Source organism: Streptacidiphilus sp. MAP5-3, assembly GCF_041262505.1.
GTDB lineage: Bacteria > Actinomycetota > Actinomycetes > Streptomycetales > Streptomycetaceae > Streptacidiphilus.
In genome coordinates this window covers 1-55,115 of sequence record NZ_JBGCCL010000029.1, presented here as the reverse complement: position 1 = coordinate 55,115, position 55,115 = coordinate 1, and the positions used below count along the sequence as shown (strand labels likewise).

At 71.9% G+C, this 55,115-nt stretch carries 55 protein-coding genes and 1 riboswitch (1 of these 56 running past the window's edge); of the genes, 19 read left to right on the top strand and 36 right to left on the bottom strand.

Annotation, left to right across the window (positions count from 1 at the left end):
- Positions 1-518 carry the 5' portion of a helix-turn-helix domain-containing protein gene (locus ABH928_RS30135; protein ID WP_370071806.1) on the bottom strand. The gene continues 109 nt to the left of window position 1, outside the view, so only the first 518 of its 627 coding nucleotides appear in the window; the start codon lies at positions 516-518; its stop codon lies beyond the left edge, outside the window.
- A gap of 173 nt (positions 519-691) precedes the next feature.
- On the opposite strand from ABH928_RS30135, the gene ABH928_RS30130 reads away from it, so the two are divergent.
- The 4 genes from ABH928_RS30130 (at position 692) to ABH928_RS30115 (ending at position 4,480) form a co-directional block, all read left to right on the top strand.
- Complete coding sequence (locus tag ABH928_RS30130; protein ID WP_370071805.1) at positions 692-2,974, top strand: SpoIIE family protein phosphatase; 2,283 nt, start codon at positions 692-694, stop codon at positions 2,972-2,974.
- A gap of 45 nt (positions 2,975-3,019) precedes the next feature.
- A complete protein-coding gene (locus ABH928_RS30125; RefSeq protein WP_370071804.1) occupies positions 3,020-3,823 on the top strand; it encodes a Mut7-C RNAse domain-containing protein in 804 nt (267 codons plus the stop codon).
- A 113-nt stretch (positions 3,824-3,936) separates the two neighbouring features.
- Complete coding sequence (locus ABH928_RS30120; RefSeq protein WP_370071803.1) at positions 3,937-4,068, top strand: hypothetical protein; 132 nt, start codon at positions 3,937-3,939, stop codon at positions 4,066-4,068.
- Positions 4,069-4,156: 88 nt separating this feature from the next.
- Positions 4,157-4,480 (top strand): nuclear transport factor 2 family protein, encoded by a 324-nt coding sequence (locus tag ABH928_RS30115; RefSeq protein WP_370071802.1) that lies wholly within the window; start codon positions 4,157-4,159, stop codon positions 4,478-4,480.
- A 7-nt stretch (positions 4,481-4,487) separates the two neighbouring features.
- On the opposite strand, the gene ABH928_RS30110 is transcribed toward ABH928_RS30115, so the two are convergent.
- A complete protein-coding gene (locus ABH928_RS30110) occupies positions 4,488-4,952 on the bottom strand; it encodes a universal stress protein (RefSeq protein WP_370071801.1) in 465 nt (154 codons plus the stop codon).
- Between the two features lie 120 nt (positions 4,953-5,072).
- On the opposite strand from ABH928_RS30110, the gene ABH928_RS30105 reads away from it, so the two are divergent.
- Entirely contained in the window at positions 5,073-6,269 is a 1,197-nt protein-coding gene (locus ABH928_RS30105) for an FAD-dependent oxidoreductase (protein WP_370071800.1), read from the top strand.
- On the opposite strand, the gene ABH928_RS30100 is transcribed toward ABH928_RS30105, so the two are convergent.
- From ABH928_RS30100 to lgt, 7 genes are all read right to left on the bottom strand, one after another.
- Positions 6,245-7,006 (bottom strand): class I SAM-dependent methyltransferase, encoded by a 762-nt coding sequence (locus tag ABH928_RS30100; RefSeq protein ID WP_370071799.1) that lies wholly within the window; start codon positions 7,004-7,006, stop codon positions 6,245-6,247. The genes ABH928_RS30105 and ABH928_RS30100 overlap by 25 nt on opposite strands.
- A gap of 93 nt (positions 7,007-7,099) precedes the next feature.
- Entirely contained in the window at positions 7,100-7,795 is a 696-nt protein-coding gene (locus ABH928_RS30095; protein ID WP_370071798.1) for a response regulator, read from the bottom strand.
- Between the two features lie 3 nt (positions 7,796-7,798).
- Positions 7,799-8,995 carry a sensor histidine kinase gene (locus ABH928_RS30090; RefSeq protein WP_370071797.1) on the bottom strand — a complete coding sequence of 399 codons (1,197 nt, stop codon included), beginning with the start codon at positions 8,993-8,995 and terminating at the stop codon, positions 7,799-7,801.
- Between the two features lie 17 nt (positions 8,996-9,012).
- Positions 9,013-9,792 carry an ABC transporter permease gene (locus ABH928_RS30085; protein ID WP_370071796.1) on the bottom strand — a complete coding sequence of 260 codons (780 nt, stop codon included), beginning with the start codon at positions 9,790-9,792 and terminating at the stop codon, positions 9,013-9,015.
- Positions 9,792-10,700, bottom strand: a complete 909-nt coding sequence (locus tag ABH928_RS30080) for an ABC transporter ATP-binding protein (RefSeq protein ID WP_370071795.1) — start codon at positions 10,698-10,700, stop codon at positions 9,792-9,794. Before ABH928_RS30080 ends, ABH928_RS30085 begins: the two co-directional genes overlap by 1 nt.
- Before the next feature lie 68 nt (positions 10,701-10,768).
- Entirely contained in the window at positions 10,769-11,794 is a 1,026-nt protein-coding gene (locus ABH928_RS30075) for a DMT family transporter (protein WP_370071794.1), read from the bottom strand.
- A gap of 158 nt (positions 11,795-11,952) precedes the next feature.
- Positions 11,953-12,918: a prolipoprotein diacylglyceryl transferase gene (lgt, locus tag ABH928_RS30070; RefSeq protein ID WP_370071793.1), complete on the bottom strand. Its 966-nt coding sequence runs from the start codon at positions 12,916-12,918 to the stop codon at positions 11,953-11,955.
- A 242-nt stretch (positions 12,919-13,160) separates the two neighbouring features.
- Here lgt and ABH928_RS30065 point away from each other — a divergent pair, with 242 nt between their 5' ends.
- Positions 13,161-13,352 (top strand): DUF5302 domain-containing protein, encoded by a 192-nt coding sequence (locus ABH928_RS30065; protein ID WP_370071792.1) that lies wholly within the window; start codon positions 13,161-13,163, stop codon positions 13,350-13,352.
- Positions 13,353-13,416: 64 nt separating this feature from the next.
- On the opposite strand, the gene paaE is transcribed toward ABH928_RS30065, so the two are convergent.
- The 5 genes from paaE to paaA form a co-directional block, all read right to left on the bottom strand.
- Positions 13,417-14,514 (bottom strand): 1,2-phenylacetyl-CoA epoxidase subunit PaaE, encoded by a 1,098-nt coding sequence (paaE, locus tag ABH928_RS30060; RefSeq protein WP_370071843.1) that lies wholly within the window; start codon positions 14,512-14,514, stop codon positions 13,417-13,419.
- Complete coding sequence (paaD, locus tag ABH928_RS30055) at positions 14,478-14,924, bottom strand: 1,2-phenylacetyl-CoA epoxidase subunit PaaD (protein WP_370071842.1); 447 nt, start codon at positions 14,922-14,924, stop codon at positions 14,478-14,480. The genes paaE and paaD overlap by 37 nt, the downstream gene beginning before the upstream one ends.
- 116 nt (positions 14,925-15,040) lie before the next feature.
- Positions 15,041-15,877: a 1,2-phenylacetyl-CoA epoxidase subunit PaaC gene (gene paaC, locus ABH928_RS30050; protein ID WP_370071791.1), complete on the bottom strand. Its 837-nt coding sequence runs from the start codon at positions 15,875-15,877 to the stop codon at positions 15,041-15,043.
- Between the two features lie 57 nt (positions 15,878-15,934).
- Positions 15,935-16,264 (bottom strand): 1,2-phenylacetyl-CoA epoxidase subunit PaaB, encoded by a 330-nt coding sequence (paaB, locus tag ABH928_RS30045; RefSeq protein ID WP_370071790.1) that lies wholly within the window; start codon positions 16,262-16,264, stop codon positions 15,935-15,937.
- Complete coding sequence (gene paaA, locus ABH928_RS30040; RefSeq protein WP_370071789.1) at positions 16,261-17,313, bottom strand: 1,2-phenylacetyl-CoA epoxidase subunit PaaA; 1,053 nt, start codon at positions 17,311-17,313, stop codon at positions 16,261-16,263. Before paaA ends, paaB begins: the two co-directional genes overlap by 4 nt.
- A gap of 135 nt (positions 17,314-17,448) precedes the next feature.
- Between paaA and ABH928_RS30035 the strand changes: the two genes are divergently transcribed.
- A complete protein-coding gene (locus tag ABH928_RS30035; RefSeq protein ID WP_370071788.1) occupies positions 17,449-19,620 on the top strand; it encodes a VWA domain-containing protein in 2,172 nt (723 codons plus the stop codon).
- Positions 19,621-19,633: 13 nt separating this feature from the next.
- Here the strand turns inward: ABH928_RS30035 and ABH928_RS30030 are convergent, their stop codons facing one another.
- On the bottom strand, positions 19,634-21,043 hold the full coding sequence (locus ABH928_RS30030; RefSeq protein ID WP_370071787.1) for an aminotransferase class I/II-fold pyridoxal phosphate-dependent enzyme: 1,410 nt from the start codon (positions 21,041-21,043) through the stop codon (positions 19,634-19,636).
- 77 nt (positions 21,044-21,120) lie between these two features.
- Here ABH928_RS30030 and ABH928_RS30025 point away from each other — a divergent pair, with 77 nt between their 5' ends.
- The 4 genes from ABH928_RS30025 (at position 21,121) to ABH928_RS30010 (ending at position 24,413) form a co-directional block, all read left to right on the top strand.
- On the top strand, positions 21,121-21,756 hold the full coding sequence (locus ABH928_RS30025; RefSeq protein ID WP_370071786.1) for an FMN-binding negative transcriptional regulator: 636 nt from the start codon (positions 21,121-21,123) through the stop codon (positions 21,754-21,756).
- Positions 21,757-21,910: 154 nt separating this feature from the next.
- Positions 21,911-23,323 (top strand): sugar porter family MFS transporter, encoded by a 1,413-nt coding sequence (locus tag ABH928_RS30020; protein ID WP_370071841.1) that lies wholly within the window; start codon positions 21,911-21,913, stop codon positions 23,321-23,323.
- Between the two features lie 55 nt (positions 23,324-23,378).
- Entirely contained in the window at positions 23,379-24,116 is a 738-nt protein-coding gene (locus ABH928_RS30015) for a hypothetical protein (protein WP_370071785.1), read from the top strand.
- 90 nt (positions 24,117-24,206) lie between these two features.
- Entirely contained in the window at positions 24,207-24,413 is a 207-nt protein-coding gene (locus tag ABH928_RS30010; protein ID WP_370071784.1) for a hypothetical protein, read from the top strand.
- Positions 24,414-24,435: 22 nt separating this feature from the next.
- Here ABH928_RS30010 and ABH928_RS30005 read toward each other — a convergent pair whose 3' ends face one another.
- The 3 genes from ABH928_RS30005 to ABH928_RS29995 all read right to left on the bottom strand — a co-directional run bounded on the left by ABH928_RS30005 (position 24,436) and on the right by ABH928_RS29995 (position 26,017).
- On the bottom strand, positions 24,436-24,663 hold the full coding sequence (locus ABH928_RS30005) for a hypothetical protein (RefSeq protein ID WP_370071783.1): 228 nt from the start codon (positions 24,661-24,663) through the stop codon (positions 24,436-24,438).
- A gap of 123 nt (positions 24,664-24,786) precedes the next feature.
- Positions 24,787-25,215, bottom strand: a complete 429-nt coding sequence (locus ABH928_RS30000; protein ID WP_370071782.1) for a hypothetical protein — start codon at positions 25,213-25,215, stop codon at positions 24,787-24,789.
- Positions 25,216-25,312: 97 nt separating this feature from the next.
- Entirely contained in the window at positions 25,313-26,017 is a 705-nt protein-coding gene (locus ABH928_RS29995; protein WP_370071781.1) for a TetR/AcrR family transcriptional regulator, read from the bottom strand.
- 143 nt (positions 26,018-26,160) lie between these two features.
- Here ABH928_RS29995 and ABH928_RS29990 point away from each other — a divergent pair, with 143 nt between their 5' ends.
- Positions 26,161-27,384 (top strand): saccharopine dehydrogenase family protein, encoded by a 1,224-nt coding sequence (locus ABH928_RS29990; RefSeq protein WP_370071780.1) that lies wholly within the window; start codon positions 26,161-26,163, stop codon positions 27,382-27,384.
- A 48-nt stretch (positions 27,385-27,432) separates the two neighbouring features.
- Here the strand turns inward: ABH928_RS29990 and ABH928_RS29985 are convergent, their stop codons facing one another.
- Complete coding sequence (locus ABH928_RS29985) at positions 27,433-28,845, bottom strand: ricin-type beta-trefoil lectin domain protein (protein WP_370071779.1); 1,413 nt, start codon at positions 28,843-28,845, stop codon at positions 27,433-27,435.
- A 368-nt stretch (positions 28,846-29,213) separates the two neighbouring features.
- Between ABH928_RS29985 and ABH928_RS29980 the strand changes: the two genes are divergently transcribed.
- Positions 29,214-31,067 carry a ricin-type beta-trefoil lectin domain protein gene (locus ABH928_RS29980; RefSeq protein WP_370071778.1) on the top strand — a complete coding sequence of 618 codons (1,854 nt, stop codon included), beginning with the start codon at positions 29,214-29,216 and terminating at the stop codon, positions 31,065-31,067.
- A 55-nt stretch (positions 31,068-31,122) separates the two neighbouring features.
- Here the strand turns inward: ABH928_RS29980 and ABH928_RS29975 are convergent, their stop codons facing one another.
- Complete coding sequence (locus tag ABH928_RS29975; RefSeq protein ID WP_370071777.1) at positions 31,123-31,329, bottom strand: hypothetical protein; 207 nt, start codon at positions 31,327-31,329, stop codon at positions 31,123-31,125.
- A 104-nt stretch (positions 31,330-31,433) separates the two neighbouring features.
- Here ABH928_RS29975 and ABH928_RS29970 point away from each other — a divergent pair, with 104 nt between their 5' ends.
- On the top strand, positions 31,434-31,643 hold the full coding sequence (locus ABH928_RS29970; RefSeq protein WP_370071776.1) for an antitoxin: 210 nt from the start codon (positions 31,434-31,436) through the stop codon (positions 31,641-31,643).
- Positions 31,644-31,733: 90 nt separating this feature from the next.
- Here the strand turns inward: ABH928_RS29970 and ABH928_RS29965 are convergent, their stop codons facing one another.
- A complete protein-coding gene (locus ABH928_RS29965; protein ID WP_370071775.1) occupies positions 31,734-32,246 on the bottom strand; it encodes a Clp protease N-terminal domain-containing protein in 513 nt (170 codons plus the stop codon).
- 426 nt (positions 32,247-32,672) lie between these two features.
- Between ABH928_RS29965 and ABH928_RS29960 the strand changes: the two genes are divergently transcribed.
- Complete coding sequence (locus ABH928_RS29960; RefSeq protein ID WP_370071840.1) at positions 32,673-33,188, top strand: HAD domain-containing protein; 516 nt, start codon at positions 32,673-32,675, stop codon at positions 33,186-33,188.
- A gap of 25 nt (positions 33,189-33,213) precedes the next feature.
- On the opposite strand, the gene ABH928_RS29955 is transcribed toward ABH928_RS29960, so the two are convergent.
- Positions 33,214-33,858 (bottom strand): PadR family transcriptional regulator, encoded by a 645-nt coding sequence (locus ABH928_RS29955; protein WP_370071774.1) that lies wholly within the window; start codon positions 33,856-33,858, stop codon positions 33,214-33,216.
- 149 nt (positions 33,859-34,007) lie between these two features.
- On the opposite strand from ABH928_RS29955, the gene ABH928_RS29950 reads away from it, so the two are divergent.
- The gene (locus tag ABH928_RS29950; RefSeq protein ID WP_370071773.1) at positions 34,008-34,886 is read left to right on the top strand and encodes a PhzF family phenazine biosynthesis protein; all 879 of its coding nucleotides are present in this window, start codon (positions 34,008-34,010) and stop codon (positions 34,884-34,886) included.
- Here the strand turns inward: ABH928_RS29950 and ABH928_RS29945 are convergent.
- Positions 34,867-35,667, bottom strand: coding sequence for a CPBP family intramembrane glutamic endopeptidase (locus tag ABH928_RS29945; protein WP_370071772.1), 801 nt, complete (start codon positions 35,665-35,667; stop codon positions 34,867-34,869). The genes ABH928_RS29950 and ABH928_RS29945 overlap by 20 nt on opposite strands.
- 127 nt (positions 35,668-35,794) lie before the next feature.
- Complete coding sequence (locus ABH928_RS29940; RefSeq protein ID WP_370071771.1) at positions 35,795-37,294, bottom strand: glutamate--cysteine ligase; 1,500 nt, start codon at positions 37,292-37,294, stop codon at positions 35,795-35,797.
- Between the two features lie 400 nt (positions 37,295-37,694).
- Between ABH928_RS29940 and ABH928_RS29935 the strand changes: the two genes are divergently transcribed.
- Complete coding sequence (locus ABH928_RS29935) at positions 37,695-38,324, top strand: hypothetical protein (RefSeq protein WP_370071770.1); 630 nt, start codon at positions 37,695-37,697, stop codon at positions 38,322-38,324.
- A 270-nt stretch (positions 38,325-38,594) separates the two neighbouring features.
- Complete coding sequence (locus ABH928_RS29930) at positions 38,595-38,786, top strand: DUF5999 family protein (RefSeq protein WP_370071769.1); 192 nt, start codon at positions 38,595-38,597, stop codon at positions 38,784-38,786.
- A gap of 69 nt (positions 38,787-38,855) precedes the next feature.
- Here the strand turns inward: ABH928_RS29930 and gcvP are convergent, their stop codons facing one another.
- Positions 38,856-41,741: an aminomethyl-transferring glycine dehydrogenase gene (gene gcvP, locus ABH928_RS29925; protein ID WP_370071768.1), complete on the bottom strand. Its 2,886-nt coding sequence runs from the start codon at positions 41,739-41,741 to the stop codon at positions 38,856-38,858.
- Positions 41,742-41,938: 197 nt separating this feature from the next.
- Positions 41,939-42,054: riboswitch (glycine riboswitch) on the bottom strand.
- A gap of 197 nt (positions 42,055-42,251) precedes the next feature.
- Here gcvP and ABH928_RS29920 point away from each other — a divergent pair.
- Entirely contained in the window at positions 42,252-43,691 is a 1,440-nt protein-coding gene (locus ABH928_RS29920) for a PRC and DUF2382 domain-containing protein (RefSeq protein WP_370071767.1), read from the top strand.
- Between the two features lie 84 nt (positions 43,692-43,775).
- Here ABH928_RS29920 and ABH928_RS29915 read toward each other — a convergent pair whose 3' ends face one another.
- The 11 genes from ABH928_RS29915 to ABH928_RS29865 all read right to left on the bottom strand — a co-directional run bounded on the left by ABH928_RS29915 (position 43,776) and on the right by ABH928_RS29865 (position 54,864).
- Positions 43,776-45,251: a DNA polymerase IV gene (locus ABH928_RS29915; protein ID WP_370071766.1), complete on the bottom strand. Its 1,476-nt coding sequence runs from the start codon at positions 45,249-45,251 to the stop codon at positions 43,776-43,778.
- 68 nt (positions 45,252-45,319) lie between these two features.
- Positions 45,320-46,027, bottom strand: coding sequence for a vancomycin high temperature exclusion protein (locus ABH928_RS29910; protein ID WP_370071765.1), 708 nt, complete (start codon positions 46,025-46,027; stop codon positions 45,320-45,322).
- A gap of 21 nt (positions 46,028-46,048) precedes the next feature.
- The gene (locus ABH928_RS29905) at positions 46,049-46,693 is read right to left on the bottom strand and encodes a MerR family transcriptional regulator (protein ID WP_370071764.1); all 645 of its coding nucleotides are present in this window, start codon (positions 46,691-46,693) and stop codon (positions 46,049-46,051) included.
- 268 nt (positions 46,694-46,961) lie between these two features.
- Positions 46,962-47,438 (bottom strand): bifunctional nuclease family protein, encoded by a 477-nt coding sequence (locus tag ABH928_RS29900; protein WP_370071763.1) that lies wholly within the window; start codon positions 47,436-47,438, stop codon positions 46,962-46,964.
- A gap of 96 nt (positions 47,439-47,534) precedes the next feature.
- Entirely contained in the window at positions 47,535-48,311 is a 777-nt protein-coding gene (locus ABH928_RS29895; RefSeq protein ID WP_370071839.1) for a MerR family transcriptional regulator, read from the bottom strand.
- Between the two features lie 121 nt (positions 48,312-48,432).
- Entirely contained in the window at positions 48,433-48,960 is a 528-nt protein-coding gene (locus tag ABH928_RS29890) for an FHA domain-containing protein (RefSeq protein WP_370071762.1), read from the bottom strand.
- 454 nt (positions 48,961-49,414) lie between these two features.
- Entirely contained in the window at positions 49,415-50,179 is a 765-nt protein-coding gene (locus ABH928_RS29885) for a DUF881 domain-containing protein (protein WP_370071761.1), read from the bottom strand.
- Positions 50,180-50,352: 173 nt separating this feature from the next.
- Positions 50,353-50,685 (bottom strand): small basic family protein, encoded by a 333-nt coding sequence (locus tag ABH928_RS29880; protein WP_370071760.1) that lies wholly within the window; start codon positions 50,683-50,685, stop codon positions 50,353-50,355.
- The gene (locus ABH928_RS29875) at positions 50,682-51,623 is read right to left on the bottom strand and encodes a DUF881 domain-containing protein (protein ID WP_370071759.1); all 942 of its coding nucleotides are present in this window, start codon (positions 51,621-51,623) and stop codon (positions 50,682-50,684) included. The genes ABH928_RS29880 and ABH928_RS29875 overlap by 4 nt, the downstream gene beginning before the upstream one ends.
- A gap of 117 nt (positions 51,624-51,740) precedes the next feature.
- Positions 51,741-54,239 carry a sugar phosphate nucleotidyltransferase gene (locus ABH928_RS29870; RefSeq protein WP_370071758.1) on the bottom strand — a complete coding sequence of 833 codons (2,499 nt, stop codon included), beginning with the start codon at positions 54,237-54,239 and terminating at the stop codon, positions 51,741-51,743.
- Between the two features lie 16 nt (positions 54,240-54,255).
- Entirely contained in the window at positions 54,256-54,864 is a 609-nt protein-coding gene (locus ABH928_RS29865) for a CDP-alcohol phosphatidyltransferase family protein (RefSeq protein WP_370071757.1), read from the bottom strand.
- Between the last annotated feature and the right edge of the window lie 251 nt (positions 54,865-55,115).

The window sequence follows — 55,115 nt, the reverse complement described above, 5'->3', positions numbered from 1 at the left end:
AAGTGGGCGGAGTCACCGGGGTCGAGCAGGTGTTCCTCGCGGTCCAGGTGCAGCACCAGGCGTCCGCTGAGCACGAAGACCCACTCCTCTCCCGGATGAACCCGGACGACCGCCTCCTGCGTGCCCTGCGGGACGTGCACGCGCAGGGCCTGCATGGCGCGGCCGGGCGCTCCGGCGGGGCGGTAGGTCCATCCACCGGCCTTCGAGGGCTCGGCGGTTGCGCCGCGCACGACGGTCGCGGGGACCGTCGGCTTCTCCCCGAGCAGGACGTCCAGCGGGACGGCGTAAGCTCGGGAGAGGCCCAGCAGTACGGGGAGCGACGGCTGACGCTTGGCGGTCTCCAGCCGCGACAGGTGCGCGGGTGAGAGGCCGATCCGGGCGGCGGCCGCCTCCAGCGTGAGGCCGCTGCTCAGTCGGCGCTCGCGCAGCCGCGCGCCGAGGCCGGGAAGTTCCTCGTCGAGCTTGCGCTCACGGGGCGTTCCTGGCTCTTCCGGTTTCTGCGTGGCTCCTGCGTCCATGCACTCAGTGGACACCTCCTTCACCTCCTGGGCAAGTTTCTTGCCTCTGAGGCAAACTCGCATGGCGGCCACGAGCCAGGACGTTTCCCGCCGCGCCCGCCGCGCCTGCCGGGGCTACCGGGTCGTAAGGTGATCGGATAGACGCACAGATCCGCAGCCGAAGGGGCCAGTCGATGGTCAGCGATTCCGTCGGGGGATCGGTCGCGCTTCAGGCCTCGGCGGTGCTCGACGCCGTCGGGATCGGTGTCTGGCGTTGGAGCACGACCGACGGTGTCCTCGAAGCAGACGCCCGCACCCGGGAACTGCTCGGGCTCGCCGACGACGGTGGGGAGTTGGGGGCGGCGTCCGTCCGCTCGCAGCTGCACGGCGAGGACATGGCCCAGCTGAGTGCGACCTCGCGGCTGGTGCTCACGGAGCAGCGGCCCAACGACGCGCGGGTCCGTGTGGTGACGCCGGACGGGCACCTGCTGCGCACGGTGATGGTGCAGATATCCCCCGGACCGCCGGGAAGCCGCTTCTCGCTGCAGGGGACAGCGATCGACGCCCAGCCGCGTCCCCCGCTGCCCGAGCCGCCGGAGCCCCTCCGCACGGACGAGGCCGGACGCGCCCAGATCCAGGCGCTCAACGCGCTCCCCCGGACGGACGACGCACCGTCGCGGGCATCGACGCAGCCCCCGGCAGCGTCCGCGGCGCAAGCCCTCGTCCAGCCCTCCCACCCCGAACGTTCCGCCCGCTCCGCCACCGGCGTCCGCGCGCGGCTGCCGGAGACCGACCTGCGGCGCTCGCGGGAGGCGTTCCTGCTCGACGCGGGCCGCGCGCTCGCCGAGGCGAGCACGACCAGCGAGGTGCTCCGGGTCGCCGCAACACTCGCGATGCCGGGCTTCTCCCCGGACGGGCAGGCGGTGTTCGGCGTGCGCGGCACGCTGCTGACCGTGGTGGGACAACACGGACACACCTCCGAACAGGCCTCGCCGTTCCAGATGCCGCTGGACACCGAGTACCCGGCGGCGCAGGTGGTGCGGACCGGGCGGCCGATCTACCTCTCCTCGCCGGAGGAGTACCAGCGCCGGTTCCCGGCGACCTGGCCACTGGCGCAGGGGTTCCACCGCAGGTCGTGGGCGTTCCTGCCGCTGGTGACGGCGGGTCGGACGACCGGCGCGTGGCTGGCGGCGTTCGCCACGCCCGTCGCGTTCACGCCGGACGAGCGGGCCGTGCTGTCGACGGTGGCGCGGATGCTGTCGCAGGCGCTGGAACGGGCGCACACCAACGAGGCGGAGCGCGCGCTCTCCCGTGGGCTGCGGCGCTCGATGGGCGACTCGGCGCGCCAGCTCGACGGACTGACGGTCGCCGCGCGTTACGTGCCCACCGGCGGCGGGCTGCTGGTCGGCGGCGACTGGTACGACGTGATCGACCTGCCGGGCGGGCGGGTCGCGCTGGTCGTGGGTGACGTGCAGGGGCACGACGTGCACGCCGCCGGGGTGATGTCGCGGCTGCGCACGGCGGTGCACGCGTACGCGGTCGAGGGGCACCGGCCGGACGCGGTGCTGTCGCGCGCGTCGCGGTTCCTGGCCAGCCTGGACGAAGACCGGTTCGCCACCTGCATCTACATCGAGGCCGATCCGGCGACCGGCAAGCTGGCCATCGCCCGCGCGGGGCACCCGCACCCGGTGCTGCGCATGCCCGACGGCAGCGCGATGATCCGGCACGTCGACGGCGGGCTGCCGCTCGGGCTGATGCCGGACGACGAGAGCTATCCGGTCACCGAGCTGGAGCTGCAGGTCGGCGAGGTGTTCATGGCCTGCACCGACGGCCTCATCGAGACCGGCGGACACGACTGGTACACCGGGTGGATCCGGGTCAGGGACGTGGTGGAGCCGGGTCCGGTGGAGGACCTGGAGGCGATCGCCGACGCGCTGATACAGGCGGTCCACGGGCCCGCCTCGCACCGCGGCGCGGGCCGGCTCGCCGACCGGCGCGAGGACGACATCGCGCTGCTGCTGCTCCGCCGCGACGAACGCGTCGGCGCGCCGAAGCCGACCGGCCGCCGGCTGATGCTGACCGTCGCCCAGGGCCAGCCCGAGCGGCTCGCGGGCGCGCGCCGGGAGCTGCGCGGCATCCTCCGCGACTGGCACGAGCCGGACGGCGTGGACGCGGCCGTGCTGCTGGTCTCGGAGCTGCTCGCCAACGTGCTGCTGCACACCGATCAGGAAGCGGCGCTGACAGCCGAGTTGACCGGACCCGCGGGTGAGCGGCTGTTGCGCGTCGAGGTGTCGGACGGCAGCGACGAACTGCCGCACCGGCGCTCCCCGGGCGAGATGGCCTCCTCGGGACGCGGCCTGGTGCTGCTGGACCTGCTGGCGGAAGGCTGGGGTGTGCGCCCGCGCGGCGAGGGCAAGTTCATCTGGTTTGAGATGCAGGAGAAGGCCGACAAGCAGGCGGACGACCAGCGCAGCTGACAAAAGCGCTGGCCGCGCCCGTCGTCGCGGTGCGATGCTGGCCGCGTGGACGGACCGGAGATCGTCATCACTTTCGCGCCCGAGCTGCACCTCTTCGTCTCCGCCCCGCGGCGCGCGGCCGACGGGGCGCAGGTGCGCACCGACGGCTCGTCCACGCTCGGGCATGTGGTCGAGTCGCTCGGCGTGCCGCTGACCGAGGTGGGGCGGCTGCTGCTGGACGGGCGGGAGACCACGACCGCGTACGTGCCCGTCGCCGGGGACCGGATCCAGGTCGACGCCGTGATGCGCCCGCAGACGCTGCCGGGACCGGCGCGCTTCCTGCTCGACGTGCATCTGGGGACGCTGGCGCGCCGGTTGCGGCTGCTGGGCGTGGACGCGGCGTACGAACGGCTCGACATCGGGGACGCCGCGCTGGCCGCGCAGTCCGCGCGGGAGCAGCGGGTGATGCTGTCCCGGGACCGGGGGTTGCTGCACCGGCGCGAGCTGTGGGCAGGCGCGTACGTGTACAGCCACCGGCCGGAGGAGCAACTGACCGACGTGCTGGAGCGGTTCCGGCCGCCGCTAGCGCCGTGGACCCGCTGCACGGCCTGCAACGGCGAGCTCCGCCCGGCGACGCTGGAGGAGGTCCGGCCACAGCTGCGGGAGGGGACCGAGCGCAGCTACGACACCTTCGCCCGGTGCACCGCGTGCGGGCGCGCGTACTGGCGCGGCGCGCACCAGGACGGGCTGAACGACATCGTCGCGGAGGCACTCCGCCAGGTCGGCGACGTGCAGGTCGCCTCCCAGGTCGGCGACGCAGGCGTGTCCGGGGCCGACGACGACGCCGTGCGAGGATCGTCCCAGCGCTGACAGCGCCGGCAGCGCAGCCGGAACCGCACACGGGAGCAGACCTCCGGCACGTCGGCGACGCGCACTTCGGCGCGGGGACGGGGCGCGGCGACGACATCTGGGAGCACGGCGGGTTGGCCGTGCACTTCTTCTCCGAGCAGTTGCTGGACGAGCTGGCCCAGGGGTGGGACTCGGTCGAGGTTGACGCGTTCGAGGAGGGCGAGCTGCCGCGCCGCCTGTGGCGGGTCACCCAGCGCACCGCCTGAACGGCGGGTCTCTGCGCGCGCCTGCTCGGGCGCGGGTGTTCGCTGGAACCACCCGCGTACCGAACCGCGAACCAGCAGAGAGGCCGACATGACCATCGCCACCGACAAGCTCTCCGACCCCGTCGTCCGCCGACTCGTGGCCGCCGTCAACGGGCACGACCGCGACGCCTTCGTCGAGCTGCTGACCGCCGACGCGACGATGGCGGACGACGGTTCGGACCGCGACCTGCACGACTGGATCGACCGGGAGATCTTCTCCTCCGGCGGGCGGATGGACGTGCAGAAGGAGTCGGACGGCGGGCGCAGGCTGGTGGCCCGCTTCCGCAACGACACCTGGGGCGAGATGAACACCGTCTGGCGGTTCGAGGTCGTCGACGGCAAGGTCAAGCGCTTCGAGACCGGACAGGCCTGACAGTCCGTCAGCGCGCGCCGTCCCGCTCCCGGACGATGAGCACCGAGCAGCGCGCGTACTGGGCCAGGTGCTGACTGACCGAGCCCAGCATGATGCCCTTGAAGCCGCCGAAGCCACGGCTGCCGACGACGAGCAGCGCGGCGCCCTCGGCCGCGTCGAGCAGCACCTGGGTCGGCGAGCCCTGCATCACCCGTTGCCGGATGATCGGATGCGGGCCGGGGCCGGCCACCTCTTCGACGCCCTCGGCCAGACGGTGCACCGCCTGCTCCTCGAAGGTGAGCCCCGCCTGGCCGGGAGGCGGCTCGGGCACCGAGAAGATGCTCGGCCACTCCCAGGCGAGCACGGCGTGGACGAGGCTGCCGGTCAGCTCCGCCTGCCGGATCGCCACGCGCAGCGCCTCGCCGGAGTGGGCCGAGCCGTCGACCCCGACGACGATGTAGTCCGGCACCGGCTCGACGCTGGTCTGGCTCATTCCGTTTCCTCCCGCTTTCGGATTGTTCAGTCCGTTTGCCACGCTCTCATGCTGGAGAGTGTCCGCAGGTCAGCGACGCCGACTGCCACGCGGGAAGCCTCGCGCCCCGCCAGATGTTTCATGGGCGTGAGTGTTGAACTTGAAACGGTCGAAGCGGTTGTGATCGGCGCGGGACAGGCGGGCCTGTCGACCGCCTACCACCTGCGTCGGCGCGGGCTCGTCCCGTACCGGGACTTCGTGGTGCTGGACGCGGACGCCGGGCCGGGCGGCGCGTGGCAGCACCGGCCGCCGACGCTCACCATGGCGATGGTGCACGGCTTCCACCAGCTGCCGTACGCGCCGCTGCCCGACTTCACGCCGGAGCAGGCCGCGCGCGACGTGCTGCCGGGCTACTTCGCGGCGTACGAGCGGGACAACGAGGTTCCGGTGCTGCGCCCGGTCCGGGTCTCGTCAGTCGGCGAGGCGGACGACGGCTCGGGACGCCTGCTGATCGCCACCGAGAGCGCCACCGAGGGCGGCACCGAGGGCGGCACGCGCGGCTGGCTCACTCGGACGCTCGTCAACGCGACCGGGACGTGGACGCGGCCGTTCGTACCGCGCTACCCGGGCGCCGAGCGGTTCCGGGGCCGGATGCTGCACAGCTCCGCCTACGGGGGGCCGGAGGAGTTCGCAGGCAAGCGGGTCGTCGTGGTGGGCGGCGGCGCGTCGGCGATCCAGATCCTGGCGGAGACCGCGGCCGTGGCCGAGACGCTCTGGGTGACCCGCAGGCCGCCGGTCTTCCGCGAGGAGCGGTTCGCGCCCGAGCTGGGGCGGGCGGCCGTGTCCATGGTGGAGCAGCGGGTGCGCGCCGGACTGCCGCCGACCAGCGTGGTCTCGGTGACGGGCCTGCCGCCCTCCCCCGCGCTGCTGCGGGCACGCGAGCTGGGCGCGCTGAACCGGCTCCCCATGTTCGACCGGATCACCGAGCACGGCGTGGTCTGGGCGGACGCCGGGTCGGACAGGCCCTCCGGGTCGGACGGGCACGAGGAGCCGGTGGACGCGATCGTCTGGGCCACGGGCTTTCGCGCCGCCGTCGGGCATCTGACGCCGTTGGGGCTGCGCGAGCCGGGCGGCGGCATCCGGATGGCGGGGACGCAGGCCGCCGCCGATCCCCGGGTGCACCTCGTCGGCTACGGGCCGTCCGCGTCGACGATCGGCGCCAACCGGGCGGGCCGCGAGGCGGCGGTCGCGATCGACCGCTACCTCCACGAACACCCCCGGGAGAGCTCCCTCGCCGGTCAGGTCCTCGCCGATCAGGTCCTCGCGCGGGCCCGGTAGCACTCCGTCACGTACGGGAGCTGCACCTGTGTCCGGCCCGCCAGGGCGGGGTGACGGCACGTCAGGTCACGCACCTCGGCGAGCAGCGCCTCGCGGTCGGGGTCGGGCAGGGTGATCACGTAGCTGCGCGAGGCGACCAGGTCGACGAGCTGGTCGCCGGTCAGGGTGTGGGTCCAGGGGACGTCGAACCGCTCGACCGGCTCGAACAGGTCGGGGTGATCGGCCAGGCCCTCCACGCCGACACCGCCGGTGACGGGCGTGCCCTCCGGGTGGAGCAGGCGGCCGAGGGCGGCGACCCAGTCCGCACGCTCGTCCCTGACGTTCCAGACCAGACCGAGCGTTCCGCCCGGCCGCAGCACCCGCGCCACCTCGGGGACGGCGAGGACAGTGTCCACCCAGTGCCACGACTGTGCGGCGAGCACGACATCGGCGGCGTCGTCCGGGAGCGGCATCCACTCCCCCGCACCCGCCAGCACCGTGGCCTCGGGCACGGCCGACGCCAGTTGCTCGCGCATACCCTCGGACGGCTCGACGGCGGTGACGGCGAGACCGCGGGCGCACAGCGACCGGGTCAGCTTGCCGGTCCCGGCTCCGAGGTCGACGACGTCACGCGGAGCGGCTCCCGTCCTGGCCTGCAGCAGCCAGTCCAGGGCAGCGGCAGGGTAGTCGGGACGGCCGCGCTCGTAGGCGGCGGCAGCCGCGCCGAATGAGTTGGCCTGGGCGGTGCGGTCGTGCATACGGCTCCTCGGGTCCTGAAGGGTTCCGGGGACACAGGTCCCCGGAACCCTAGTGCCGCGCCCGCCACGGACACCTCCCCATTTCCGTGGCGCTCAGACCAGGCCCGTCTCGTAGGCGAAGACGACGAGCTGGGCCCGGTCGCGGGCGGCGAGCTTGGTCATCGCGTGGGAGACATGGGTCTTGGCGGTGGCCGGGGAGATGACCAGTTCGGCGGCGATCTCCTCGTTGCTCAGTCCACGGCCGACCAGGGCGACGACCTCGCGCTCACGGTCCGTCAGCACGGCCGAACCCTGGGCCAGTTCGGGTGGCAGCGCGCCGCCGCCCCGTCGGGTGAACGCGCCGATCAGACGACGGGTGACGCTGGGCGCAAGCAGCGCCTCGCCCGCCGCGACCACCCGGACCGCGCGGCGCAGCTCGTCGCCGTCGAGGTCCTTGAGCAGGAAGCCGCTGGCCCCGGCGCGCAGCGCGCGGTGGATGTACTCGTCGAGCTCGAAGGTGGTCACCACGACCACCTTCGTGTCGGCCAGCCCGGGGTCGGCGACGATCCGCGCGGTGGCGGCGATGCCGTCCAGGCGCGGCATCCGCACGTCCATCAGCACCACGTCCGGGCGCAGCCGGGCCGTCTGTGCCACGGCGTCGAGGCCGTCGGCTGCCTCACCGACCACCTCGATGTCCTCGGCGCGGGCGAGCAGCGCGTGGAAGCCCGCCCGGACCAGGGCCTGGTCGTCCGCGATCAGCACCCGGACCGGACCCGGGACAGGACCCCGGTCAGAACCCTCTGCCTGCATGGATTACCCCGTCTCCCACGGTAGTTCGGCGCGGACCAGAAACCCGGACCGGTCCGGGCGCGGTCCCGTCTCGACCCGGCCGCCGAGCGCCTCGGCGCGCTCGCGCATGCCCAGCAGGCCGAAGCCGGAGGCCGGTGTTGCCTCGACGAACCCCTCGCCGTCGTCAGCAACCTCGACGAGCAGCCGACCGTCCTGGCGGCGCAGGACGACCGTGGCGTGGACGACAGAGGCGCGGCTGGCGTGGGCGTGGCGGAGGGTGTTGGTCAGCGCCTCCTGGACGATCCGATAAGCCGTCAGCTGCACCAGCGGCGGCAGGTCCGCGGCAGAGCTCGCGCCGCCGGTGTCCAATGCGACCTCCAGTCCGCTCTCGCGCAACTGCCGGGCCAGGTCCGGCAGGTCGGCGAGACCCGGCTGCGGGCGGGCGTCGGGGAGCGCGCCGGACTCGCCGGTCTCACCGGACTCTCCGCGCAACATGTCCAGCGCGGCGCGCAGCTCCGGCATCGCCTGCCGGGCCGCACCGCGGACCTGGAGCATCGCCTCGCGAGCGGCCGGGGACTCGTCCGCGTCCAGGGCGTCGAGGGCGACGCTGCTCTGGACGGCGACCACGGAGATGGTGTGGGCGAGGACATCGTGCAGCTCACGGGCGATGCGCAGGCGCTCCTCGGCGAGGCGGCGACCGGTCCGTTCCTCTGCGGCGGCGGCCTCCTGACGCACCATCGCCTCGTGCTCCAACTGCCGTCGCCGGGCGAAGTGGCCGACGACGGCACTTGCCGCATAGGCGACCGCGGGCATGGAGACGTCCAGGCCGTACCAGGGCACCCGGTTCGGCGGCAGCGTCGGGATCAGCCAGACCAGCAGCGCCGCGAGCAGGCCGAGGGCGAGCCCGTTGCGGGCGGCGTACATCGGCAGCCCGGCGCAGACCAGGAAGACCAACACGGCGGGGGCCAGGCCCGGATAGCCCGCGAAGTGGTACGCGGCGATGCAGGCCAGGCAGAGGGCGGACGCCAGGACCGGGCGGGTGCGGCGCAGCAGCAGCGGCAGCGCCGCCGCCACGGTCAGCAAGTAGGCGCCGGGCGGCCACGGTTGCGGGTGCGGGCCGTAGTGCTGCTCGGCCCAGACACCGAAGCAGGCGAAGACGGTCACCGAGCCGACGACTGCCAGGTCGAGGGCCGGGACGGCTCGGTTCCGGGGCTGCACCACGGTGGCAGCGTAGGCGTTCATCCGGCCGCGACGGGCGAGGCCTCGTCAGCCCGGGCGCGGCGACCGGCCTTCCCTGGCCGGTAGGCGAGGACGGCCAGCCCGGCGAAGCCGACCGACCAGGCAGCGAGGACGGCGACGTCGGCGACGGTCGGGGCGTGGCCGCCGACGATCTGCCATCCCACGTCGGCGAGGCGGTTGGTGGGCAGCGCGTGGGCGACGCTGCGCAGTCCGGCGGAGAGCTGCGCGGGCGGGACCCAGAGGCCGCCGAGCGCGGAACCGGCCATGTAGAGGGCGTAGCTGAGCGGGAACGCCGCCTCCGGTCCGACCGCGAAACCGAGCGCCACGCCCATCAGCGCGAACGGCAGGCTGCCCAGCCACATCGCCGGGATCAGCACGCACCACTGCCACGCGTCCAGCCGCACGCCCTTGACAGCGACGGCGGTGACGCAGACCAGCACCAGCGCGGGCAGCGCCACGGCCAGTCCGGCGGCGATCTTCGCGGTGAGCAACTGGCGTCCGGTGACCGGCATGGCGCGCAACTGCTCCAACCAGCCGCTGCTGCGCTCGTGCGCGATCCGCGGGCCGGTCGACGACAGGGCGCCCCAGATCGCGCCGTAAGCGGCCATGGCCACCATGATCTCGACGGTGCCCGGTAGTTCGCCGGGCTGGGTGGGCTTGCCGCCGAAGAGAGAGGCGAAGAGCAGGTAGAAGCCGATCGGCGCGACGACGGCCAGCGCGAGGTAGCGCGGGTCGCGGAGCATCCGCAGGCATTCGAGCCGGAACAGGTGCAGCGTCATCAGACTCGTGCCTCCTCGAACGGGGCTGGGCTTGTCGGTCCGGTGAGTGCCAGGAACGAGTCGTCCAGGCTGGGCGGGGCGACGCGCAGGTCGCTCCACGCGGCGTCGCTGCGGGCCAGCAGCCGCACCACGGTGTCCGGGTCGGCGGTGCGGACCGTGGCCCAGCCGTGCTCGACGGTCAACCGGCCGGGCAGCTCAGGCAGTTGAGACATACTCGGGGCCGGGAGCCGGAACCGGACGACCGACTTTCCGCCCGCCTCCCGGATCTGCGCGGGCGTGCCGTCGGCGACGATCCGGCCGCGGGCCACGACCACCACGCGGTCGGCGTTCTCCTCGACCTCGTCCAGGTAGTGGGTGGCGAAGAGGATGGTCCGGCCCGACGCGGCGCAGTTGCGCATCGCGGCCCAGAACTCGCGGCGGCCCTGGACGTCGAGGGCGCGGGTGGGCTCGTCCAGCAGCATGGTGTCCGCACCGGCGACAGCCACCAGCGCGAACTTGAGCCGCTGCGCCTGGCCGCCGGACATCCGGTCGACCCGACGGTGCGCCAGCTCGCGCAGTCCGGCCAGCTCCAGCGCCTCCTCGACGCGCAGCGGCGCGGGGTACATCCGGCGGCACAGGCCGACCACCTCGGCGGCGGTGACGCCCGGCATCAGGCCGCAGTCCTGGAGCATGGCGGCAATCCGGCCCTGGACCACGGCGGTGCGGGGCGCGAGTCCGGCGACGGTCACCCGTCCGGCGTCGGGCGTGTGCAGGCCCATCAGCAGGCCGACGGTGGTGCTCTTGCCTGCCCCGTTCGCGCCGAGCAGCGCGACGGTCGCGCCGCGCGGAATCTCCAGGGTGAGGGCGTCGACGGCGGTCCGCTCGCCGAAGCGCTTGGTCGCCCGGTCCAGGGCGATGGCTGTCTCCATGCCCCCGATCCTGCTCGCCGTGGCCACGCCGCCGCCTCGGCCGGCGGATGCGTTCCCGGACGCGTCAGCTACTCCCGGGGATGTACGTCGCCACCGCCCGCAGGCGCGCGATCGGGCTCCGGGTCGGGCGCGCGATCGGGCTCCGGATCGGCGTCGGGGTCGGGGTCGGGTTTCGGCCCCGGATCGGCCACGGGATCGGTCAACGGCCCGGTCGGCTTCGCGCCGGGGCGTTCCCCCTCCGGCATCATCTGCAGACGGGAGAGCCCGATCGCCCCGAGTGCCACCAGGCCGACGCCGAAGATGGCGGGGATCAGCCACCAGCCGGTGTTGACCGACTCGTCGTAGAGCGTGACGCCGAGCGAGAGGCTGATCAGCGCGTCACCGAGGGTCAGCGCGGGCTGCGAGGCGACCAGCGGGCCGGCCTGCATCGCGTTCTCCAGGACGAAGAGAGAGCAGACGCCGACGGCCGCGAAGCCGTAGGTCTGCCAGGCGCTGAAGAACGCCGCGACGCCCTGGTGGTCCAGGGTGTCGGTGGCGGACTTCATCAGCGCGGCGGTGAGCGCGTAGCCGATCGCGGCGGCCAGGCCCAGGCAGACCGCCCGGACACCACCGAAGGAGTGACGCAGCGCGATCACGCAGAGCATGATCATCATGCCGCCGCAGGACGCGAGCGCGAAGACCCAGAGCCCGACGCCCGCCTGTGGGCTGCCGCCGCTGGGCGCGGCCGCGGCCAGCGCGGTGCCGAGGCCGACGACCATGCAGGCCACCCAGATCCAGCCGAGCGTGGGCATCCTCCGGTGGAAGACCAGGCTGGCGATCAGCAGCGCGGCGGGCAGTTCGAGGACGAAGATCGGCTGGACCACGGCGAGCGGTCCGGTCGCCAGGGCCACGCCCTGGAAGATCGCGGCGAAGATCACGCCGAGGATGCCGAAGAGCCACACGGGAGTGCGCAGCAGGTCCCACATCAGCCCGAGCCGGAAGCCCTTGGAGGCGGGCACGACAAGCGCGGCGCGACGTTGCAGCACGGTACCCAGGGCGTTGCTCACGGCGGCACACACCGCGAACACCACCGACAGCACCGTGCTCGTACTCACGTTCCAAGCCCCCTCGCGGAACCCCGGAACCACCCAGCGCAGTCCGCAGTCCCGATCGCTGTGTCGGTCCTGTGCGCATGCTACCCACGCAGGCGGCCCGACGGCCCGGTGGACAGGGCGGGAAGATCAGCAGGATTCAGACCCGGACTCGGACGGGCTCAGGCCGGCTGCTTGGGGTCGCCCGCGTCGCCGGACACGCGCGTCGCTCCGGCGGGTTCGGGCGTCGTCAGGGCGTCCTCGGGCGCACCGGCTTCGTCCACTGCTTCGTCCAGCGGCTCGACCGGACCGACCGGCTCGACCGGCAGGCGGGAGGCGCCGATCGGGTTCTCCGGCACGGAACGGTTGCGGGTCGCGACCAGGAAGCCGACGGCCGCCAGGAAGAGCAGCAGCGAGGTCCAGTCGTTGACGCGCAGGCCGAGGATCCGGTTGGCGTGGTCGCTGCGGAGCGCCTCGATCCAGCCGCGACCCGCCGTGTAGCAGGCGACGTAGAGCGCGAAGAGGCGGCCTCCCTGGAGGCTCCAGCGCCGGTCCGCGTAGAGCAGCACGAAGACGATGGCCAGGTCCCAGAGCGACTCGTAGAGGAAGGTCGGCTGGAAGACACCGTGGACCACGCTGCCGTCGGGGTTGACCTTGTTGATCTCCAGGCCCCAGGGCAGCTTGGTCGGGTCACCGTAGAGCTCCTGGTTGAACCAGTTGCCCCAGCGTCCGATCGCCTGCGCCAGGATCAGGCCGGGCGCGAGCGCGTCAGCGAAGCCGGAGAGGGGAATGCCCTTGCGGCGGCAGCCGATCCAGGCCCCGACCGCGCCGAGCGCGACCGCGCCCCAGATGCCGAGCCCGCCGTCCCAGATGTAGAGGGCGCGGATCGGCTGCTCGCCCGCCTTGAAGTAGAGCTCGGGGTCGGTGATCACGTGGTAGAGCCGACCGCCGAGGATGCCGAACGGTACGGCCCACAGCGCGACGTCGAAGATGTCCTCGGGGTTGCCGCCGAGCTTGATCCAGCGCTTGCGGGTCAGCCAGATCGCGGCCGCGATCCCGGCCAGGATGCACAGCGCGTACGCGCGGATCGGCACGGGGCCGAGGTGCCAGACGCCCTGCGACGGGCTGGGGATGTACGCGAGATCCATCAGGGCCGTTTCCCTCGGAGAACCGGGCGGGCCCGGAAACCTGCAGCGAGGGGCCCGCGTGCTGCGGGCTCACCCTACATCCGAGGCCCGTCCCGATCCGTGATACGCGCGGGTTGCGGGCGCGGTCGCGTGGACCGGGTGAACCGCTCATAAACCGGTCACATCCGGTGGTCGCCGCGTGAAAGACTGAGCGTGCACAGACACCACAGCACTTTCACCGCACGCGCACCTGGAGGCATCCCATGGCGGACGACGAACATTCCGGCCCAGCCGACTCCGAGGACGACGTCAAGCGGAAGTTCCGCGAGGCCCTGGCCCGCCGTCGCGACCCCCAGGCGGAGCAGGGCTCCGGACGCGGTCAGGACCCGTCGAAGATCCACGGCACCCACGGCAAGTCGGGCGGCCAGCGTTCGTTCCGCCGCAAGAGCGGCTGAGAGGGAACACCGACCGTCCCGGCTACGGCTACGGCTACGGCTACGGCTACGGCTACGGCTACGGCTACGAGTCGTAGTCCAGCACGACCCGCTCGCTGACCGGCTCGGCCTGGCAGGTCAACACATAACCCGCCGTCAGCTCGGCGTCCTCCAGAGCGAAGTTGCGGCGCATCCGCACCTCACCGGAGACGACGAGCGCGCGGCAGGTGCCGCAGACGCCGCCCTTGCAGGCGAACGGCAGGTCCGGCCGGGCCCGCTGGGCGGCGTCGAGCACGGTCTCGCCCACAGGCATCCGCAGGGTGGAGACCCGGCCGTCGAGCGTCAGCTCCAGCTCGGCCGAGGGGCCGTCAGGTCCACGGTCCTCGTGGCTGACTGCGGGCGGCGGCTCCTCGTCCTCGGCGTAGAAGAGCTCGCGGTGGATTCGTTCGGCGGCAACACCACGGCCGGACAGGACCGCGCGGGCGTCCTCGGTCATGCCGAGTGGGCCGCAGAGCCACCAGTGGTCGACGTCGGGGACGTCCACCAGCGCGCGGAGCACCGCGTCCAGATGCTCGGCGTCCAGGCGGCAGCTGAGCAGCTCGCTCTCCCGTGGCTCCCGTGACAGCACATGGACCAGATGGAACCGCTCCGGGTAGCGGTCCTTGAGGTCAGCCAGCTCGTCCGCGAACATCACCGAGTCGCTGCGGCGGTTGCCGTAGAGCAGGGTGACCCGGGCCTTGGGGTCGGCCAGCGCCGAGGCCGCGATGGCCAGCAGCGGCGTGATGCCGGAGCCCGCGCCGATCAGCGCGTGGTGCGCGGGCACGGTGAGGTCCGGCACGAAGCTGCCGAGCGGCGGCAGCGCCTCGACCACGTCGCCCGGCCGCAGGTCGCGCACCAGCCAGGAGGAGAAGAGGCCGCCGGGCACCTCGCGGACGCCGATCCGCAGCGGACCGCCCTCCGGCGCGCACAGCGAGTACGAGCGGCGCTCGTCGTGCCCGTCGACGACCCGACGCAGCGTCAGCGACTGCCCGGCGCGGAAGGCGAACCGCTCGGCCAGGTCGTCCGGGACGTCGAAGGTGACGGCCGCGGCGTCCTCGCAGAGCGGCTCGACGGCGGCGACCCGCAGCGGGTGGAAACTGGTGCGCACTAGATCTCCTTGACCTGCTCGAAGGGCTCGCGGCAGGCGCGGCAGCGGCGCAGCGCCTTGCAGGCGGTGGCGCCGAAACGACTGGTCTCCTCGGTGTCCGGCGACCCGCACTGCGGGCAGCGGACGGCGGAGTCAGGACGGACGGTGAGCGTCACCGGGATCGGGCCGGTGCTCCGGCGCGGCGCGCGGCCGGGCGGGGCGATGCCCGCCTCGGCGAGCTTGCGTCGGCCCTCGGCGGTGATGTCGTCGGTGCTCCACGGCGGGCTGAGTTCCGTGCGCACGTGGACGGTTGCGAAGCCGACCGAGCGCAGTGCCGCGTCCAGGTCGGCCCGCATCTCGGCGAGCGCCGGGCAGCCGCTGTAGGTGGGGGTGAGCACGGCGGTCACCGAACCGTCGTCCTCAAGCCGGACGTCACGCAGCACGCCGAGGTCGGCGAGAGTGAGCATGGGCAGCTCGGGGTCGCGCACCGCCTCGGCGGCGGCGCGGGCGGCGTCGGGGGTTGCCCGCGCCGGGGGCGACAGAGGTGTCGGGGGCGTCGCGGGCGTCAGAGGTGTCACTGTGTTCACCAGATCGCCTCCGGGTCGGACCGCGCCACGCCCTGGAGTTCGGCGAGGAGTTCGGTGAGGTGCTCGGTGTGCTCACCGGAACGGCCGGACACCGCCGGGACCGTGGCGTCCTCACCCGGCACGTCGAGCCGCGCGGCTGCGAGGACCTCCGCCAGCACCGCCTCGACCTCGTTGCGCGTCTCCGGCGCGGCGGCATGGAGCTCGGCGCGGTAGGGCCAGAGTTCGGCCAGCGCGGCGCCGGTACGGCGCGCGGACTCGTCGGTGCCGTCGCCGAGCCGGACCACCCACTGGGCGGCGTGGTCGCGGTGGTACGTCAGCTCGCTGACACCCTTGTGGGCGACGGCGGCGAGCACCGGGTCCGCGTGGCCGATGAGCTGCTGCAGCTGGGCCAGCCGCCAGCTGGAGAGCAGCAGCAGCTTGACCACGCAGTGCGCGAAGTCGCCGTTCGGGACCTCGGCCAGCAGCACGTTGCGGAACTCGCCAGGGTCGCGCAGGTAGGCGAGCGCGTCCTCGTCGCGGCCCTTCCCCTCGGCCTGTCCGGCGCGGGCGTAGAGCAGCCGGGCCTGGCCGAGCAGGTCCAGGCCGATGTTGGCGAGCGCGACCTCCTCCTCCAACTCCGGTGCCAGGGTGACCCACTCCGCCAGTCGCTGCGCGGCCACCAGCGCGTCGTCGGCGAGGGCCAGGCAGAGCGCGGCCAGCTCGTCGGCGTCCACGCCGGCGGGCAGCGTGGTGTCGACGCCGTGCAGCGGGTCCTCGAACCCGGTGCCGAAGGCCCAGCGGGTGTCGTCCCCGTGCTCCTCGGCGAGCGAGAGGTAGACGTGGTCGTCGGTCACGCGAGGGCTCCTACGTGGGTGCGGGTGGACCAGTTGTGTCGGACCGGATGTGGGGGATCAGATGTGCGGGACGTCGTCGGGGATGGCGTAGAAGGTCGGGTGACGGTAGACCTTGTCGCCGCTGGGCGAGAAGAACGGGTCCTTCTCGTCCGGGGTGGAGGCGGTGATGGCCTCGGAGCGGACCACCCAGATCGAGACGCCCTCGTTGCGGCGGGTGTAGAGGTCGCGGGCGTTGGTCAGCGCCATCCGCTCGTCGGCGGCGTGGAGCGAGCCGACATGGACGTGGTTGAGGCCGCGCTTGCCGCGCACGAAGACCTCGTACAGGGGCCAACTCCCCTGCGGGGCCTGGGGAGTCTGCGGGGCCTGCGGAGACTCGGGGCTGCTCATGCGGCCGTTCCTTCCTGATTCTGCTGCGTGTCGGCGGCGCGTGCCTCGGCACCGCGTGCTTCGGCGGCGCGGGCCTGCTGCTTGGCTGCGTGGGCGAGGGCGGCCTCGCGTACCCAGGCGCCGTCCTCGTGGGCCTGACGGCGCCGGGTGATCCGCTGCTCGTTGCAGGGGCCGTCACCCTTGATCACCCGCATCAGCTCGTCGAAGTCGGGCGTGCCGAAGTCGTGCGAGCCGCGCTCCGCGTTCCAGCGCAGCTCCGGGTCGGGGAGGGTGACGCCGAGCTTCTCCGCCTGAGGCACCGTCATGTCGACGAAGCGCTCCCGCAGTTCGTCGTTGCTGTGGCGCTTGATCCGCCAGGCCATGGACTGGGCGCTGTTGGGCGAGTCGGTGTCCGGCGGGCCGAACATCATCAGCGAGGGCCACCACCAGCGGTCCACGGCGTCCTGCACCTGGGCGCGCTGGGCGGCACTGCCGGACATCATGGTCAGCAGCAACTCGTAGCCCTGGCGCTGGTGGAAGGACTCCTCCTTGCAGATCCGGACCATCGAGCGGGCGTAGGGACCGTAGCTGGAGCGGCAGAGCGGCACCTGGTTGCAGATGGCCGCGCCGTCGACGAACCAGCCGATCACGCCGACGTCGGCGAAGCTCAGCGTCGGGTAGTTGAAGATCGAGGAGTACTTCTGCCGCCCGTTGAGCAGCCGCTCGGTCAGCTCGGCGCGGTCGATGCCGAGCGTCTCGGCGGCGGAGTAGAGGTAGAGCCCGTGTCCGGCCTCGTCCTGGACCTTGGCGAAGAGGATCGCCTTGCGCCGCAGCGAGGGGGCCTTGGTGATCCACTCCCCCTCCGGCTGCATGCCGATGATCTCGGAGTGGGCGTGCTGGGCGATCTGCCGCACCAGCGTCGCGCGGTAGCCGTCCGGCATCCAGTCGCGCGGTTCGATGCGGTGGTCGTGCGCGATGGTCGCGTCGAAGTGCGCGGAGAGCTCGGCGAGGTCGGCCGGCTCGGTGGCGCCCTCGCCGCCGGTCGCCGGTGCCACGTGGGTGCTGCTCATGTCTGCATGCCCCTCCGGGATCAGGTACTACCACCAGACTACCGAACGGTCGGTCGGGTCACAAGACCGCTTCGGCCCGCGACGGCACTTCGGCAAAGCCCTTGCTGTCCACACCACAACGGGCAGGATGAGCGCATGACGGCGATGAGCAAGGGCGCGAACGCCCCGATCCCCACCACAGAGCTATCGGCGGAGGTCAGCTGGAGCAAGGGCGCGGGCGTCCCGGACGTCGACGTCTCCGCTCTGCTGCTGGACTCGTCCGGCAAGGTCCGCTCGGACGAGGACTTCGTCTTCTACAACCAGCCGAACCACCCCTCGGGCGCGGTCCGGCACGCGGGCGACGGGGTTCGCGTCGCCCTCGGCTCGGTCGAGCCGGGCATCGACCGGATCGTGGTCGCCGCCTCCGCCGACGGCGGCACCTTCGGGCGGGTCCCGGGCCTGACGCTGCGCGTCCTCGGCCCGGACGGGAGCGAGGCCCTGCGCTTCGACATCGCCTCCGCGACGACGGAGACCGCGTTCGTCTTCGGCGAGTTCTACCGGCGCGCCGGCGCTTGGAAGTTCCGGGCGGTGGGCCAGGGTTACGACACCGGCCTGGCCGGGCTGGCGACGGACTACGGCATCTCGGTCGACGAGGACGCGGCGGCCGCACCGGCACCGGCACCGGCGTCGCCACCCGCCTCGCCCCCGAACCCCGCTGCCGCCGCGCACCCGCACGGGGTGGACCCGCGCCTGCCCGCTGCGGCGGCTCCGGCTGCCGCAGCGGCTCCCGCCCCCACGCCGCCGGCCCCGGCCCCAGCGCCCGCCCCCGCTCCGGCAGTTGCTCCGGCAGCCGCGCAGCACGCGCCCGCCGCCCCGGAGGGCTTCGGCCCGCCGCCGGTCGCTTCGCCGCCGCCCCAGCCGTACCCCGCGCCCGCCGCTCCGCCCTCGCCGCCCGCGCCGTCCGACCCGAACCTGGGCACGCCCGGCACCGCTCCGCCCGCGCCCGCGATCTTCGGCGGAGGCGGACACGTCGAGCCAGGACTGCAGAACCTGCCGCCGCTCGAACAGGCTCCGCCCGCACCGTCGGTCTTCGGCGCCGGGGCTCCGAACGCACCCCTCCCCCCGCAAGGGCAAGGACCGGTGTCGGGACAGGGACCGATGCAGGGCAACATGCCCGGCTTCGCCGTGTACCCGACTCCCGCCGACCCCAACGGGCCTGCCGCCTTCGGCGGCGCACCCGTGCAGGCCGGCTACGGCCCGGCCGACCCGGGCCCGCAGCAGCAGCCCCCGCAGGGCTTCCCCCAGCCCTACCCTCAGGACCCTTACCAGCAACAGCAGTTCCAACAACCGCAGTACCAGCAGCAGCCGTACCAGCCCGGCATCGGCGGGTCGGGCGGACAGGGCGGCCAGAGCGGACCGGGTGCCGCGGCCGGTCCGGGTGATCCGGGTGGCGGGCCGGGCAGCAGCGCCGTCAGCCTGAAGAAGCAGAAGCTCATCTCCCTGGAGAAGTCCCTGGCCGACCAGGGCGACCACCAACTGCTCGACCTCACCAAGAAGGCTGCCGTCAGCCTGGAGAAGCGCGGTCTGGGCGAGCACACCGCCCGCGTCGCGCTCTGCCTGGACATCTCCGGTTCGATGCACAAGCTCTACCGCACCGGCAAGGTGCAGGCGCTGGTCGAGCGCGTGCTCGCGCTGGGGATGCGCTTCGACGACAACAGCGAGATCGACGTCTTCCTCTTCGGCTCGCGCGGCCATGTGGCGGGCACCGTCAGCGTCGGGTCCTACCAGGGATGGGTCCAGCGGATGCTGAACCAGTACCCGCTGGAGGGCGGCACGGACTACGCGGGCGCGATCCGGCTGATCCGCGAGCAGTACTTCGGCAGCTCGGACCTGCGCAACGCGCCGCTCGCCGACCAACAGCCGGTCTACGTGATGTTCCTGACGGATGGTCACACCACCAGCGAGCAGCAGACCCGTGCCCAGGTGACCGCGTCCAGCTACGAGCCGCTGTTCTGGCAGTTCATGGGCATCGGCCGGTCCTCCCGCTCGGTGGACGCGCCCACGCAGCACCAGATCGCGCCGCAGCCCTCGCACGGGCTCTTCGGCAAGCGCTCGCGCCAGCCACGGGTCGACAACTGGGGCACCGGCACCTTCCGGTTCCTGGAGGAGCTGGACGACCTGCCCGGCCGCTTCCTCGACAACGCCAACTTCTTCGCCGTCGAGGACCCGCAGAACGTCGGCGACGAGCAGCTGTTCGAGCTGATGATGAGCGAGTACCCCGGCTGGCTCCAGCAGGCCCGCAGCCGCGGCATGCTGCCGCCCGCCTGATCCACCTCGACAGCTACACCCCGCGCGTCAGGTGGGGGCGGCGGTGCAGGACGTGGGCGACGTCGTCGGCGAGGCGCGAGCAGTCGGCGACGTCGAGCGTGGAGACGGTGATCCGGACCCCGGGCGGGGTGTCGAGGCGGAAGCGCGCGCCCGGGGCCACCGCCCAGCCGCGCTGCAGCAGCCCGGCGACGGCCGCGGTCTCGTCGGGGACCGGCACCCAGACGCACAGCCCGCTGCGTCCGTGTGCCGTGACGCCGCGCTCGGCCAGCGCGGCGAGCAGCGCGTCGCGCCGACGCCGGTAGGACGCGACGCCGGAGGCCGGGTCGTAGGACTGCCAGAGCGCGGCGGCGGTGCGCTGGAGCAGGTGGCTGACCCAGCCCGCGCCGAGTCGCTGCCGCCCGCGGATCCGGGCGACCGTGTCCGGGTCGCCGGTGAGCACGGCGACGCGCAGGTCGGGGCCCAGGGACTTGGCCGCCGAGCGGACCACGGCCCAGTGCCGGACCGTGGGTGTCCCGCTCTCCGCCGTCCCGACGTTGTCCGCCGTCCCGCCGTCCGCCGCCCCGATGTCGTCCAGCCCCCGCGCACCGATCGCCAGCGTGCGGTAGTCGCCGTCGACGATGCCGTGGCCGTGGTCGTCCTCGACCAGCAGCACGTCAGGGTGCCCGGCCAGCAGCGGACGCAGCTCGGCGGCGCGGTGAGCGCCGAGGGCGGCGCCGGTCGGGTTCTGGGCGCGCGCGGTGAGGACGACGGCGCGGACGCCCGCGTCGAGCGCCGCGCGCAGGCCTGCGACGGTCGGTCCGTCGTCGTCGACGGGCATCGGGACCGGACGCAGACCGAGCGCGGGCAGCAGGTCGAAGAGGCTCCCCCACCCCGGGTCCTCGACCGCGACCGCGTCGCCAGGCCGCAGCCACGCCTGGAAGAGCCGCTCCTGCGCGTCGAGCGAGCCGGAGAAGACGCCGAGCGCGTCCACCGGAAGGCCGTCGTCCGCGAAGGAACGGCGGGTCAGCTCCAGCAGCAGCGGGTCGAACTCGGGGCCGCCGTACCGTCCGGCCGCCGGGTCCGTGCCGTGACCGGCGGCGGCGAGCGCCGCGGCGGGGTCGGGCAGCAGCCGGGCGTCGGGGTTGCCGTCGGCGAGGTCCCGGACGCCCGCCGGGACCTCCAGCGTCCCGTAGTCGCGCGGGGCCAGCACGGGACGCGGCAGGACGCGACTACCACGCCGCCCCGCCGTCTCGATCACGCCCCGGTCGCGCAGCAACCGGTAGGCGGCGGCGACCGTGTTGGGGTTGACGCCCAGTTCGCCGGCGAGATCACGCAGCGGCGGCAGCGCGGCGCCCGGCTCCAGCGCCCCTGCGGACACCAGCGACTCGATCTCAGCGGCGATCTCAGTGGCACGACGCCCGACGATCCGATAATCTCCTAGCACAAAGAAGACTATGCACTAGTTCAATAGCGCCCGCAACCCGGCACGCCGGCACAGCACGACCTCTGGGGGTCACCGTCATGCTCATCCATCCCTGGGACCTCGCCGACGAGAAGACCTGGCGCCCCTGGCTCGCCGGGCGCGACTTCGGCACGCTGGCGGCCAACGGACCGGACGGCGAGCCGCCGATCCTGGTCCCGACCCACTTCCTCTTCGACGAAGGGGCCGGTCCGGACGGCAGCGACGAAGTCGTGCTCCACCTGGCCCGCCCGAACTCCTTCTGGGCCGCGGTCGAGGCGAGCCCCCGGGTCACCCTCGCCGTCACCGACGACTACGCGTTCATCCCCGGCACCTGGCGCGCCGCGGAGGACACCGCGCCCGAGCACGGCGTCCCGACCAGCTACTACGCCTCGGTCCACCTGATCTGCACGGCGAGTGTCGTCGACGATCCGGCCGCGAAGGCGGCGCTGATGGACCGTCAGTACGCACGCTTCCAGCCGGACGTCGCGCACGAGCCGATCGTCCCCGGCCAGGCCCCGTTCGGGAAGATGCTCTCGGCGATCAGGTTCCTGCGTCTGCGCGTCGACGAGGTGCGGGCCAAGGCCAAGTACGACGACCACAAGGACGACGCCCTCGCCGCCCGCGTCCGCACCGGGCTGACCCGGCGCGCCCGCCCGCTCGACGGCGTCGTCGCGGAGCGCCTGCGACGCGGGTAGGCGCACACCGCCGGGCAAGCAGAAACGTTGCTCCATCCGGATGATCCCGGGCGTCGGACGGCCCGTGCACCGGCCGCGCCTGCACGGCCCGGTAGATGCCGGTTCCTAGGCTGCCCCGACGGACCGTCACATCCGAGCAGCTCCGGGAGCCACACTGTCCAGCAGCCGATCGTCCACCACCTCCGCCGAAGGCCACCTCGGGCACGTCGTCTTCATCGCCGCCGCGGCGGCGATGGGCGGCTTCCTGTTCGGCTACGACAGCGCCGTGATCAACGGCGCGGTCACCGGCATCCAACACCACTTCCACGTGGGCAACGGCGAGACCTCGCTGGTGGTCTCCGCCGCGCTGCTCGGCTCGGCCGTGGGCGCGGTGAGTGCCGGCTGGCTGGCGGACCACTACGGCCGGATCAAGGTCATGCAGCTGGCTGCGCTGCTCTTCGCAGCCAGCGGTCTGGGGACCATGTTCCCGCCCAACATCGTGATGCTGGGCGTCTGGCGCGTGATCGGCGGTATCGCCATCGGCATCGCCTCGGTGGTCGCCCCCGCCTACATCGCGGAGGTCGCGCCGCCGGCGGTCCGCGGGCGGCTGGCCTCGTTCCAGCAGGCCGCGATCGTGCTGGGCATCTTCATCTCCCAGCTGATCAACTACGCGCTCAACCAGGCGGCGGGCGGCAACCCGAACGACCACCTCGGGGGCATCCAGGCGTGGCAGTGGATGCTGGGCGCGGAGACCATCCCCGCGCTGATCTACGGCCTGATGTCGCTGGCCATCCCGGAGTCGCCGCGCTACCTGATCTCCAACAACGACCTCGACCGTGCCCGCAGCGTCCTGGCCGACGTCGAGGCGCCCGGCACCGACGTCGACGCCCGGATCGCCGAGATCCAGCACGTCATGGCGACCGAGCACAAACCGCGCCTGAAAGATCTGCTGGGCGGACGCTTCGGGCTGCAGGCCATCGTCTGGATCGGCATCGGCGCGTCGGTGTTCCAGCAGTTCGTCGGCATCAACGTGATCTTCTACTACTCGTCGCTGCTGTGGCAGTCGGTGGGCATCAACGCCAGCAACTCGCTGCTGATCAGCGTCTCGACCTCGCTGGTCAACATCGTCGGCACGGTCGTCGCCGTGGTCCTTGTCGACCGCATCGGCCGCCGCCCGCTGGCCCTGGCCGGTTCGGCCGGCATGGCGGTCACCCTGGGCATGGCCGCCTGGGCCTTCTCCTACCGCGTCGGCACCGGCACCAGCGCCCATCTCGCCAACACCCAGGCGACGGTGGCCCTGGTCGCGGCGCACCTCTACGTGTTCTGCTTCGCCTTCTCCTGGGGCGTGGTGGTCTGGGTCCTGCTCGGCGAGATGTTCCCGAACAAGATCCGCGCGCTGGCCCTCTCGGTCGCCGCCTCGGCGCAGTGGCTCGCCAACTGGGCCATCACCGTGAGCTTCCCGACCATGGCGGACTGGAACCTCTCGGCGACGTACGTCATCTACGCCTGCTTCGCGGTGCTTTCCATCCCCTTCGTCTACTTCTTCATCCGCGAGACCAAGGGCAAGGCGCTGGAGGAGATGGGCTGACCTGCCCTGACCTGCCCGGCTTTGTGACCTGACGGTTCGCCGGGAGACTGTTCCGGTGACCAGGACGATGTACGACAGTGTCGACGTGGCGTCACTTCCGGCCGGGGCACCGCTGTATGCGGGTTACCTGGACGGCAGCTACGCCAACGTGCCCCAGCTGCGGGCCCGCTTCCCGCACGCCGTGATCGTGGAGATCGTGGTCTCCTCGCAGAACGACGGCGGCCACGTCCTGGACGTGGAGCAGTACGACGCCGCCCCGCAGGAGGCGCCCGGCTGGGTGCAGCGCCGCCGGGCGGCGGGCGTGGATCCGTCCGTGTACTGCAACTCGTCCACCTGGCCCTCGGTCCGCTCCGCGTTCCAGGGCCAGGGCGTGGCCGAACCGCACTATTGGATCGCCCAGTACGACGGAGACCCGGCGATCCCGGGCGGGGCGGTGGCCAAGCAGTACAACGACCTCGGCGGATACGACATCTCATCCGTGGCCGACTACTGGCCCGGTATCGACCCTCAGGAGCCCGACGTGCCCCTCTCCGAAGCCGACGCGCAGCTGGTCGCCAAGACGCTGCTGTCGACCACCATCCCGAACCAGTTCCGCAAGGACGCCGCGGGCCACCCGGTGAACACGCCGGTCAACGCGTTCTTCACCTTCGGTGACCACCACTACGACGAGCTCTCCGGGCAGCTGTCGGGGCTGACGACCCAGGTGTCGGAGCTGACCAAGCAGGTCGCGGCACTGTCGGCGGCCGTGGCCAAGCTGACCACCCCGGCCACGCCGGTCACGCCCACCGCGTGAGTTGAGTACGCGCGCCGTGAGCGCGTCCGCGCGGCATCGCCCGGACGCGCTCCGGTCGCGGGCGGCCGGGCCGCACCGCAGCCTGGATCCATGAACAACCTCACCGGTCGTGGACGCGTGACCGTTCGGGCGGAAGCCGCCCTGAAGCGCCGCGGCGTCACCGAGGAACGCGAGTACGTCACGGGCCAGATCCGGTTCGACGGGCCGTGGGTCCACGTCGAGTCGACCGAGAACGCGGGCGAGATGCGGTCCTTCCCCGCTCACAGCGTCCTCGAGGTCCGCTGGTCGCCGAACTAGGGCCTGTCCCGGACGTGAGGACTCACGGCTGGTCAGGCCGCTCGTTACGGGCACGGGCCTCCGCCGCCGCCTGGAGGGCCTGGAAGTAGGCCTGCGCGCGAGGGGCCGCCTCCAGCGCGGCCTGCTGCTCCTCGGGCGTCGCCCGCGGCAGGTTGTAGCACTCCCAGGAGCAGCGCCCGTACGGGGTCCACGGGGTCACCTCGCCGCACCCCTCACAGACCATCACGTCGACTCCCGGCGGGCCACTCATGCCGCTCACCTCGACCTTCTCGCGCTCCGCTTCGGCTCCGCTCCGCTGCACCTCAGCTCGCCGCTCACCTCTACCTTCTCGCGCTCCGCTTCGGCTCCGCTCCGCTGCACCTCAGCTCGCCGCTCAGGCTCCCGCCGCCGAGTTGAACCGGTCCAGCGCGAACCAGAGCAGCATCCCTGCGTCCACGAGCGCGATGCCGACGGCCATCAGCCCCGCCGCGACGGCGAGCCGGTCGCGCAGACGTTCCGGCAGGGCCGACACCGCGGGCAGCAGCTCCGAGCCGCCCGTGAGGTGCACCGCGAACAGCGGCAGTGCCAGCCCGACGGCCCCGGCCAGGACATGTGGCAGCAGGCCGATCCCGTGGGCGCGGGAGACGTGCAGTCCGGCGACCGTGGTCGCGAGGGCGGCGAGGAGCAGCACGCCGACCAGCACCCCCGACGCGATCCGCTGCTCCCGCTCCGCGCCGGAGGCGGGCAGCAGGGCGGGGCCACGCCCGGGGAGGCGTACCGGGAGGCGTGGGGTCTTCGGCGCGGTCGCTTCGTGCGTCGCCATGGTGGCTTCCCTTCCGGCTGCAGTCGCGCTCCGTGCGCCCATGATCACTCCGCGCCGGATCCCCCGCACCTCGGGCTGCGCCGTTCGACGGTCCCGACTACCGGGGCGTCTCCAGCTCTGCCGCGGCTGCGGCCAAGAGCAGGTCCTGCGCCGCCGGGTAGGCGCTGGCGTTCATCCGCTGCGCCAACAGGCGCGCGGTCGCGGCAATGTGCGGGTGGGTGTCCTGCGGCAGGCGGGCGTAGGTGGCCTGCCAGACCGCCTCGTCGGCGCGGCGCGCCTCCTCGGGCAGGGCCAGGGACGCGGCGTCGAGTGCGGCGAAGGCCAGGCTCTGGTCGATGAACACGTGATAGATCCGCACCGCCGCCGGATCGGCGAAACCCGCGCCGCGCAGCAGGCCGAGGACGGCCTCGTCGGCCGCGATCTCGTGCTCACGCCCGCTGACCCGGCTGGCGGCCAGCACTGCGGCCTGCGGGTGGGCCAGGTAGGCGGCGTGGATGCGCAGGCCCAGGGCGCGCAGGTCGGTCCGCCAGTCGCCGGTGGGGGCCCAGCCGGCCATCGCCCGGTGCATCAGCTCGTCGGCGATGGCCCGGGTCAGCTCGTCCATGCCGCGGAAGTACCGGTAGACCGTGCTGGCGTCGGCGCCGAGGGCCAGGCCGAGACGGCGCGCGGTCAGCCCCTCCACGCCGTGCTCGCGCAGCATCCGCAACGCGGTCTCCACGATCAGCTCGTGGGTGAGGACCGTGCCCTGCTTGGTCGGACGACGCCGCCGTCGCGCCTCGTCCGGGACCACTGGTTTTGCCATGTCGGCAAGGCTAACCCCTTATGCCAACGTGGTTGACGTTCAGTGCGTACCGGCGTTGGATCGAGACACGGCCGCTCAACCGTGATCAATCACTGCAAACCACCCTGAACTGCCGCGTAACCCGCTCTTCCGAGGAGTCCCCCATGCGTGTTCTGCTGGTCGGCGCCGGCGGTGTCGGCTCGGCGATCACCAAGATCGCTGCCCGTCGCCCCTTTCTGTCCCACATGGTCGTCGCCGACTACGACCTCGACCGCGCCCAGGCGGCCGTGGCCGCGCTCGGCGCGGACCGGGCGGTCCGCTTCAGCGCGGCCCGGCTGGACGCGACCGACCGGCCCTCGGTCGAGGCGCTGCTCCGCGCCGAGCGCTGCGACGTGCTGCTCAACGCCACCGACCCGCGCTTCGTGCTGCCGCTCTTCGAGGCGGCGCTGGCGTCGGGCGTGCACTACCTGGACATGGCGATGTCGCTGTCCCACCCGCACCCCGAGCGCCCGCACGAGCTGTGCGGGGTCAAGCTGGGCGACGACCAGTTCGCCCGCGCCGAGGCGTACGAGAGGGCGGGCCTGCTGGCCCTCGTCGGCATCGGCGTCGAGCCGGGCCTGTCGGACGTCTTCGCCCGCTACGCGGCGGACGAACTCTTCGACGAGATCGAGGAGATCGGCATCCGCGACGGCGCCAACCTGACCGTCGAGGGCTACGACTTCGCGCCGTCGTTCAGCATCTGGACCACGATCGAGGAGTGCCTCAACCCGCCCGTCGTCTACGAGGCGGACCGCGGCTGGTTCACCACCGCCCCGTTCAGCGAGCCGGAGGTCTTCGACTTCCCCGAGGGCATCGGCCCGGTCGAGTGCGTCAACGTCGAGCACGAGGAGGTGCTGCTGGTCCCGCGCTGGGTCGACGCCAAGCGGGTCACCTTCAAGTACGGCCTGGGCGACGACTTCATCGGCAAGCTCAAGACCCTGCACGCCCTCGGCCTGGACAGCACCGAGCCGCTCACCGTGCCCTCCTCGCTGGGCCCGGTCCAGGTCTCGCCGCGCGACGTGGTCGCAGCCGCGCTGCCCGACCCGGCGACGCTGGGCGAGCGGATGCACGGCAAGACCTGCGCGGGCACCTGGGTCAAGGGCGTCAAGGACGGGCAGCCCCGCGAGGTCTACCTGTACCACGTCGTCGACAACCAGTGGTCGATGCGCGAGTACGGCTCCCAGGCCGTGGTCTGGCAGACGGCGATCAACCCGGTCGTCGCGCTGGAGCTGCTGGCCACCGGCGCGTGGAAGGGCCAGGGCGTACTCGGCCCGGAGGCCTTCCCGCCCAAGCCCTTCCTCGAGCTGCTGAACGTCTACGGCTCACCGTGGGGCATCCGCGAGCAGTAGGCGGACGCGCCACGCCCGAGCCGGGGTGACACGTCAGTCACGGCATCGTCAACTCGGCAGCGTCCACTGCTGGTTGGCGGTGCCGCCGCAGTCCCAGATCTGCGCCTGGGTGCCGGGCGTGGTGGACCAGTTGGTGTCGTCCAGGCACCTGCCTGACTGCGGGTTCAGCAGGGAGCCGTTGGTCTGCGGGACCCAGACCTGGGCGCCGGTGCCGTTGCAGTCGTAGAGGTCAACCGTGGTGCCGTTGGCGGTTCCGCCGCTGTTGACGTCCAGGCACTTGCCCAGCACCTGAAGGGTGTTGCCCGAGCCGACCGTCCACTGCTGCGCGGCGCTGCCGTTGCACGTGTAGACCTGGACCGGGTTGAAGTTCGCCGTCGACGCCGACCGGTCGTCCAGACACAGGCCGCCGTAGCCCGTGATCTGTCCGGTGGACCCGCCACCGCCGCCGGAGGTGCTGCCGGTGAGGGCGTTGAAGGTGGAGGCGAACTGGTAGGGGTTCTGACTTGTGCCGCTGCAGGTGTCGGAGAGGGTGCCGTCGCTGGCGCACGCCTGGTCCCGACCGAGGGCCCAGTAGGAGAGCTCCTGGACGCCGTTGGTCTGCGCGAAGCTCTCGAGCGTTGCGGCGTCGCCGGTGGTGAAGACCTCGTTGGTGGAGTCGTTGACGCCGATCATCGGCGTGTTGCCCTCCATGGCCCACAGTTGCGCCGACGTCTTGCTCGGCCAGATCTGGCCGAGCTGGCTGTACAGGCCCTGTGCGGCGCTGACGGCGGCCTGTCCCATCTCCTCGTTGGGCCCGTAGTCCATGGTCATGATGTTGACCAGGTTGACGTTCAGTCCATGGCTTGCCGCGTTGTCGAGCAGGCTGAGGGAGTTGGCCTCGAGGCCGGTCGGGTCGACGGGCAGGGTGTAGTCGACCGAGAGCGTGCGCCCCTGGGAGGCGTAGTAGGTCTGCAGGTTGGCCAACGCCTGGTTGCGGCGGTCGTTGGCGGCGGTGTCGTCCAGAGCCGACCCCTCGACGTCCAGGTCGATCCGGGTGAGGTTGAGCGTGTCTATGACCCGCTGGTACTGCGCCTGCAGATCCGCCACCGTGCCGCAGGCCTGGGCGAGTTCGGTGCCGGAGGCGCCGCCGAAGGAGACGATGACGTCCCCGCCCGAGGCGCGCAGCGTGTTGATCGCGCCGGTCCACCCGGCGTCGTCGATCGCGGTGGACCCGTTGAAGGTGGCGTTGCAGGTGCCGTCACTGATGACGAACGCAAGGGTGTAGTACTTCAGGCCGGTCGCGGACTCCGCCGACGCGATCGCGCCGGGCGAGTTCCAGGTCTCGACGTAGGGCGCGGCGTACTGGGCCGGGAAACCGGGGCCCGGATTGGCTGCTGCGTGGGCCGCCGGCGCGGCGAACAGCAGGGCAGAGGCGGCGGTCAGTAGGGCGGCGGCCGGTGTGCAGGCATGGCGAAGGCGCATGACGACTCCGTGGGGGTGTGGCCGGGATGTGGGGGCAGCGCGGCCGAGCGGTCGGAGTCAACTAGAGCGGCGTTGGGGCGTCAAGAGAGTCGGAGAGCGAGCGTCGCCGGCGGAGGATCACGCCAGGTTCGAAATATGCAGGTCCGTCATATCTGACCTGAGCATTCAACAAATGACCCCAAGAGGGCATCCGCCGAGATCTGCACAATCGGAATCATCGCCTCGCCTTGGGCGTCATCCCAAGCTGGCGGCGCAGGTCGTCATCAGTTCCACAGCGAACGGTCACCACTCTTGACGATGCCATGACTTCAAGAGTTCAATCACGGCACGCCCCAGTCCCATCCGCCCCCACGCGAAGGACTACGCCCATGCGGTCGAAAAGGCTGCCTGCCCTCGTTGCCGGAGTGCTCGTGGCCTCCGGACTCCTGCTCGGCACCCCCAGCGCCCACGCGGCCGGGCCGACGGTGAACATCTGGCTGACCACCACCTCCGACTCCGCCGGACGGACCGTCACCCAGGGCCTGCAGCAGCAGAGCCCGATCACGTTCTCGTCCGGCACCGGAAGTTCCGCAGCGACGGTCGACGTCGACGAGAACACCCGCTACCAGCAGTTCACCGGTGCCGGGGCCTCGTTCACCGACACCGCCGCCTGGCTGATGAACAGCAGCGGCGCACTCAGCACCGCCACCCGCAACGCGGTGATGACCAACCTCTTCGATCCCGTCAACGGCATCGGCCTGGACTTCCTGCGCAACCCCATGGGCGCCTCGGACCTGGCCCGCTACAACTACACCTACGACGACATGCCGAGCGGCCAGACCGACCCGACGCTCGCGAACTTCTCCGTCGCGCACGACCTGGTGGACGTGCTGCCCCTCACCAAGCAGGCTCAGCAGCTCAATCCGGACCTGAAGGTGATGGCCACCCCGTGGACCGCGCCGCCGTGGATGAAGGACAGCGGCGCCTACAGCCAGGGCTGGCTCCAGTCCCAGTACTACGCCGCCTACGCGCAGTACTTCGTCAAGTACATCCAGGCCTACAAGGCCCAGGGCGTGCACATCGACTACGTCTCCCCGCAGAACGAGCCCACGTGCTGCAGCGGCTACCCCTCGATGCAGTGGAACGCCAGCGGGCTGGACTACTTCACCGGCACCGACCTGCTCCCGGCCTTCCACGCCGCCGGGCTGACCACCAAGGTCCTGGCGCTGGACTGGAACTGGGACGACTACGACAACTACGCCGCACAGACCGTCAACGACGCCGCCGTGCGCAACGACCCGCTCTTCGGCGGGATCGCCTGGCACGGCTACAGCGGGGATCCCACCGAGCAGACCACCGTCCACAACGAGTACCCGAACGTGGACGCCTTCGACACCGAGCACTCCGGCGGCACCTGGATCGCGAACCAGCAGCAGGAGGACATGGAGAACATCGTCGACTACACCCGCAACTGGGGTAAGTCGGTGGTGAAGTGGTCGCTCGCGGTGGACCAGAACATGGGCCCGCACAACGGCGGCTGCGGCACCTGCACCGGACTGATCACCGTGCACAACGGGGACGCGCGCAGCGGGCAGGTGGACTACAACATCGAGTACTACGACCTCGGCCAGCTGACCAAGTTCGTCAAGCCGGGCGCCTACCGGATCGACTCGACCGCCAGCACCGCCGTGCCGAACGTGGCCTGGCTCAACCCCGACGGTTCCAAGGCGGTGGTCGCGTACAACGCCACCGGCGGCTCCGAGCCGTTCACGGTCAACTGGGGCGGCCAGCACTTCACCTACACCCTGCCCGCGCAGACCAGCGCGACGTTCACCTGGTCCGGCACCGCCCCGGCAACCCCGACCGGACAGATCACGGGCTACGGCGGCAAGTGCGTCGACGTCGCCGGCGCCAACACCGCCAACGGCACCGCGGTCCAGCTCTACGACTGCAACGGAACCGGCTCACAGCAGTGGACGGTGGCAGCCGACGGCTCGCTCCAGGCGCTCGGCAAGTGCATGGACGTCACCTCCGGCGGTACGGCCAACGGTACCCAGATCCAGCTCTACGACTGCAACGGAAGCGGCTCACAGCAGTGGCAGCCCCAGGCGAACGGCTCGCTGCTCAACCCGCAGTCCGGCCGCTGCCTGGACGCCACCGGCCCGAGCTCCGCCAACGGCACCCGGCTGCAGATCTGGGACTGCACCGGCGCGGCCAACCAGCAGTGGACGCTGCCCTCATAACCTCTCGGCCTCGGCTGACCTCTGCCGGCCCTCCGGCCTCGGCTGTTCCGACCGGTCACTCGCCAGGCCACTCCCCGGGGTGGTCCAGCCAGACGACGAGGTCCGCGGAGTACGGGTCCTCGCCGGGGTAGTCCTCCCCCATGCGCTCCTCGAACTCGCGGCGCGTCATCGGGACGTGGTGCGCGCCACGGAAGGAGACCAACCGGAACTGGTGGTCGTCCCCGAAGAGGCCGACCTGCACCGGAGGCTCGGTTTCGCTCATGGCCCCAGCGTGCGACGCGGTCGGGCGCGCCGCTACCCGAGTGGCGGCATCGGAGGCACGGGAGGAACGTGGTGCGTACCGCACACCGGGAGGAGAAATCCGCCATGAGCGTTATCGACAAGGTCAAGGGCCTGCTGCACGGTCACGAGAGCCAGGCCTCCAAGGGCGTGGACAAGGCCGGCGACATGATCGACCAGAAGACCGGCGGCAAGTACCAGAGCCAGGTCGACACGGCACAGAACCAGGCCAAGAAGCAGATGGGCGCCGACGGCCAGGCACCGGAGCCTCCCGTCGACGGCGGCCAGTCGGCCTGATTGCCGCGCACAGCCCGCGCGCCGGAGTCCGGCGCGCGGGCTGTGCGCGGCTTGCGCCCCGGTTGCGCACGGGTTCCGGCGCCGGCGTCGTCACCAGGCGGTACGCTCCGCGGCCGCCTGGGTGCGGCAGCGCTGGACCACCGCGGCGGGGTCGATCGCGGCGCCCCGCAGGATCTCGGCGGCGCGTGAGTCCGGGAGTGCCGCCACCTCGGCGAGGAGGTCGAGCACCGTGCCGGAGGCGCGACGTACCGCGCGATCCAGCGCCTCCGCGGCGGGCACGCTCCAGGCGAGTCCGGCCGAGCGCTCGGACTCGCGGTCGGCCGCGCCCTCACCCAGGCGCCAGAGGCGCCCGAAGCCGATGCTGCGCTGGACCAGGTAACCCATCAGCCGGGTGGCCTGGACCGGCATCGGCGCGGCCACGCCGAGCACCGAGTCGTCCGACTCCAGCAGCGCGTGCAGCAGGTGGCCGGTGTCCACCTCCGGGTCCCCGGCGCGCAGCGCCCGTCGGCGCGCCCGCGCAGCGACCGCCGCGAGCGGCCCGACCGGCTGCGGCTGCTCACGGTGCGCGGCGGAAGGCGCACTCCGCCGAGGGTCTACTGGCACAGGGATCCACCCACGGTCGAACGGGGAGAGCCGGACACGAACAGGGAAAGCCGGACAGAGGCAGAGCCGGACAGGGACACGGTCGCGGGCGCGCGGACCGGTGGGGCCGCGCGGCGGCAGAGGTGCACGCCGGTCGGTCCTGCGGTACCCCGGCAGTCTGCTGCGCAGGGTGACCATTCGTCAACCCACAGATACGATCTTCCCATGGTCGCGCGCAGGTCAGCGCCTGCGTTCGGGTCCGTGTTCGCCGTACGAGCTGCGGCGATGCGCCCGGGGCGAGGGTAGTGCGCCACCGGCGCGTGCATGCTGACCCCGGCGCGTGCGCCTGACGGACGCCCCCATCGGGCTGCAACCACCGGGTGTCCGCAACCGTCGAACACTGAGCGGGTCCTGTCCCGCGTCCATCTGTCCCCTGGAGCCGGAGTCCTGATCGCCGACCACGCGGAGCGCCGCCCTCGCGCGAGCGCTACGTCAACTCCCAAGCCGCTGCTGTACCTTGACATCGACGGCGTGCTCAACCCGGTCTGTCCGCACCCGGACAGCGGGTACCGCCGCCATCTGCTGCTCCGCAGCGAGGTCGAGGTGCTGCTCAGTCCCGCACACGCGGTGTGGCTGCGGGAGTTGGCCGAGGTCTACGACCTGGCCTGGGCGAGCACCTGGGAGGCGTGGGCCAACCACTGCATCGCGCCGCTGCTCGGCCTGCCCGAACTGCCGTGGGTGGCCTGCGGATCGAGCGCGGGGAGCCCGGACGGGGACTTCGCGCCCATCGTCCGGCACGCGGCGGGACGGCCGTTCGCCTGGGTGGACGACCTGATCCCGCCGCGCCTGCTCCGGCGCTACGCGCACCGCTCGGACGTTCTGTTGCTGCCGGTCGAGCCCGGTCAGGGGCTGCGTCGCGGACACGTGGACCGGCTGCTCTCCCGCCCGCCGACCGCGGTCTGACGGGACGACAGTTCGGCACGGCTGGTCAGCCTTGCCGCTCCGGACCGGTGCCGCCGCCGTCCGACGGCGCGGGGGTGGGCTCGTTGTCGGCGTCCGCGAGGATCAGGTAGAGCCGCTTGCGGGCGTCGGCCAGCACGGCGAGCGCCTTGGCGCGCTGGGCGGGGGTGCCAGTGAGGGCGACCTGCCGCAGCGCGTCCTTGAGCGCACCGCCGGCGCTGGCGAACTCGCGGACGATCTCCCAGTGTTCGCCGCGACCGGCCTCCTCCCAGGGCGCCTCGGGGCCCTGGTCGGCCTCACCGCGACCCGTCTCGGTGAGGCGGAACAGCTTCTTGCCGCCCTCCTCGTCGGTGGCGATCAGGCCTTCCTCGTCGAGCAACTGCAGCGTCGGGTAGACCGAGCCGGGACTCGGCCGCCACGACCCGCCGGAGCGCTCGGCGATCTCGCGGATCATCTCGTAGCCGTACATGGGGCGCTCCTTGAGCAGCGCCAGGATCGACGCGCGCACGTCGCCACGACGCGCACGCCCGCCGTGCCGTCCGCGCCCACGGCCGCCGCCGGGGCCACCGGGACCGAACGGGCCGGGACCGCCGCCGAAGCCGGGCGGGCCGAACTCACCGAAGGCGGGGCGGCCGGAACGGGCACGGGGATCAAAGGGGTGTCGGGATCGCATGATCGTTCTCCTTGCATGGATGTGGTTCGACAGTCTTACGACTGTCTCGATGCATCAACGATATATCGGTAACTGTCGTTCGGCAATCCCTTTCGAACGAGAGCGGAGCGGGCACGCGCTCGCTCGTCAGCGGGGCATAGCCTGCGATCATGAGGATCCGGATCATCGACGCCTTCACCGACGAACCCTTCGCGGGGAACCCCGCCGCCGTCTGCCTGCTGCCGCCGGGACCGTGGCCGGACGAGCGCTGGATGCGGCGCGTGGCCACCGAGTTGAACCTCTCCGAGACGGCCTTCGCCCGCCCGCTGGAGGGCGCCGAAAGGGACGCGAGCGCCGCGGACTGGGCGCTGCGCTGGTTCACGCCCGCCGTGGAGGTGGGCCTGTGCGGGCACGCCACGCTCGCCACCGTGCACGCGCTGGCCCAGGACGGGCGGCTGTCGGAGGGTGGCCGGGTCGCGTTCGCCTCGATGCGGAGCGGGGTGCTGCGTGCCGAGACGGCGGCCGACGGCGCGATCACGCTCGACTTCCCTGCCAACCCGACCACCCCGGGCACCGCCCCGGAGGGGCTGACGGAGGCGCTCGGCGGAGCGTCATGGCTCGGCGTGCACACCACGGGCGCCCTCGGCGACCTCCTGGTCGAGCTGGCGACCGAGGCCGAGGTACGGGACCTGCACCCGCACCACACCCGACTGGAGACGCTGGACGTGCCGCGCGGCGTGATCGTCACCGCGCCCGCCGCGGCCCCTGAGGCGTCGGGCTACGCGGTGGTCTCGCGCTGGTTCGGGGTGAGTGTCGACGTGGGCGAGGACCCGGTGACGGGCAGCGCGCACACCGCGCTCGGCCCGTTCTGGGCGGCTGCGGAGCGGCTGGGGCGCGCGGAGTTCGCCGCCCGGCAGGTCTCGCCGCGCGGCGGCACCGTGCGGGTGCGCGTCGACGGCGACCGGGTGCTCCTGACCGGCCGCGCGGTCACCGTCCTGGACGGAACCCTGGCTGCGAGGGCAGGAGAGGTCAGGTCGGCAGCCAGCTGACGTGCCCGGCCAGGAGCACGTAGCCGACGAAGGCGACCGAGTCGATCAGCGTGTGGGCGATCGCCAGCGGCGTGACCCGGCGCCAACGGCGGTACAGGTAACAGAAGATCACGCCCATCACCACGTTGCCGAAGAACCCGCCGACGCCCTGGTAGAGGTGGTACGACCCGCGCAGCAGCGCGCTCGCCGCGACCGCCGCCGGCCAGCTCCAGCCGAGCTGGCCGAGGCGGCGCAGCAGGTAGCCGACGACGATGACCTCCTCGACGACGGCGTTCTGCGCGGCGGAGAGGATCAGCACCGGGATCCGCCACCACACGTCCGGCAGCGTGCTCGGCACCACCGTCAGGTTCGCCCCGGAGGCCCGCGCGCCCAGGTAGAGGAGCAGGCCGGAGCCGCCGATGCAGGCGGCGACGACCGCGCCCTTGCCGAGGTCGCTCCACTTGCGGGTGAGGTCGAAGCCCAGCGCCCGGATCGAGGACCGCTCGCGGAGCAGCAGGTAGGCCACCAGTGCCACCGGAACGAGTGCGGTGACGATGTCGAAAAGGTGCCAACTCAGGTCCAGCCAGGGCCGTCCGGGCGTGATGGTGCCGTTCAGGGTCGCCTGCTGCGACTTGAGCGAGACCGGCGCGGTGACCGAACCGAGGAAGCTGATCACCGCGCTGACACCACTCGCGCCCAGCGAGAGCGCGAGGACCAGGATCAGCTCCTGCCCCAGCAGGCGGCGAGTGAACGGCGCCGGCGAGGGCAGGGCGTCCAGCGTGTCGGTGTCGGTCGTGCTCACGTGTGCGGCTCCGGGCGTGCGTCCGACAGTGCGGTCGGCCCGATCATCGCACAGCGCGATTTGTGTTCCGGGCCTTCCGCACCGCAGGTTCGCACCGCCTTCCGCGCCACGGGTTCGCACCGCGCCTTCAGCGCAGCGGCCAGGTGTGGACCGGCTCACCTCCCCGGGACAGCTCCATGTAGCGGCGGGTCATCGCCGCCAGCGCCGGTCCCCGCTCCAGCCCCTGGCGCTCGAGACCGTCGTGGAAGACCGAGCTCTGCCAGGCCGCGCCGTTGATCCCGGTGCGGCAGCGGCCCTCGATGATGCCGAGGTAGCGGTCGCGGTCCACCGGATCGACGCCCCAGGCGTCCAGGCCCTTGGCGGCCAGCGGCAGCAGTTCGCTGCGCACCAGCTCCCTGGCGGGCGTCCGGACGAGCCCGCCGCCGCGTCGGCCGCCGCGCGGCCACCACAGCTCCGCGTCGATGCCGAGGCGGGCGCCGGTATGGAAGTTCTCCGTCGCGAGCTCGAACGGGAGCCGTTGCCAGACGGGTCGCGACTGGTCGGCGAGCGCCCGGACCAGGCCGTAGTAGAACGCGGCATTGGCCAGGGTGTCGACGACGGTCGGCCCGGCGGGCAGGGCCCGGTTCTCGACCCGCAGGTGCGGCACACCGTCGGCGACGTCGTACACGGGACGGTTCCACCGGTAGACGGTGCCGTTGTGCAACCTCAGTTCGCGCAGGCGGGGGATGCCGCCCGAGGCGAGGGTCTTCAGAGGTTCCTCCTCGTCGCAGATCGGCAGCAGCGACGGGAAGTAGCGCAGGTTCTCCTCGAACAGGTCGACCACCGAGTCGATCCAGCGCTCGCCGAACCAGGTGATCGGCCGGACGCCCTGCGACTTCAGTTCCGCCGGACGGGTGTCGCACGCTTGCTCGAACAAAATCGGCCGCGTCTCCCGCCACAGCTCCCTGCCGAACAGGAACGGCGCGTTCGCCCCCATCGCCAGCTGTGCGCCGGTGATCGCCTGGGCGGCGTTCCACACCCCCGCGAAGCGGCGCGGTGTCACCTGCAGATGCAGCTGCATCGAGGTGGCGGCGGCCTCGGCGACAATGGAGACCGCGTCGACCCGCAGCCGCTCCACACCCTGGATGTCCAGCGTGATGTCCTCGCCGCGAGCTGCGAGGATGCGGTCGTTGAGCAGCCGGAAGCGGTCGCCCGCGGAGATGTTGTCGAGCACGGCGTGGTCGGTGGTCAGCGTCGGCAGGATGCCCACGGTGACGATCCGGGCCCCCTCCCGGGCCGCACGCCGGTCGGCGTAGGCGAGGCCGACGACCAGTTCCTCCCGCAGTTCCTCGAGGACCCGGCCACCCAGGCGGTGCGGGGCGCTGTTGAGTTCGATGTTGAACTGCCCCAGCTCGGTCTGGAAGTCCCCGCTGGCGATCGACTCCAGCACCGACTCGTTCCGCATGGTCGGCAGGCCGTCCTCGTCCGCCAGGTTGATCTCGATCTCCAGGCCCATCATGGCCCGTGGTCTGTCGAAGCGGTCCTCCTCCAGCAGCAGTCGAAGCGCGTCGACGCACTGGCGCAGCTTCCGACGGTAGAGTTGACGGTCCGCCAGATCTGCGTTACTGGCGGCCACCTTCTCCCCCATGGGCGCCATCCCTCCCTCGGTCGGGCGTAGAGGGAGCATGCCCCGAAGGGGTGATCGACTACCCGACAGAACGCGCGAAAACGGCATGTGCCAATACGGTGCCCGGCACACGGTGTGCCCGATTTCTCCCTTGCGGCCCTGCACGGACAGTAGTAGAAGAGTCACGCCGTGCATCCGTTCGTATAGACTCGCGAGAACAGGTACGCACCGCCCGACGCCGCCGGAGTGCCCCGGCCCCCTCGGACGTGCCCTGCCCCGCGCTCTGAGCCAGCCCTGCACCGCGCAGCCGTCGACGCCTGCGCGGTCGCTCGTCCCCCGCACAGCCGCGCAGCACCGCAACGCCCGGCAACGCCGTAACTCCCGCCCCGCCTGTCTCTGCTGCCACGAGAGGCGAACCGACATGACCCTGCAGCTGCCCCAGCCCCCCGCCGCCGCCCTGCGCGCCGTTCTCCGCGCGCTGGACGACCGCGACGTCCCCGCCGACGTCGGCCCCGTCCGGACCTCGGCCATGCGACGGTGCACCGGGCCGCTCACCCCCGCGCATCCGCTTCCCGTGCACCTGCTGGACCCGGCGGTCACCGGCGCGGGCGCGACGCCGCTCGCCGCCGCGCTGCGAACCGGCTGGCGCTTCCTGATCAAGGAGGGCGAGACCGTCGTCGGCGCCGCCGACACCCTGGAGGTGGCGCCGGACGAGACGGGCTCGAGCCCGGGCGAGACCATGGAGGTGCACGCCTTCGCCCACTTCGCCGAGGGCCCGTATCCGGCGTCCACGCTGCGCGCGCTGCAGCAGGCACGGCTGCACGCGGCCGGCACCCCGACCACCTACCTGCCGCGGCTGCTCTCGGTGCCCGGCCACTACATGACGGCCCTCTGGCTGCACCCCGTGCTCTCCGCCACCCCGTCGCCGGACCTGCTGATCCCGCTGGTCCCGGCGCCGCTCGGCGTCACCGCCCACGTCCCGCACCACGCGGAGGAACTGCTCGCCCTGCTCGCGCTCGCCAACGGCGCGCTGCTCACCAGCCCCGCCTGACCCGCGCGCCGAAGCGCACTCCCCCTGAAGAACCACCCGTACCACCCGTTGTGACCATGGCGCGCCTGGTCACAACGGGTGGTTTCTGCTGGTCGGACAGGTTTCGGCGTGACGCATGTCACCAAATGGCTGCGGGCGGGTCGCGATACGCGGACACTGTGAACCAGTGCGAGAAGCCCAACGTCTTACCCGGCGAAAAGGCACTTCACACACGCGCCGCAGACCGGCTTTGGAATATTCTCGAAGCACGCCGAAACGAGGGTACGAGCTATGTGCCAGCACCGTCCTGAGTGTCCGTCCGCCGACTCGCCGGACCGCGAGGCCGCAGCCGTCGTCGCGAGCCACCCGGAACAGGGGTGGAGCCTGCTGTGCAACGGTGTCCTGATCTTCGAGGACACCGGCGAGATCCTCCCGGACGGCCGCGCGGTCGCCCCGAGGCGCGTGCTGGCAGGCGCTGCGTAGCAACACGCACGAAGGGGCGCGGGGACTGCGTGAGCAGTTCCCGCGCCCCTTTTCAGCGCTCGCGGCCGATCAGTCCTCGTACTCGTCCAGCGGCGGGCAGGAGCAGACCAGGTTGCGGTCGCCGAAGGCGCCGTCGATGCGGCGGACCGGCGGCCAGTACTTCTCGGTGGGGTTCACACCGGCCGGGAACACGGCCTCGGCCCGCGTGTAGGCGTGCTCCCACTCGCCCGCCAGCGCGGCCGCGGTGTGCGGGGCGTTGTGCAGCGGGTTGTCCTCCGCCGGCCATTCACCGGAACCGACCTTGTCAATCTCCGAACGGATCGCGATCATCGCCGCGCAGAAGCGATCGATTTCGGTCAAGTCCTCGCTCTCGGTCGGCTCGATCATCAGCGTGCCGGCCACCGGGAACGACATGGTCGGGGCGTGGAAGCCGTAGTCGATCAGGCGCTTGGCCACGTCGTCCACGGAGACGCCCGCCGACTTGGCCAGCGGCCGCAGGTCGATGATGCACTCGTGCGCGACCAGGCCGCCGGGGCCGGTGAACAGGACCGGGTAGTACGGCGCCAGGCGCTTGGCGATGTAGTTGGCGTTCAGCACCGCGACCTGGGTGGCGCGCTTGAGGCCCTCGCCGCCCATCAGCCGGACGTACGACCAGGAGATCGGCAGGATCGCCGCCGAGCCCCACGGCGCGGCCGAGATCGGACCCACACCGGTGGCCGGACCGGCCGTCGGCTGCAGCGGGTGGTTCGGCAGGTACGGCGCCAGGTGCGCGCGGACGCCGACCGGGCCGACGCCCGGGCCACCGCCGCCGTGCGGGATGCAGAAGGTCTTGTGCAGGTTCAGGTGCGAGACGTCCGCGCCGAACTTGCCCGGCTTGGCCAGACCGACCAGCGCGTTGAGGTTGGCGCCGTCGACGTAGACCTGGCCGCCCGCCTCGTGCACGGCGGCGCAGATGTCGCCGATGTTCTCCTCGTACACGCCGTGCGTGGACGGGTAGGTGACCATCAGCACCGCCAGCTGGTCGCGGTGCTGTTCGATCTTGGCGCGCAGGTCGTCGACGTCCACGTCACCGTCCGGCAGCGTCTTGACGACCACGACCCGCATGCCCGCCATGACGGCGGAGGCGGCGTTGGTGCCGTGCGCGGAGGAGGGGATCAGGCAGACGTCGCGCTGGGTGTCGCCATTGGCGTGGTGGTAGGCACGCACCGCCAGCAGACCGGCCAGCTCGCCCTGGGAACCGGCGTTGGGCTGGATGGAGACCTTGTCGTATCCGGTGACCTCGGCCAGGCGCGCCTCCAGCTCGCCGATCAGCTGCAGGTAGCCGTCGGCCTGCTCGACCGGGGCGAACGGGTGCACGTCGGCGAACTCCGGCCAGGTGATCGCCTCCATCTCGGCGGTGGCGTTCAGCTTCATGGTGCAGGAGCCGAGCGGGATCATGCCGCGGTCCAGCGCGTAGTCCTTGTCGGCCAGCGAGCGCAGGTAGCGCAGCATGGCCGTCTCGGAGCGGTGCGCGTGGAAGGTCGGGTGGGTCAGGTACTCGTCGGTGCGCAGCAGGCCCTCGGGCAGCGCGGAGCCGGCGGCGGCGTCGAGCGCGTCCACGTCCGGACCCGCGGCGTCCACGCCGAAGGCGCCCCAGACGGCGGCCAGGTCGGCGCGGGTGGTGGTCTCGTCGCAGGCGATGCCGACCAGGTCGGCGCCGTCCTGGCGCAGGTTGACCCCGGCGGCGGCAGCGGTCGCGACGACCTCGGCGGCACGGCCGGGGACGCGGGCGGTGACGGTGTCGAAGAACGCGTCGCTCGCGACCTCGACGCCGCCCCGACGCAGGCCCTCGGCCAGCACGGAGGCGTAGCGGTGGGTGCGCGAGGCGATCTTCGCCAGGCCGTCCGGGCCGTGGTAGACCGCGTACATCGAGGCCATCACAGCCAGCAGCACCTGCGCGGTGCAGATGTTGGAGGTGGCCTTCTCGCGGCGGATGTGCTGCTCGCGGGTCTGCAGCGCCAGGCGGTAGGCGCGGTTGCCGTCGGCGTCGACGGAGACGCCGACCAGGCGGCCCGGCAGGCTGCGGGCGTAGTCGGCACGGACGGACATGTACCCGGCGTGCGGGCCGCCGAAGCCCATCGGGACGCCGAAGCGCTGGGTGGTGCCGACCGCGATGTCCGCGCCGAGCTCACCCGGGGACTTCAGCAGCGTCAGCGCCAGCAGGTCGGCGGCGACCGCGACGACCGCGCCGAGCTCCTTGGCCTGCGCGATGACCGGGGCCAGGTCGCGCACCGCGCCGGAGGCGCCCGGGTACTGCAGCAGCACGCCGAAGACGCCGCGCTCGGCGATCTCGGCCGGGATGCCCTGGCTGAGGTCGGCCACGACGGTCTCGACGCCGGTCGGGACGGTACGGGTCTCGATGACGGCGACGGTCTGCGGCATGGTGTCGGCGTCGATGACGAAGACGCCGCCCTTGACCTTGCCCATCCGGCGGGCCAGCGCGACGGCCTCGGCGGCGGCGGTGCCCTCGTCGAGCAGCGAGGCGCCGGCGGTGGGCAGACCGGTCAGCTCGGTGACCACGGTCTGGAAGTTGAGCAGCGCCTCCAGGCGCCCCTGCGAGATCTCCGGCTGGTAGGGCGTGTAGGCCGTATACCAGGACGGGTTCTCCAGCACGTTGCGGAGGATCACCGGCGGGGTGAAGGTGCCGTAGTACCCGAGGCCGATCATCGAGCGCAGCACCTGGTTGCGGCCGGCCAGCTCGCGCAGCTCGGCGAGGACCTCGGCCTCGGAGCGGGCGGCCGGGAGGTCCAGCGCGGTCAGGCTGCGGATCGCGGCGGGGACGGCGGCGGCGGTGAGCTCGTCCAGGGAGCCGTAGCCCACCTGCGCCAGCATCTTGGCCTGCGCCCCGGCGTCCGGGCCGATGTGGCGGTTCTCGAACGGGCTGGACTGCTCCAGCTCGGAAAGCGACGACGTCATGGGGAGACTGGCCTCCTGGTCGGACCGGGTGGACGCGGTGGGGCGCCCGGACGACCTCCCCCTCTGTCATGGAACCTGAGAGCTTCACCGGCCCTGTTGCCGCTGCTGTAACGCTGCGGCCGGACCGGCTTTCACCGTCGGTGAGGACCGTCCCGCAGCCATGAGGCTCGGGCGCGGCCCTGCTTTCCAGAGTCGACCTCGCCAGCGCGGTACTTCGGCCTGAGAGATTCCGGGGAGGAGTTGCTCCTTCGGCGCCGGGTCGCCCCGATCAGGTTGCCCAGATCAGGCGCTCGGACTCTCCCGCACGTGCTCGACGGTCAACCCCGAGGGTACCAGCGCGGATCGGCCGCCGGACGGGGCCCGAGCACCGTTCTCGTCCACCGGACGGAGCAGCGACACACCCGGCGGAGCTGCGTGCGTTCGACAAAGCGATCATTGTGCCTTTTCGTATGAGTTGAGCACGTTCGTCAGCTGAACAGACCGGCGCGGGCCGATGGAGGAGTGAGAAGCGTGCAGACCGAGATCGACCCGAGGGATCTGATCGGCCACAAGGCCGTGGACAAGAACGGCGAGAAGATCGGCACCGTGGACGAGGTCTACCTCGACGATGCGACCGGTGAACCCGAGTGGGCCGCGGTTCGCACCGGACTGTTCGGCCGCGACGCCTTCGTGCCGCTGACGACGAGCGAGTTCGTCTCCGAGGAACTGCGGGTCCCCTATGAGAAGTCGCAGGTGAAGGACTCGCCCGACTTCGGCGTCGGCCAGCACCTCTCCCCCGCCCAGGAGTTGCAGCTCTACCGCTACTACGGCCTGGAGGTCCCGACCGGCACCGGCCAGCATGCGGCCGACTCGGGCGCCAAGGCGGCGGAGGGCAACGGCCACGGACCCGCCTCCGCGCCGAAGGCCGGGGAGGCGGCGGCTGCGGCCGGTGCCGCAGGCGTTGCGGCGGGTGCCGCAACGCGCGGGGAGCGGAAAGAGAACCTGACCAAGGAGGAGCAGCCCGTGGAGAAGACGGTGGCGACGCCCGTCGTGGAGTCCCAGTCGAACGGCGGGCGCACCTCGGCGTTCATGACGGGCGGCACGACGGCTGGCGCGCAGGCCGGACAGACGGCGCAGACCGCGCAAATGCCACGGGTCGGCCAGGACGCGGCGCAGGACTCGACGATGCAGCAACCGACCGTCCAGACGCCGCCCGCCGCACCCTTCCCCAGCAGCGGCATGGCAGGAGCGGGCGCAGGTGCGGGCGCGATGGGCGGGACGGCGACCGAACCGCAGCGTCGTCCGGACCCGCTGACCGACCCGCTGCCCGGTTTCGGCGCTCCGGCCACCAGTGGCACCGCGACAGCGGGCACGGCGACCCCCGGCACGACGGGCGCCGCGACCGGCACCGTCGCCAAGGAGCCGGTCCCCGAGCCGGTCGAGTTCGTCTGCCGCGAGGAGCGCCTGGACATCTCGACCGAGTGGCACGTCCTCGGCCGGGCCCGGCTGCGCAAGTACGTGACGGCGGAGCAGGTCGAGCGACGGGTGCCGGTGGTCCGCGAGCGCATCCGCGTCGAGCGGGTCCCGGTCAGCGCGGAGGAGCGCGAGCAGCTGACCGAGGCCGAGATCGCGGAGAGCGTCGAGGAGGTGACCCTCCATGAGGAGCGCCTCGTCGTCAAGAAGACCGTCGTCCCGGTGGAGCGGATCCGCCTGGTGACCGAGCGGATCACCGAGGAGGAGGTGGTACGCGAGCAGCTCCACCGCGAGCACATCCAGGTCCAGGACGGCAGCCGCCCCCAGGGCACGCCGGTCGCCCCAGCCACCACTCCCCCGGCGGCCGGTGCACCGATCGGAGGCGCGCCGATCGCGGGCACCCCGGCCGCGACCCCGCTCCGTCCGAACGGCCCGACCAGCCCGAACGGTCCGATGGGCCAGAACCCGGACCTGCCGGGCCACGCGATGGGCGCCTGACCCGCCGTCACCCCCGCTCATCCGCGCTCACTCCCGCTCGTCCCCGCTGACCACGGGCCGCCCGGCACCCCGCTGGGCGGCCCGTCAGCGTATGGGCACAAGCGGGAGCGCCGGGGCCGGGGCGAGGGCCGGATCGTCGACCAGGAAGGTGCGGACCCGGCCGACGCCCGAACCGGGCGTCTCGAAGCGCACCGTCACCCGCCCGACGCCGCTGCCCTGGACCCAGCCGTGGCCGAGCTCCGCATGCTCCACGTCCTGCCCCGGCACCCAGCGACGTCCGCGCGGCGCCGCGCCGGGGTGGAACGCACGCGGCGCGTCCGGCCCGCCGTAGGCGGAGTCGTCCGCAGACCCGCCCGCTGTGGACCCGCCTGCCGCGGACCCGGCCTCCGCGTCCTCGGCCCCCGCCGCGCCTGAGTCTTCCTCCGCCTCCTCGGCCAAGGCCTCCAGCACCTCGTACTCCTCGAAGGCCTCGCGCTGGGCCTGGGCGAAGAGGTCCTCCTGGGTCCAGTCGGCCAGGCCGCTGACGCCGACGCCCAGCAGCCGGATACCGCCGAGCAGTCCGACGGATTCGGCCAACCGCCGCGCCATCTGGGCGATGACCAGCGGGTCGTCGGTGGGCGAGGGCAGCGTCTCGGAGCGGGTGAGCGTGGTGAAGTCGAAGCGGCGGATCTTGACCACCACCGTCCGCCCCGACCGCCCTGCGGCGCGCAGCCTGCGGACGCAGCGGTCGGCGAGGCGGTCGAGCTCCTGCATGATGCTGTCGCGGTCGCCGAGGTCGACCTCGAAGGTGTCCTCCACCGAGACCGACTTGGCGTCCCGGTCGGGCACCACCGGCCGCTCGTCCTGCCCGCGGGCCAGCGCGTGCACGCCCGCGCCGTGCGCCCGGCCCAGCAGGTGGATCAGCTCCTCCTGCGGCAACGCCGCCAGCTCCGCGACCCGGGTCAGCCCCGCCCGACGCAGCGTCTCGGCCGTGGCGGGCCCGACTCCCGGCAGCGCCCGCACCGGCAGCGGTTCGAGCACCTCGCGCTCGCGGCCCGCTTCGATCAGCACCAGGCCGTCGGGCTTGGCCTCCTCCGAGGCGATCTTGGCCAGGAACTTGGTCGTCGACAGCCCGACGGAGGCGGTGAGCCCGACCTTGTCCCGGATGTCGGCCCGCAGGTCCTCCCCCAGCGCGCGGGCCAGCTCCGCGCCCTCCGCCTCCAGCAGCTCGCCGTAGGGGCCGGCGGCGAGGTCGACGAAGGCCTCGTCCAGGCTGAGCGGCTCGACCAGCGGCGAGAGCTTGCGCAGCAGCGCCATCACCTCCTCGCTGATCTGCCGGTACAGCTCGAACCGTGGGATCAGGAACGCGGCGTTCGGCGCGAGGCGGCGCGCGTGCGCCATCGCCATGGCGGAGTGCACGCCGAACGTGCGCGCCTCGTACGAAGCGGTCGCGACCACACCCCGCCCGCCCAGCCCGCCGACGATCACCGGCTTTCCGCGCAGGCTCGGCTTGGACGCCTGCTCCACCGACGCGAAGAAGGCGTCCATGTCGAGATGCAGGATCGACGGCACGGACCGCATGAACCGATCATCGCGCACGGGTATGACAACGGCTGGTACACCACCACGGGCGCAACTGGGGCCAGGCCCTAACCGAACGCGGCCGGCGTGGTGACCTTGGGCCCGAGCAGATGCGGGTCCGGATCGAAGAGCTCGTCGAGGAAGACCGCCTTGTCCGCCGAGGCGATCTCCCGCACCGCGCCGTAGTCCCAGGTCCGATCGTGCGGCTCGGGAACCCCGATCCCGTACGCGTCGATCCCCGCGGTCTCGCAGAGGGACACCGACCGGCGGATCGCGTACTCGGTGTTGACCAGGACGGCCCGGGTGACGCCGAAGATCCGGTGGGCGCGGGCGCAGGAGTCCCAGGTGTCGAACCCCGCGTAGTCGGCCGCGATCCGGGCCGTCGGGACGCCGTGCTGGACCAGGTAGGTGCGCATCGCGTCCGGCTCGTCGTAGTCGGGGCGGCTGTTGTCGCCGGTGACCAGGACAGCGCGGACCCGACCGGCCCGGTAGAGCGCGAGCGCGGCGTCGAGCCGGTGCGCGAGGTAGGGCGAGGGCCTGCCGCCGTCCAGGCCCGCGCCGAAGACCACCACCACGGGCTCGGCGGGCACGTCGGCGACGGTCCGCACCCGCGGGTCGCTCTGCAGCCTGATCACCGCCACCGGTGCGAGCACCAGCACCGTCAGCGCGCAGAGCGCCTGGAAGCCCCACCTCTGAACCCGCCGCTGTCGGCCGAGCCGGACCAGCACGCGAAGCCCGCGCAACACCCGCACCGCACTCTCCTCCCCCAGGGTCATCCTGAGGAGCGGACGCGCGGATCAGACCGCGCGGTTGCGGCGGCGGGCCAGTTCGTCGGACGGGTCGAAGCCGGGCAGGTTCTCGCCGGTGTCGGTGCGCTCGCCGTGGAGGCGGGTGAGCGTCGCCTCGACCTCACGCCAGACCGCGCCGACGGCGATGCCGAAGATGCCCTGACCGCCCTGCAGCAGCTCGACCACCTGGTGCCCGGAGACGCACTCGTAGACCGTCGCCCCGTCGCTCATCAGCGTGATGTCGGGCAGTGCCTCCTGCGGCCGCTGGCTCAGGTGGTCGACGGCGGTGCGGATGCTCTGGAGCGAAACGCCCGCGTCGAGCAGGCGCTTGACCACCTTGAGCACCAGGATGTCGCGGAACGCGTAGAGGCGCTGCGTGCCGGACCCCTGGGCCGCGCGGACACTCGGCTCGACCAGGCCCGTGCGGGCCCAGTAGTCGAGCTGGCGGTAGGTGATCCCGGCCGCGGCGCAGGCCGTGGGCCCGCGGTAGCCGATCAACTCCGAGCTGGGCAGCACGTCGTCCTGCGGGCCAGCCGGGAGCGGCACCATCGGCATCCCCTCCCAACCGGAGCGCGCCGACCGCGGCAGCGTCCGGACCTGGGAGTGGACGGGGCAGGAGCCGCCCGTGGCTGTTCTGTCACCCGTGCTGCTCAACACGACCCTCCATCCGCTCGACTCGGGAACCGCCTCAGCGGGGGTGCGGGGAGGCACACCCGGGGACGTTCACAGTCGAAGGTAGGCAGTAGCCAGGAGCGCGTCAACGATCGCCACGCTCGGCATGGCGGGTGACGTCAGCCTCACGAGTGGTTTTGCGTGTCCCGAGCGGGGGTATTTCCGCGCGAATGTGGTTCGGCAAACCCGTCAGTACACCGGTCGGACAACCGGTCGTATGCACGCGCACGGCCACTGCTCCTGCCGACCGCTACTGCTGACCGCTGCTGCCGAAGTCCTCGGGTGAGATCTGGTCCAGGAACTCCCGGAACCGCTCGACCTCGTCCTCCTGCTCGTCGGGGATCGCGATGCCTGCCTCGTCCAGCACACCATCGGCGCCGTAGATCGGCGTGCCGGTGCGCAGTGCCAGGGCTATGGCGTCGGACGGGCGGGCGCTCACCTCGACGCCGCTGGCGAAGACCAGCTCGGCGTAGAAGACGCCCTCACGCAGGTCGGTGATCCGCACCGCGGTGAGCTGCTGGCCGACGGCCTCCAGCACGTTGCGGAAGAGGTCGTGCGTCAGCGGACGCACCGGCGTCATGCCCTGCTGCGCGAACGCGATGGCGGTGGCCTCACCGGGGCCGATCCAGATCGGGAGATAGCGGTCCCCACCGACCTCGCGCAGCAGCACGATCGGCTGGTTCGACGGCATCTCCACCCGGACACCCACGACATCTAGCTCGTTCACACCTGCAACCCTAGGGCGCGCGGGGCGGATACTCCAGTCGTCCTGATCACGTCCACCGGCCACCACCTGCCCAACACCTGCCCCGCGCCCGCTTGCTCAGGTGCCCGGCCGGGCCCGCAGGCCCGCCTGGACCAGTGAGGCGTGCAGCCGCACCGAAAGGGTTGCCAGCTCATGGGCCAGGGCGGCGGCGTGGGCACGGGTCTGCGGATTGCGGTGACGGCGCAGCGGGGCGACGATCTGCTCCACCAGACCGACCTCGCGGTCGGCGGCGGCCTTGACCGCTCGCAGATGCCTGGGCTCCAGCCCGAAGCGGCCCAACTCAGCGACCAGACGCGCCACTTGGAGCATCTCGCCGTCGAAGCCGCCGTCCCGGTCGGCGGCCACCAGGCCGTAGGACTCCCACTCGGACAGCTGCTGCTCGGTGATGCCCGCGGCGGCCAGCAGTTCGGCCCGGCCGAGCCGGGTTCCGCCCGCGACCGGACCGGGGGCGATCGCGCCGTCACGGACAGGGTCGAAGGCCTCTTCCGCGCCGGCCCCACCCGCGGAGTCCGCCTGGCCGGCCGACCCGCCCGAGCCGTTGCCGGGCAGCGCGGGCGGGTTCTCGCCCCGGTCCAGGGCGGCCAGGTGCTCGCGGATCACCCGCAGCGGGAGGTAGTGGTCGCGCTGCATCCGCAGCACGTAGGCGAGCCGCTCCACGTCGACCGCGCTGAACTTGCGGTAGCCCGAGGGCGTGCGCTGCGGCTCGACCAGGCGTTCCGCCTCCAGGAAGCGGATCTTGGAGATGGTGACTTCGGGGAACTCGGCCTGAAGCTCGGTCAGCACCGCGCCGATGCTGAGGAGTTGCTGCCGTCCCGAGACGATGCTGTGGGCCAGGTCGCGCCCGCCTCCGGGCGAGGGTCGACCGGAGGGAACGAAGGGCGCCACCGCCCCCGGGGTACCGCTGTCAGCTTGCACGACGGTTGACTCACTCCTCCCAGGGGCGGGGCACCGCGTCTCAGTACCCCGGGCGGGCGGCGAAGAAGACCAGCCGGTACTTCCCGATCTGCACCTCGTCACCGCTGTTCAGCGGCACCTCGTCGATCCGCTCGCGGTTGACGTAGGTGCCGTTCAGGCTGCCGACGTCGGCGACCGTGAAGCCGCCCTGCCGCCGCCGGAACTCCACGTGCCGCCGCGAGACGGTGACGTCGTCCAGGAAGATGTCGCTCTGCGCGTCGCGACCGGCCGTGGTGAGGTCGGTGTCCAGCAGGAACCGGCTGCCCGAGTTGGGGCCGCGGCGCACCACCAGAAGCGCCGAGCCCGGCGGAAGCGCGTCGACCGCGGCCTGGGCCTCCTGGGAGAGCCCGGGGCTCATCGCGGCCGGGGCGTCCGGCTCGTACGCCTCCAGTCCCGAGATCGAGATCGTGGACGTCGTCTCACTGGGACGCTCGCCACCACCGACGCGGGCCCGCAGCGGGGCACCGCAGTTCGAGCAGAAGCGGGCGGAGTCCGGGTTGTTGAATCCGCATCGGGTGCACACCGTCACGCCTGCGGCCTCCTGTCGCGGATCGCCTGACTGGTCTTGGGCAAACGGATCGGCCGCAAACCCTCCACCTGAACTTGAAGGTACCGGCTGCGGGGCTATACGCCCCCCACCCTGCGCACCCGCGTGTCGGCCGGCGGCCTCGTCACGGAAGAGCGGCCGATCGGCGGCGGCGTAGCTGTCGGACTCCGGAGCCCCCCGCATACCGGGGACGCCCTGGCCGAACTCCTCGTCACCACGGCGGTGCCGGGCGGTGGGCGCCTCGACCGCTCCCTTTTGGGACTTACGGCCGAACAGCTTCGAGAACAGACTCACGGGCGATTCCCCTTGCAAGAAACGGACCCGCCCGTGGGGCGAGGTGGAGCCATCGTGGACAGAACAGTGGTCGGGACAGGTGTCGGAACGGCAGTCGGATCAGCGTGCGGAGCGGCGGAACGAAGGAGGAGATGTGGATACATCATGGGTGCGTCGTGTGAGCGTAGTCAGGAGTACTCAAAGGGATCAAGGCGGTAACGACCAACGACTGTCGCTTGACCACCGTCGCCGTGCCCTGGTCGCGGTCGACCGACTGCACGACGCCGCCCGGAATGTTGAGCGCGGTGTCCAGGTCCTGCGGGTTGCCGACGGCTGTGAACACGTACGGCTGGGACACCGTGGTTCCACTGATGCTCACCGAACCCCTGGCCACGTCGTTGAACCAGGTGCCCGCGACGACACGGACGTTGTTGATCTGTACCGCCTCCGCCCCTGCTGCGCGCAGCTCCTCCAAGGTGTTGAGCAGCATAGCCGCCTGGACGTTCCCGCCCGGGTCCTTGACGGTCAGCGTCACGCCCGGGCCGGTCGCGGCGACCGTGCCGGAGAGCACGCCGAGTTGCTGCTGCTTCTGCTGGGTCTGCGCCTGCGCCGCCTTCGCCTGGTTGGAACTGGTCTGCAGCTCGCTCAACGTCGACTGCAGCTGCTGGTGTTCCTGGTCCAGGCGCTGCTGTCGCGCGTCGACCTCGTCCAGAATGCGCACCAGATCGTCCTGGCGCGCCCCGCGCAGCTGGTTGGCGGGAGTGTTGGTGCGGACCTGGAAGGCCACGCCCAGGCCGAGGGCGAAGAGGAGCACCGCGACGATCAGCTGGGCGCGGTTGACCCGCGGCGGCCAGAGCGCGGCGGCGAGCCGCTGCCGGCCCGTGCGCTCGGGCTCCCGGGACTGCTCCCCGGGTTGCTGCTCGGTCAATGCTCCGCTCCCTGCCTGCTCACTGCGTGCTCAATCTGCCCGCGCCGTTCATCCTGCCATCCGTCCTACCCCTGGCGGAGCCGTCCGCACCGGTTCACGCCCTTCGCACGGGCCGGTCACGTCATCTGTCCATGCCGTTCGGTCACGCACGGAACACCTCACCAGCGGACACCTCACGCGCGGAACAGGTGACGGCGGATCGCAGCGGTGTTGGAGAAGATGCGGATCCCGAGGACGACCACCACGCCGGTGGAGAGCTGCGAACCGACGCCCAACTGGTCGCCCAGGAAGACGATGAGGCCCGCGACCACCACGTTGGACAAGAAGGAGACCACGAACACCTTGTCGTCGAAGATGCCGTCCAGCATGGCGCGGATCCCGCCGAACACGGCGTCGAGCGCGGCGACGATGGCGATCGGCAGGTACGGCACCAGCCACGTCGGGACGTCCGGCTGCACGAACAGCCCGACCACGACTCCGAGGGCCAGGCCCAGCACGGCGATCATGGGTGCGTCGTTCCTTCCGAAGGGTGCGAGGTCGGTGCGGCCGTGGAGGCCGGGGCCGGTCGGGCGTCGAGCAGCCGGACCGGTGGCGCGGCCGGGAGTTGGAGTGCGCCTGCCGACGTGATGCTGTAGCGGATCTGGTACCCCTGGTTGAGCGACGCAAGGTAGAGACCGCCGTCGGCGTTGTTGCGGAAGGCCTGTTGCAGGCCTGGTCCGCCGACCGCCTGGATCGTGTACGGCAGGGTCAACGGACTGTTGTTGACCAGTATCGCGTCGCCCGCGGCCCGGATCGAGGTGAGGTTCCCCAGCCGCTGGTCGTTGATCGCGACGGCCTCCGCCCCCGACTGCCACAGCGCGTTGACCACCAGCTGCAGGTCGCTGTCGCGCACCCGGCCGGTGTTGCCGAAACCCGCGTTGGTCCGCGGACTGGCGTTGTTGAGGTCGGTCCCGGCGGACGCGGCGTCGTCGACCGTGACCTGGAGCCCGGGGCCGGTGACGGGCGTCTGCCCGGTGACCAGCTGCTGCTCCGCCAGCAGTGCGCTCCCGCCCTTTCCGGCGAGCGCGGCGGCCTGCGCCTGGGAGAGCTGCGTCTGCAGCTGCCCGATCTGCTGCTGCGTGGCGTCCGCCGCCGAGGTCGCGGTGTTGATCCGGTCGATCAGCGCCTGCCGCTCCTGGGCCGCGACCGGCGCGTTGGCCTGAACCTGGCTGACGCCCATCGCCAGCAGGGCGGCCACCAGGGCCAGCCCGACCCCGAACACCAACCGTCCGCGCGTGGTCGTCGGCAGCCTGCTGCTGCCCACCGCACCGCGCCGGGCCGCCGCCTCGGCATAGCCCTCGTCCAGACTGTGCTCGGCCACGTTGAGCAGCAGCGACATCGACGCGTCGGGCCGTGCGAAGCGCGGGTCGCTGCGCTTGGCGGCACGGGGATCGGTCGTCGACATGGGGGACATCGTCCCACGTCGCGCCGGACGGCCCGCACGGGCACCGGCGTGGCGGGTCCGACTGTGCGGGGTGCGGGCGGCAGAACAACGCCGCCCGCACCCCGCCGGTGCCTTGTCTCAGTCGCGTCCGGCGGACTCCACGACCGCGCCCCACTCGTCGAGCAGGGCCTGCGTCGAGGTGTCGTCCGGGCCCTCGGCCCAGAGGTGGGTGACCGCCTCGGCCGGGTCAGGCAGCACCATGGTCCAGCGGCCGTCGGGCTCGACCACCCGCACGCCGTCGGTGGTGTCGACCTGGCGGTCGCCCGCCGCCTCCACGACCTTGCGCATCACCATGCCCTTGGCCGCCCACGGTGTGGGCAGATCACGCCGGTGGACATGGGCGCGCGGGATCCGCGAATCGATCTGACTCAGCGTCAACTGCGTACGCGCGACCAGCCCGAGGAGCCGGACGAAGGCAGCCGTACCGTCGAAGACGCCGCTGAAGTCCGGCACCACGAAGCCGCCGATGCCGTCGCCCGCAAAGATCGTGCCCTCCGCCGAGGCGGCGCGGGTCAGGTCGTCCGGCGAGGTCGTCGTCCACAGCACCTGGGTGCCGTGGTAGGCCGCCACCTGCTCGGCGATCCGCGTCGTGGTGACCGGCAGGGCCACCTTCCCGCTGCGGCCCTCCGCTGCGACCAGGTCGAGCATGACCAGCAACGACCGGTCGTCCTCGATGATCCGCCCGCGCTCGTCGACGAAGGAGACCCGCTCCCCCACCGGGTCGAACCGCACCCCGAACGCGGCCCGCGACGACGCGACCAGCTCACCGAGCCGCACCAGGCCGGCCCGGCGCTCCTCTATCGTCTCGGTCGGATGCGACTCGTCCATACCGGGGTTGACCGTCAGCGCCTCGATGCCGAGCCGCCCGATGATGCTGGGCAGCAACAGCGACGCACTGCCGTGCGCGACGTCCACGACCACCTTGAGCCGTGCCTCCGAGACGCCACGGGTGTCGATCGCCCGCAGCAGGCTGCCCGCGTAGGAGTCGAAGACCGTAGCCGGGAAGGTCAGGTCACCGATCTCGCCGGGGAACGCACGCCGGTACTCCTGGCGGGCGTAGACGCGGTCCAGTTTGCGCTGGCCCGCCTGGGAGAGGTCCGCGCCGCGCTCGTCGAAGAAGAGGATGTCGAGCGAGTCCGGCACCCCCGGCGTCGTCCGCAGCATGATCCCGCCCGCGCTGCCGCGCGCGGTCTGCTGCCGGGCCACCGGCATCGGCACGTTCTCCAGGTCGCGCACCTCGATCGCGCTGGCCTGCAACGCCGAGATCATCGCGCGCTTGAGAGCACGCGCACCACGCGAGTGGTCACGCGCGATGGTGACCGTGGCGCCCTTCTTCAACGTCGTGGCGTACGCGCCCGCCAGGCGGACGGCCAGCTCCGGCGTGATCTCCACGTTGATGATCCCGGAGACGCCGCGCGCACCGAAGAGGTGCTCCTGGCTGCGCGACTCCCAGATCACCGAGGTGTTGACGAAGGCGCCGGCCTCGATGGTCTTGAAGGGGTAGACGCGGACGTTGCCCGCGATGATCGACTCCTCCTCGACCAGGCACTCGTCTCCGATGACCGCGCCGTCCTCGATCCGCGCGGCTCGCATCACGTCGGTGTTCTTGCCGATGACGCAACCGCGCAGGTTGGACTGCGGCCCGATGTAGACGTTGTCGTGGATGACCGCCTTGTGCAGGAACGCGCCGCGCTTCACGACCACGTTGCTGCCGAGCACCGTGTGCTCACGGATCTCCACGCCACCCTCGACCTTGGCGTAGTCGCCGATGTAGAGGGGACCGCGCAGCACCGCCTCCCGGTCGACCTCCGCGCCCTCGGCGACCCAGACGCCGGGCGACAGCTCGAAGCCGTCGATCTCGACGTCGACCTTGCCCTCCAGCACGTCGGCCTGGGCCTTGACGTAGCTCTCGTGCGTACCGACGTCCTCCCAGTAGCCCTCGGCGACATAGCCGTAGATCGGCTTGCCCTCCTTGAGCAACTGCGGGAAGACGTCACCCGACCAGTCGACCGACGTGTCCGCGGCGACGTAGTCGAAGATCTCGGGCTCCATCACGTAGATGCCCGTGTTCACGGTGTCGGAGAAGACCTGACCCCAGGTCGGCTTCTCCAGGAACCGCTCCACCTTTCCCTCGTCGTCGAGGATGGTGATCCCGAATTCCAACGGATTCGGCACCCGGGTCAGACAGACAGTGACCATCGCGCCCTTGGACCGGTGGAATGCCATCAGGTCGGTCAGGTCGAAGTCGGTCAGGGCGTCACCCGAGATCACCAGGAAGGAATCGTCCTTGAGTGCGTCCTCTGCATTCTTGACGGAACCGGCTGTTCCTAGCGGAGTCTCCTCGTTCGCATAGGTGAGCTTCATTCCGAGCTCTTCGCCGTCACCGAAGTAATTGCGCACCAGGGAGGCGAGGAACTGGACCGTGACGACGGTGTCGGTCAGACCGTGTCTCTTGAGGAGCCGAAGCACGTGCTCCATGATCGGCCGGTTCACCACCGGCAACAGGGGCTTCGGCATGCTCGCAGTCATCGGACGAAGGCGGGTACCTTCGCCGCCGGCCATCACAACGGCCTTCATGTCGGCTGGTTCCTCCTTAATCGGCCACGGTGCTCGCCTTCACGAGACGGCGAGTCTGCACCGCGTACAGGATCCCTGCCCACCAATAGAGCGTCGTACCCCACCAGACGAACGCCCAACCGATGATGCTCGCCACAGTCCCCAGCCAGTTGTCATAGGTGGTGAGGAGAAGCAAAGGGAACGCATACATCAGATTGAACGTAGCCGCCTTCCCGACGAAGTTCACCTCGGGAGGGCCATATCCGTGACGCCTGAGAACAGGGAGAAGAGAGGCGATGAAGAGCTCACGCGCCAGCAGGGTCGCGGTGAGCCACCACGGCATGATCTCGCGCCACGTGAGGCCGACGATCGTGGACAGGACGAACAGACGATCCGCAAGCGGATCAAGCAGCTGTCCGAGTCGGCTGACCTGGCCCCACCGACGCGCCAACTTGCCGTCGAGGTAGTCGCTGATCCCGCTGAGTCCGAGGATCGCGATCGCCCAGCCGTCGTTCTTGGGCCCACCGAAGGCAGGCCAGAGGACCAACCAGAGGAACAACGGCACGCCGACCAGGCGGGCCATGCTCAGCAGATTGGGGATGGTGAGCACGCGGTCGGTCTGGACGCGCGTGTCCTGAACCTCCACCCGGGGCCTCCTGTAGAACACTTCGAACGCTGCAGCCCCCGACTTTACCTGCCGCCAGGCCGCCTTCCGGGTGGGGCTCGTGCGACGCGGGTACGAGCTCTGTGCGGGTGACGTGCAGGTGAGCGATCCACCGCAGGTCAGAGCGTGCGTGCGGACAACGCAGTGAAGCCCCCTGACACATGGTCAGGGGGCTTCACTGGAAAGATTGTTCGGCGGCGTCCTACTCTCCCACAGGGTCCCCCCTGCAGTAC

Excerpts from the sequence above, each read along its gene's own strand:
- ABH928_RS30010 (WP_370071784.1), top strand. The coding sequence starts at position 24,207 with ATGAACAACCTCACCGGTCGTGGACGCGTGACCGTTCGGGCGGAAGCC.
- ABH928_RS30000 (WP_370071782.1), bottom strand. The coding sequence starts at position 25,215 with ATGGCGACGCACGAAGCGACCGCGCCGAAGACCCCACGCCTCCCGGTA.
- ABH928_RS29950 (WP_370071773.1), top strand. The coding sequence starts at position 34,008 with ATGAGGATCCGGATCATCGACGCCTTCACCGACGAACCCTTCGCGGGG.
- ABH928_RS29955 (WP_370071774.1), bottom strand. The coding sequence starts at position 33,858 with ATGCGATCCCGACACCCCTTTGATCCCCGTGCCCGTTCCGGCCGCCCC.
- ABH928_RS30105 (WP_370071800.1), top strand. The coding sequence starts at position 5,073 with ATGGGCGTGAGTGTTGAACTTGAAACGGTCGAAGCGGTTGTGATCGGC.
- ABH928_RS30035 (WP_370071788.1), top strand. The coding sequence starts at position 17,449 with ATGACGGCGATGAGCAAGGGCGCGAACGCCCCGATCCCCACCACAGAG.
- ABH928_RS30025 (WP_370071786.1), top strand. The coding sequence starts at position 21,121 with ATGCTCATCCATCCCTGGGACCTCGCCGACGAGAAGACCTGGCGCCCC.
- ABH928_RS29915 (WP_370071766.1), bottom strand. The coding sequence starts at position 45,251 with ATGCGGTCCGTGCCGTCGATCCTGCATCTCGACATGGACGCCTTCTTC.
- ABH928_RS30100 (WP_370071799.1), bottom strand. The coding sequence starts at position 7,006 with ATGCACGACCGCACCGCCCAGGCCAACTCATTCGGCGCGGCTGCCGCC.
- ABH928_RS30115 (WP_370071802.1), top strand. The coding sequence starts at position 4,157 with ATGACCATCGCCACCGACAAGCTCTCCGACCCCGTCGTCCGCCGACTC.
- ABH928_RS30095 (WP_370071798.1), bottom strand. The coding sequence starts at position 7,795 with ATGCAGGCAGAGGGTTCTGACCGGGGTCCTGTCCCGGGTCCGGTCCGG.
- ABH928_RS30065 (WP_370071792.1), top strand. The coding sequence starts at position 13,161 with ATGGCGGACGACGAACATTCCGGCCCAGCCGACTCCGAGGACGACGTC.
- paaD (WP_370071842.1), bottom strand. The coding sequence starts at position 14,924 with ATGCTCACTCTCGCCGACCTCGGCGTGCTGCGTGACGTCCGGCTTGAG.
- gcvP (WP_370071768.1), bottom strand. The coding sequence starts at position 41,741 with ATGACGTCGTCGCTTTCCGAGCTGGAGCAGTCCAGCCCGTTCGAGAAC.
- ABH928_RS29995 (WP_370071781.1), bottom strand. The coding sequence starts at position 26,017 with ATGGCAAAACCAGTGGTCCCGGACGAGGCGCGACGGCGGCGTCGTCCG.
- ABH928_RS29975 (WP_370071777.1), bottom strand. The coding sequence starts at position 31,329 with ATGAGCGAAACCGAGCCTCCGGTGCAGGTCGGCCTCTTCGGGGACGAC.
- ABH928_RS29935 (WP_370071770.1), top strand. The coding sequence starts at position 37,695 with ATGACCCTGCAGCTGCCCCAGCCCCCCGCCGCCGCCCTGCGCGCCGTT.
- ABH928_RS29970 (WP_370071776.1), top strand. The coding sequence starts at position 31,434 with ATGAGCGTTATCGACAAGGTCAAGGGCCTGCTGCACGGTCACGAGAGC.
- ABH928_RS29980 (WP_370071778.1), top strand. The coding sequence starts at position 29,214 with ATGCGGTCGAAAAGGCTGCCTGCCCTCGTTGCCGGAGTGCTCGTGGCC.
- ABH928_RS30110 (WP_370071801.1), bottom strand. The coding sequence starts at position 4,952 with ATGAGCCAGACCAGCGTCGAGCCGGTGCCGGACTACATCGTCGTCGGG.
- ABH928_RS30080 (WP_370071795.1), bottom strand. The coding sequence starts at position 10,700 with ATGGAGACAGCCATCGCCCTGGACCGGGCGACCAAGCGCTTCGGCGAG.
- ABH928_RS29870 (WP_370071758.1), bottom strand. The coding sequence starts at position 54,239 with ATGAAGGCCGTTGTGATGGCCGGCGGCGAAGGTACCCGCCTTCGTCCG.
- paaA (WP_370071789.1), bottom strand. The coding sequence starts at position 17,313 with ATGAGCAGCACCCACGTGGCACCGGCGACCGGCGGCGAGGGCGCCACC.
- ABH928_RS30130 (WP_370071805.1), top strand. The coding sequence starts at position 692 with ATGGTCAGCGATTCCGTCGGGGGATCGGTCGCGCTTCAGGCCTCGGCG.
- ABH928_RS30005 (WP_370071783.1), bottom strand. The coding sequence starts at position 24,663 with ATGAGTGGCCCGCCGGGAGTCGACGTGATGGTCTGTGAGGGGTGCGGC.
- lgt (WP_370071793.1), bottom strand. The coding sequence starts at position 12,918 with ATGGATCTCGCGTACATCCCCAGCCCGTCGCAGGGCGTCTGGCACCTC.
- ABH928_RS29910 (WP_370071765.1), bottom strand. The coding sequence starts at position 46,027 with ATGACCCTGGGGGAGGAGAGTGCGGTGCGGGTGTTGCGCGGGCTTCGC.
- ABH928_RS29875 (WP_370071759.1), bottom strand. The coding sequence starts at position 51,623 with ATGTCGACGACCGATCCCCGTGCCGCCAAGCGCAGCGACCCGCGCTTC.
- ABH928_RS29985 (WP_370071779.1), bottom strand. The coding sequence starts at position 28,845 with ATGCGCCTTCGCCATGCCTGCACACCGGCCGCCGCCCTACTGACCGCC.
- ABH928_RS30085 (WP_370071796.1), bottom strand. The coding sequence starts at position 9,792 with ATGACGCTGCACCTGTTCCGGCTCGAATGCCTGCGGATGCTCCGCGAC.
- ABH928_RS29940 (WP_370071771.1), bottom strand. The coding sequence starts at position 37,294 with ATGGGGGAGAAGGTGGCCGCCAGTAACGCAGATCTGGCGGACCGTCAA.
- ABH928_RS29990 (WP_370071780.1), top strand. The coding sequence starts at position 26,161 with ATGCGTGTTCTGCTGGTCGGCGCCGGCGGTGTCGGCTCGGCGATCACC.
- ABH928_RS29930 (WP_370071769.1), top strand. The coding sequence starts at position 38,595 with ATGTGCCAGCACCGTCCTGAGTGTCCGTCCGCCGACTCGCCGGACCGC.
- ABH928_RS29880 (WP_370071760.1), bottom strand. The coding sequence starts at position 50,685 with ATGATCGCCGTGCTGGGCCTGGCCCTCGGAGTCGTGGTCGGGCTGTTC.
- paaB (WP_370071790.1), bottom strand. The coding sequence starts at position 16,264 with ATGAGCAGCCCCGAGTCTCCGCAGGCCCCGCAGACTCCCCAGGCCCCG.